Genomic DNA, 56,049 nt, shown 5'->3' on the forward strand with positions numbered 1-56,049 from the left:
GCGCTTGCCATGCGCACGCCTGCCGAGGCATGCAGATTAGCGGCCTAACCTGAGCAGATTCCGCTGGGTCAATACAAAAGGGTGGTATGAACACCAAGCTGCACGCCATCTGCGACAGCCAAGGGCGTCCCCTGAACCTGTTCGTGACCGCAGGACAGGTCAGCGATTACATCGGTGCCCGCGCTTTGGTGGGTAGCTTGCCAAAGGTCGAATGGCTGCTTGGCGATCGCGGCTACGATGCTGATTGGTTCAGAGAAGCGTTGAAAGACAAAGGGATACGCGCCTGTATTCCAGGCCGGAAACAGCGCAAGAAACCTGTGAAGTACGACAAGCGACGATACAAACGCCGCAATCGGATCGAGATCATGTTCGGCAGACTAAAGGACTGGAGGCGCGTCGCAACACGCTATGACCGCTGTCCCAAGACCTTCCTATCGGCCATCGCTCTCGCCGCGATCGTAATCTTCTGGCTATGAGTCCTGACCCTAGGCAAACTATTGCACTTTAATCGCGCAGTAGTAGACAGTATGCAAGTTTTCCGCCCGTTTAATCACAGTTTCCCTGCGCGACGCGCGCGGCTCTGATATGCCGCCTCTCGGATGAACCGCAATGCCCGCGGCGGCGTGCGGCACATGAGAGGAGAGACCCCGTGATCCGACAGCTTTTCACCACCACCGCGACGGTGCTTGCGCTGGCACTGCCGGCGATGGCCGAGACAGACATGCCCTTTGCGCTCGACTGGAAATTCGAAGGCCCGTCGGCCCCGTATTTCCTTGCCATCGACGATGGTCTGTTCGCGGCGCAGGACCTTTCGGTCGAGATTTCCGAAGGCAAGGGCTCGCTTGACGCGATCCCCAAGGTTGCCACCGGCGCTTTCCCGGTCGGTTTTGCCGACATCAACAGCCTGATGCGGTTTCTCGATCAGAACCCCGATGCGCCGGTCAAGGCGGTCATGATGATCTACGACAAGCCGCCCTTTGCCATCGTCGGGCGCAAGTCGCTGGGCGTGTCTCAGCCGTCTGACATGATGGGCAAAGTGCTGGGCGCGCCGCCCCCCGATGGGGCCTGGGCCCAGTTCCCGATCTTTGCCGCCGCGAATGATCTGACCATGGACGAGATCACCGTTGAGCCTGTCGGCTTCCCGACCCGCGAGCCAATGCTGGCCGAAGGCAAGGTCGCCTCGGTCGCCGGCTTTTCCTTCAGCTCGACCCTGAACCTCAAGCGGCTGGGCGTGCCCGAAGATGACATCAGCGTCATCCTGATGGCCGATCATGGGGTCAATCTCTATGGCAACGCGATCATCGTCAACACCGACTTCGCCGCCGAGAACCCCGAGGCCGTGACCGGCTTTCTCAGCGCCATTGCGGCGGGTTGGAAAGATGCCATCGCCGACCCGGAAAAGGCCATCGAGGCCCTGATGTCGCGCAATCCCGCCGCGGACGCGGAGTTGGAACAAGAGCGGCTTCAAATGGCGATCGACGACAACGTCCTGACCGATTTCGTCAAGGAAAACGGCCTTGGTCCGATCGACAGCGACCGCATGGACAGCGCCATCGAGCAGACCAAACTGGTCTACGAATTCCAGTCCACGCCGAGCGCCGATCTGTACTTTGACGGCAGCTACCTGCCGGATGCCGCCGCGCTGAAGCTTCAGTAAGCCCTTTACGCCCGGGCCGCCGCGGCCCGGGCGCTTGCCGAAAGACCCCCAATGACAGACCTGATCGAGATCCGCGACGTACGGCATGCCTACCAGACGCCCAAGGGGCCTCTGCCGGTGCTGGACGGGCTGAACGTCAACGTGCCCGAAGGCGAATTTGCTGCCGTTGTCGGCCCGTCGGGTTGCGGAAAATCCACCCTGACACGGCTGGTTGCGGGGCTGATGACGCCCGACAGCGGCGAGGTCTGGCTGCATGGCGAGCGGGTGAAATCCCCGCGTAAGACCGTGGGCATGGCGTTTCAGAACCCGGTCATGCTGGAATGGCGCACCATCCTCGACAATGTGATCCTGCCGCTGGAAATCGTCGCCCCCCGGATGCCGCGCGCCGAGCGCATCGCCCGCGCCGAAGAACTGCTGGAGCTGGTCGGCCTCAAGGGCTTTGAGAACAAGCGCCCGTCGGAACTGTCGGGCGGCATGCGCCAGCGCGCCAGCCTGTGCCGCGCCATCGTCCACAAGCCCGATGTGCTGATCATGGACGAGCCGTTCGGCGCGCTCGACGCCTTTACCCGCGAAGACCTGTGGCAGACCATGCACGCGCTGCGCGCCAAGGAGCCGTTCACCGCCGTGCTGATCACCCATGATCTGCGCGAAAGCGTCTATCTTGGCGATCAGGTCTTCGTGCTGTCGGGTCGTCCCGCCCGCACCCAATACGTGATGGATGTGCAATGGCCCGGAGGCCCCGGCCTGCGCGAACTCGACGGGCTTTATACCCCCGAATGCGCCGAGATGCTGCATATCCTGCGCGATCAGATCCGCATCGCTCAAGGGCGCGGCCCGGTGGAGGCTCACTGAATGTTTCGCAAGATCGCCATCCCCGTACTTGCCATCATCGCCTTCCTGATCCTGTGGGAGGCGCTGGTGCGCGTCAACAACTGGCCCGATTACGTCATGGCCTCGCCGTCCGATCTGCCGCAGGCCTATACGAAGTTCTGGAACCTGTTCCTGATCGGCAGCTGGCAGACGCTGTGGCGCACGGTCGCCGGTTTGCTGCTGGCAACGTTTTTTGGCACCGCGCTTGGCATGGTCATGGGCTTTTCGCGCACCGCCCGCGATGCGCTTTACCCGCTGCTGGTCGGTTTCAACGCCATCCCCAAGGCGACGCTGGTGCCGGTGCTGGCGCTGCTGTTCATCGGCGAGCATGATTTCAACACGGTGTTGATGGCCTTCCTGATCAGCTTCTTTCCCATCGCGGTGTCGGTCGGCATCGGCCTGTCGACGCTGGAACCCGAATACCGCGACATCCTGCGCAGCCTTGGCGCGTCGAAGATCACCATCTTTCGCAAGATCGCCCTGCCCAAGACCCTGCCGGAATTCTTTGGCGCGCTGAAAGTGTCGGTCACGCTGGCCTTCATCGGCACCAATCTGGTCGAGATCATCTCGCCGCACGGGCGCGGGCTTGGCGCATTGTTCCTGTCGGGGCAGACCAATTCCAATTACCCGCTGATGTTCGCGGTGCTGATCGCGCTCGCGGTGCTGGGGATCGTGCTCTATTACGCGGTGGTCGCGCTTGAGAAAATCTTTGCTGGCTGGGCCGACACCGGGGCCTGACCCGCGCCCAGTGTCCATGCCATCCTCAGGCTTTTTCCAAACGCGTCGTTGTCTGAACGCTGGTTTCAGCGGCGGGGTTGCGTGGAAACTGGCACGGGCGTAGACGAAACGTTTCCGTTGAAAGGCCCCCCACATGGACCGTCTTGCGATCGACTTTGGCACCTCGAACAGCGCCGCCGCGCTGGCTTGGGAGGGCGGCGTTCACCGCATCGCCATCGAGCGCGGCGCTGACACCCTGCCAACCGCCGTGTTCTTTCCCGAAGGCGGGAGGATGCGCATCGGGGCGGCCGCCTTTGATGCGCTGGTCGCGGGCGACGAGGGCCGCTACATGCGGGCGCTCAAATCGGTTCTGGGCCTGCCGCTGTTTCACGAAACCCGGCTTGTCGGCGGCAAGCGCCGCACCTTGGCCGAGATCGTTACCGCCTTTCTTGTCGAACTGCGCGAGCGATCCGAAGCGGCAACCGGCATGCGCTTTGCCCGCGTGCTCTCCGGTCGCCCGGTGCATTTCCACAACGAGCCGGACCGCGACGCGCAGGCCGAGGCGGATCTGCGCGCCTGCTACCTTGCCGCCGGTTTCACCGAGATCAGTTTTCTCGCCGAACCCGAAGCGGCAGCGCTTGCGGCGGGCAGCAAACAGGGTGTGCAGCTGATCGTCGACATCGGCGGCGGCACCTCGGATTTCTCGGTCTGCGACGGGGCGCAGGTGCTGGCCTCGCACGGCATCCGTCTGGGCGGCACCGATTTCGACCGCGACGTGTCGCTGGCCCATGCCATGCCGCTGCTCGGCCTTGGCTCGGAGTTGAAGCGCGAGATGGGAGAGGGCCTGCTGCCGGTGCCCCGCGCGCCCTTTGTCGATCTGGCGACATGGGCGAAAATCCCGTTTCTGTACACTGCCGACTCCCGGCGCATGGCCGCAAACATGCTGCGCCACGCGGTCGAGCCCGAAAAGCTGGGCCGCCTGCGCGAGGTGCTCGACGACGAGCTGGGCCACGCGCTGGCCTTTGCGGTCGAGCGTGGCAAGATCGCCGCAAACACCCCCGGCGCCGACGCGACGATCGCGCTTGGCGAGATCGAAAAGGGGCTGACGGCTGCGATCTCGGAAACCAGCCTCAACGCCGCGCTGATGTCGCATCGCAGCGCCCTGACCGCCGCCGCCGCCGAAACGCTGCGGCTGGCCGGGCTGGCCCCGGCGCAGGTGTCGCAGGTGGTGCTGGTCGGCGGGTCGAGCCTGATGGGCATGGTCCGGGATGCCGCGCGCGATCTGTGCCCAGACGCGGCGCAACGCAGCGGCGATGCTTTTACGGCGGTCATTGACGGGCTGGCGATCGCCGCGCGGGGAACCTGACGCCGTTTCGCGGGTTCGCCTGCATGAACACCCCCCAATCTTCCCCCGAGCCGACTGACGAGCTCAGCGAAAACCGCACCGTCCACGAGCCCGTCGAGGAAAGATCGGTCTCGCAGGCATCGCGCCTTTCGGCGCGCCTGATCTACGAGGTGATCCGCCGCGACGGTGATGAAGAACTTGCCCGACCGACCGTCTCCCTGATCTGGTCTGGGCTGGCGGCAGGCATCGTCATCAGCTTTTCAGTGCTGGCGCAATCGGTGCTGCACCGTTTTCTGCCCAACGGTGCAGATTGGACCATGCTGGTGGAATCACTTGGCTATTCCATGGGGTTCCTCGCCGTGATCTTTGGGCGGATGCAGCTTTTCACCGAAAATACCATCACCACCGTGCTTCCGGTGATCTCGCGCCGCAAGCTCGATTGCCTGCTCAGCATGCTGCGGCTCTGGGCCGTGGTGCTGGCGGCGAACCTTGCGGGGGCGTTGCTGGTGTCGTGGTTTCTCGGGTTGCCCGGCGTTGTCTCCGAACCGATGCACGAGGCGCTGCTCGAAGTCTCGCGCCACGCGGTCGAAGGCACGCCATGGCACAACTTCATGCGCGCCATGCCGGCGGGGGTGCTGATCGCGTCGCTGGTCTGGATCTTGCCAAGCGGACAGGGCAACAGCTTTTTCCTTGTGATGATGGTGACATGGTTGATGGCGGCGGCAGGCTTTGCCCATGTCGTCGCGGGCTCGGTCGAAATGGGCCTGCTTGCCTGGCACGGCGACGAAACGCTGGGCGCCTTGCTCCTGTCGTATTTTCTTCCGACGCTGGCCGGAAACGTGGTCGGTGGCACGGCGATCTTTACCCTGCTGACCTGGGGCCAGGTGAAGAACGAGGTTGCGCTTGGCGAAGATGTCGAACGCCAGAAAAGCGCCGAAGCCACCGCCCGCAAACGTTAGATCGGGCAGCAAAACAGAGCGCCGCCGCCTGAGCCCCCCCTCTCCGGCGGCCCATGTATCTTTCTGACGCCGGCACCCCCGGTTTCAGTCCGGCATACGGATTTGCAGCTTCACGTCAGAGGGGCGCGCCTCGACCGCGCGATCAAACCCGGCGATGGCCTCGGCAAACGGCAGAGTCGCCGAGATCAGCGGCTTGAGGTCAACCTTGCCCGAGCTCATCAGCGCGATGGCCCTGTCATAGACGTTGGCGTAGCGGAACACTGTCTCGATGCGCAGCTCCTTGGCCTGCAGGCCGACGATATCGACCGGCACCGGATCGACCGGCATTCCGACCAGAACGATGGCCCCGCCGGGGCGCGCCAGCTGGTGCATCGACAGGATCGCTGGCGCCGCACCCGAGCATTCGAACACCACATCCGCGCCCCAGCCGCCGGTGGCCTCGGCAATCGCATCGGCCAAAGGCGTGTCGCGGATGTTCACCGTCTCGATACCGTCATAAGCGCCGATGATGTCCAGCTTGGGCTGGGCCAGATCGCTGACGATGACCTTGGCGCAGCCCCCCGAAAGGGCGGCAAGCGCAACCATCATGCCAATCGGCCCCGCCCCGGTGACGACGGCGATATCACCGGGCTGGATGCGGGCGCGCAGGGCGGCCTGCATGCCGATGGCAAAGGGTTCGACCATCGCGCCTTCGGCAAAGCTGACGCCGCCCGGTAGTTTGTAGGTAAAGGCGGCGGGTTGGATGACCTCGGGCGTCAGGCAACCATGCACCGGAGGCGTGGCCCAGAAGGTCACGGCGGGATCGACATTGTAGAGACCCAGCTTGCTGGCGCGGCTGTTCAGATCGGGGATGCCCGGCTCCATGCACACCCGATCGCCGGGTTTCAGCGTGGTTACCTCACTGCCGACCTCAACCACCGTGCCGGCGGCCTCGTGGCCCAGAACCATCGGCTCCGTCACGACGAAGTGGCCGATCTTGCCGTGGGTATAGTAATGCACATCCGATCCACAGATCCCGACCGTATGCGTCTTGATGCGCAGATCGCGCGGGCCAAGCGTGGCCGGAATGTCGAAATCCCGCAGGCTGAGATTGCCTTTCTCTTCGAGCACAAGGGCTTTCATCGTCTCTCCTCCGGTTGATCTGCGTCGTGATGCATCCTTGGATGCGCCCGGTTCAGGCGGTTGTAAATGGTCTTGGCCGATCTGCCTGCGCAGTCTGCAGCGTGGCGGAAGACCCATGCCACCGGGCCGCGCGGGGTGAACCGGCCCCGGCCCGCACGGTTTTTTCGGAACCCGAAGCGTCTGGCTTGGTTTGCTATTCAAGGGTCTGCTCGGAACCGATCCAGCCACATGCCAGATACGAGAAAGATTGCCATGACGACATTCACAGTCAACGGGCGAAGCCATGCGCTTGCGCTCGACCCGCGCACGACGCTGCTTGATGCGCTGCGCGACCATCTGAACCTGACCGGCACCAAGAAAGGTTGCGATCACGGGCAATGCGGGGCTTGCACCGTGCTGGTGAACGGCGTGCGGGTCAATTCCTGCCTGTGCCTTGCCGCGATGCATGACGGCGACGAAATCACCACCATCGAAGGCCTTGGCTCGCCCGACCGGCTGAACGCGCTGCAGGCCGCCTTTGTCGAAAAAGACGGCTATCAGTGTGGCTATTGCACGCCGGGGCAGATCATGTCGGCCACCGCGTTGTTCGAAGAGTTGAAGGCCGGGCATCCATCTTATGTCTCCGAAGGGCTGGACGGGGCGACGATGAGCGACGCGGAGATCGCCGAGCGGATGAGCGGCAATCTCTGCCGCTGCTCGGCCTATCCGCTGATCCGCGAAGCCATCGCCATGGCGGCGGAGGCAGAGGAATGAGACCGTTTGACTACGAGCGCGCCACGTCGTTGCACGATGCCTCCGAAAGGATGAGTGACGCCGCCGCGATCATTGCGGGCGGCACCAACCTGCTTGATTTGATGAAAATTCAGGTGATGACCCCTTCGCGACTGGTTGATATCTCGCGCCTCGATGGGCTGGACCGGATCGAGGACCACGATGGCGGGCTGCGCATCGGCGCGTTGGTGACCAACACCGCGCTGGCAACGGATCCCCGCGTGCGGGCGGGCTGGCCGGTGCTGTCGCGGGCGATCCTTGCCGGGGCCTCGGCGCAGATCCGCAACAAGGCGACCACTGGCGGCAACCTGCTGCAACGCACGCGCTGCCCGTATTTCTACGACACAGCGATGGCTTGCAACAAACGCGCGCCCGGAACGGGCTGTTCGGCTCAGGGCGGGTCCGGGCGGATGCTGGCGCTGCTTGGCACCTCGGAGGATTGCCTTGCTGCGCATCCGTCCGACATGGCCGTCGCCCTTGCGGTGCTGGGGGCCAGCGTCGAGATCGCCGCGCCGTCCGGCGAGGTCCGAACCCTGCCGGTGACACAGCTTTACACCCTGCCGGGCAATCGCCCCGACATCGAAAGCGACTTGAGGCAAGGCGAGATCATCACCGCCGTGGTGCTGCCCGCGCCGCGATCGGGCACGGCGCAGACCTATCGCAAGGTGCGCGACCGCGCGTCCTATGCCTTTGCGCTGGTCTCGGTTGCCGCCGTGGTGTTGATGGACGGCGACACCATCGCCGAAGCTTCGCTGGCCTTTGGCGGCATCGCGCCCCGCCCGTGGACCGACGGGTCGGTGAACGCGCTGCTGGCCGGAGCCGAAGCCTCGGACGAAAGCTTCGCGCGCGCAGCGGCGCAGCTTGTGCCCGATAGCGCGCCTCAGCCCGAGACCGAGTTCAAGCGCCCGCTGCTACGGCGCACTCTGATTGCGACCCTGCGCGAGGCAACCGGCCTTGCAGGGCGCGTCGACACCGCACGGAGCCTGTGATGACCGAGATCTTCCGTATGAACGAGGCGCAGCCACGCCTGCTTGATAAGATGCGCCAAGGCGTGGTCGGCAAACCCCTCAGCCGCCCGGAGGGGCCCAAGAAGGTCACAGGCACAGCACGTTACGCCGCCGAAGAGCTGCCAGAAGGTTGCGTTCATGGTGTGCTGGTCCGTGCGACGATCTCGCGGGGCCGTGTCACCGGCCTTGATCGCGAGGCGATCCGCGACATGCCCGGCCTGATCGACGTGATCACCGACGCAAGACTGCTGCGCAACCCGGCGCAGGGCATGGCAGGGGCCGCCCCCTGTCAGCCGAATGGCGAGGTGTTCTACCACGGCCAGCCCATCACGCTTGTGGTGGCAGAAAGTCTGGAAACGGCGCGCGACGCCGCCCACCGCTTGCCAGTGCATTACGAAGAAATCGCCTTCGAAACCGATCCCGAAGCCGCGCAAGATCGCGAAGACAAGGATCCCGAAACCGCAGGCGATTTTGACGCCGCCTTCGCGGCGTCCAGCGTCACTATCGACGCGCGCTATCGCACCGATGCGCAGGCGGCGGCGGCGATGGAGCCACACGCGGCAATCGCGCAATGGTCGGGCGAAACTGTGCTGTTGCGCGGATCGTTGCAGATGCTGCGATTCAACCGCGACGAGCTGGCGGATTCGCTGGGGATCGACCCCGAGCGCGTGCGCATCCTGTCGCCTTTCATCGGCGGCGGCTTTGGCTCGAAGCTGGGCATCGGGCCAGAAGCCGTGGCGGCGGCCATTGCCTCGGAGAAGATCGGTCGCCCGGTGCGGGTGGTGATGTCGCGACAGACGGTGTTCGACGCGGTGCTGCGCCGGTCGGAAACGCTGCAACGGGTGCGGCTTGGGGCCGATGGCGATGGTCGGCTCCGGGCGATTTCTCATGACGATCTGGTGTCGAACCTCCCCGGCGAGAGCTTTGCCGAACCGGTCTCGCAGGCCTCGCAGTTCTTGTACGGTGCCGACGGCCTCAGCTTTTCGCAAACGCTGGCGCGGGTGTCGCGCACGCCAAGCGGCTCGGTGCGTGCACCGGGCGAAGCTGTCGGAATGCTGGCCTTTGAATCCGCGATGGACGAGCTGGCGGAAAAGCTTGGCCTGTGCCCGGTCGAGCTGCGGCTGCGCAACATTCCCGAAACCCATCCGATGACCGGGCAGGCCTATTCGGTGCGGCGGCTGGCGGATTGCCTGCGCACCGGCGCAGAGCAGTTCGGCTGGGCAAGACGCGGTGCGCCGGGAGCGCAGGTCGAAGGCGATTGGCGCATCGGCATGGGCGTTGCCTCGGCGGCGCGCAAAAGCGCACTGGTGCAATCGGCGGCGCGGGTGCGACTGCTCGGCGACCGGGCCGTGGTCGAAACCGACATGACCGACATCGGCACCGGCAGCTATGCCATTCTTGGCCAGATCGCGGGCGAGATGCTGGGGCTGCCGGTCGAAAAGGTCGATGTGCGGCTCGGCGATACGTCATTTCCCGGCGCGTCGGGATCGGGCGGCTCCTTCGGGGCGAACTCTGCCGGATCGGCGGTCTTCCTCGCGGCGAAAAAGATCCGCGCCGAGCTTGCGTCACAACTTGACTGCGCGCCGGGCGAGCTTGCCTTGCAAGACGGCATTGCCCGCGGCGGAAATATCGAAAGAGCACTGACGGATCTGGTGTCATCGGAAATCGTTCACGAGGCGGAAATCGCCGCCGGCGACACGTCGAAATCGCACCTGTCATCAGGGTTCGGCGCGCATTTCGCCGAGGTCGGGGTCAACGTCTGGACCGGCGAGGTCCGGGTGCGCCGGATGCTTGGCGTGATGGCCATGGGGCGCATTCTGAACGAGAAAACCTCGCGCAGTCAGGCGCTTGGCGGGATGATCTGGGGCATTGGATCGGCCCTGACCGAGGCCTTGGAACATGATCCGCGCACCGGGCACATCGTCACGCGCGATCTGGCGAATTACCACGTTCCGTCCCATGCCGACGTGCCCGGAGACATGTCCGTTGTGTTCCTCGAAGAGCGCGATGACATGGCGAACCCGATCCAGACCAAGGGCATCGGAGAGCTGGGGATTTCCGGTGCAGGCGCCGCGGTTCTGAACGCCATCGCCCACGCAACCGGCGCGCGGGTGCGCGATTTTCCAGCCCTGCCCGACCGGGTGATCAGCGCGATAGAAATGGCGGGCGTGTGACCTCACGCCAATCGAGGCCGTCCCTTCCGGGGCGGCCTCGTGCTTGCCTTGTGCCCATCGCGTGCCATCTTGCCTTCGCAGCACAAGGAGACTCCCATGCCCCTGCCCCAACCGGTGCGAGCGCTTTTCCAGCGGCTCGAGGCCACGACGCTGATTGCCATCATCGTCATCGCCGGATCGCTTTGGGCCTTTATCGGGCTGGCCGCCGAGATGCTCGAAGGTGACCTTCATGCCTTTGACGAGGCGGTGTTGCTGTCACTGCGGGTGCCGGGCGATCCGTCGTTGCCGATTGGCGGACCGCAGCTTCAGGTCGCGATGCGCGATCTGACCGCGCTTGGCGGTGTGACGGCGCTGTCATTGCTGGTGCTGGTGGTCCTTGCATTCCTTGTCATGCTGCGCCGAAGGGCATCCGCACTGCTGCTGTTGGTGGCGATCCTCGGCGGGCAGGGGCTGTCGCATCTGGCCAAAGCCGGGTTCGACCGCCCGCGCCCGGATCTGGTGCCACATGGCGTCGATGTCATGACCGCCTCCTTCCCGTCGGGGCATTCCATGATGTCTGCGATCACTTATCTCACGCTGGCGGTGATGCTGGCGCGAACAGAGCGATCGCTGCGGGTGCGGGTGTACTTTGTCGCCGTGGCCGCCGTTCTGGCCATTCTGATCGGGGTAAGCCGCGTTTATCTTGGCGTGCACTGGCCGTCCGATGTGCTGGCAGGCTGGTCTTTGGGCGCGGCATGGGCGCTTGGCGTCTGGCTGGTGGCACGTTGGCTGGCTCAACGCGGGACGATCGAGCCCGAAAAATCCGCCCCGGGAGACCCTGCCCCGGAAACCGGCAAGATCTGATATCCCTTTGGCGAAAGTCGTTTAGCGCAACAGCACGCGCTGAACCGCCCATCATCGCGTCCCGGCCATCCTGTTGCGCGTCTGCGGCGGCATCTTCGCACCCGATCGCCGCAGGATCAGACGCAGGCGATTGAAGGCCGCAGTGGTGCCATGCGGCGACGCCTCGCCGATCAGGGCGTCAAGCTCGGGCCATGCACGGATGGCCTGATCGAGCACCGGATCCTCGCCTTCGCGATACAGCCCGGCGCGGATCATGGTTTCCGACCGCGCATAGGCCCCAAGCAGCTGCCGCGCCTGCAGGATGGCGCTGTTTTCCTCGTCTGTCGCGGCCTCGGGCAGGCTGCGCGACACCGAACGCAGCACGTCGATCGCCGGAAAGCGGCCACGCTCGGCGATGTCACGGCTCAGCACCACGTGACCGTCAAGCACACCGCGCAAAATGTCGGCAACAGGTTCGTCCATGTCGGACCCTGCAACCAACACGCTGAACACCGCCGTAATGTCGCCAGAGCCCGGCAGCCCCGGCCCGGCGCGTTCCGCAAGCCGCATGATCTGGTGCGCGGTCGAGGGTGGAAAGCCCCGAAGCGCGGGCATTTCCCCAGCAGCAACGGCAACTTCGCGGTGCGCTTCGGCAAAGCGGGTGATCGAATCCGCAAGGTACAGAACATGCAGCCCCTGATCCCGGAAATGCTCGGCTATGGTCATCGCCGCAAGCGGACACCGCCGCCGCTCCAGCGGCGAGCGATCCGAGGTGGCCGCAACCACAACGCTGCGCGCCATCCCTTCGGGGCCAAGCACCGAATGCACGAAATCATGCACCTCCCTGCCTCGTTCGCCCACCAGCGCCAACACCACCACATCGGCGGTCATACCCCGCGCGAGCGCGGCAAGAAGGCGCGACTTGCCAACGCCGGACCCCGCGAACAGGCCCATCCGCTGCCCGCGCACGATTGGCAAAAGCGTGTCGAACGCCGCCTGCCCGGTTTGCAGGCGTGCTCCCAGCCCACGACGCTGCGCGGCAGGCGGCGGGCTGGCGCGAAATGGCCGCCGAACGGCACCGGGGCTGAGCGGCATTTCGTCGAGCGGCACACCGTATGGGTCAATGACCCGCCCGATCCATCCATCCGAAGGCGCCAGCGTCGGCGCCCCCAGAACGGCGACCCGATCCCCCTGAGAGACCCCGTCAGCGCCCTCATCCGGCAGCATGGCGACCAGATCGTCGCGAATCCTCAGAATCTCTCCATCCAGCGTGTCAGCGCCGCGATACAGCCGAAGCCGGTCACCGATGCAGGCCGTATGCGCGAGCCCGCGCACCCAGATTACCGTTCCATCAACTGACCTTACCCGCCCCACCGCGCGAATAGACTGGATCTGCGCGATGCGCGACCTCAGCCCTGAAATCTCTGCGTCGTCCATCCGCTCGCATCCTTATTTTCTCTCAAACCATTTCTAAAGGAATCAGCGTTAAGCCTTGGTTGAAGCAAATCGAGGGAGAAGCCCCGATGTTCCAGAACCTGGACGTTTTCAGAACGGCAATGGCCTTGGCGCAGCATAGTGGCAAACAGCAGGCGATCAGTTCGCAGAATATCGCGAACGCCGATACCCCCGGGTATCGGGCGCTTGAGATGCCAGATTTCGACAAGACCGTGCGCGACGAAATGTCGTCGCAGCGCGCGACCCGCGACAGCCATATCAATGGCAGTCGCGACGGTGACATGCCCGAAGCGCAAGAGCGGCGCGATATCATCGACCCCAATGGCAACACTGTCTCGGTCGAGACTGAAATGGTCACCGCCGTCGATGCCGCTCGCGCGCATAACCGGGCGCTGTCGATCTACCGCTCGAACCTCAACATTCTGCGCGCCAGCCTTGGCCGATAACCGAAAGAGCCCGACATGAGCGACTTTTCCGATGCCCTTTCCGTATCCTCCAGCGGCTTGCGCGCCCAGGCGACGCGGCTGCGGGTCCTGTCCGAGAATATCGCCAACGTGGACACGCCCGGCTACCACCGCAAGACCATTCCGTTCGAACTGCAAGGCAGCAAGGACAGCGTGCAACAGGTCGAAACCGGCAAGGTCGATCTCGACAGAAGCGATCTCGAACAGATCTACGACCCGCAGAACCCGCTGGCCGATGCGAGCGGCTTTTACAACGGATCGAACGTCGACCTGATCATCGAACTCGCCGATGCCCGCGAGGCCCAGCAAAGCTACGAGGCCAATCTCAAGATGTTCGAACAGACGCGCGAGATGTCTTCGAGCCTGATGGATCTGCTGCGCCGATAAACCCCTTCCCCATAACCCGAATTGGAGACCAGAATGGACGTCCGATCGCTATTTGCCGCGCAGAAATACGCGGCCCAACGACCCGCCACCGAACCGCAGCCCGGAACCGGAGGCGTGCAGGAAAAATTCGTCGAAGCGGCGCAGGATTTCGCCACAACCCTCAAGGATGCCGAAGTCACCGCCGAGACTGCGATGGTGGGCGACGCCGACCCCCACGCGCTGGTCAACGCCCTCGCGCAATCCGAACTGGCGGTCGAGACAGTGGTTGCCGTGCGCAACAAGTTCGTCGAGGCCTATCAGGAAATCCTGCGGATGCCGGTCTGAGCCATGCTGACCGAAGCCATCTTCTACGACACGCTGCGCCAGGGATTGTGGATCGCCACGATCACCTCGGTGCCGATCCTGACCGCGGCGCTTGTTGCCGGCGTCTCGGTCGGACTGTTCCAGGCGCTGACCTCGATCCAGGAAATGACGCTGACCTTCGTTCCGAAGCTTCTCGCCATCCTCCTCGTGTTCTGGATGTCGATGAGCTTCATGACCAACACGCTCGTCAGCTATTTCCAGGATCGCATCCTGCCCATGATCACAGGAGGCTGAGATGGGTCTTTCCGATTACACCACACTTTCTCGCCAGCGCGGCCTGTCGCGCGAGATGCAGATGATCGCCAACAACATCGCCAATGCCGCGACCACCGGCTATCGGCAGCAGGGCGTCATCTTTTCCGAATACGTGCAGCGCAGCGATGCGCCCGGCGGATCGGTGTCGATGAGCGAGAGCGAGGTCAAGAACACCTCCTTCGCGCAGGGAACGCTGACCCGCACCGGAGGCCAGTACGATTTCGCCATCGAAGGCGACGGGTTCTTCCTGATCCAGACCCCGGGCGGCGAGCGTCTGACCCGCGCCGGGTCTTTCATCGTCAGCGCCGCCGGCGACATGGTGACCCCAGACGGCCATACCGTGCTTGATGCCGGCGGCGCCCCTGTTTTTGTGCCCCCCGACGCCTCCGATCTTGCGGTCGGGCAGGACGGCACGCTCAGCAGCAACGGCGCGCCGCTTGGCCAGCTTGGCGTCGTGCAACCGCTCAATGCCGGTGCCATGGCCCGCGAAGGCGGCGTGCTGTTTCGCGCCGACGACGGCTACGAGCCGGTGGACAGCCCCCGCGTGATGCAGGGGTTCGTCGAGAATTCCAACGTCGAGCCGATCCTTCAGGTCGCCCGGATGATCGAAGTCCAGCGGGCCTACGAGATGGGGCAGAATTTCCTCCAGCGCGAGGATGAACGGGTACGGGCCGCCATCAAGGCCTTTGTGAAGTAAGGAGACCGGAACATGCGCGCACTCAAGATCGCCGCAACGGGCATGAGCGCCCAGCAGATGCGGGTCGAGGTCATCTCTCAGAACCTCTCGAACATGAGCACGACGGGTTACAACGCCCGCCGGGCAGAATTCGCCGACCTGCATTACCAGCAGGAGCAAAGAGCCGGCACGATCAATGCAGCCGATGGCACGATGCTGCCGACCGGCGTTCAGCTTGGCCTCGGCGTCCGACCGTCGTCGGTGACCATGAAGATGGCGCAGGGCGCATTGTCGAACACCGGCGGCGATCTCGACATCGCCATCGAAGGGCGTGGCTATTTCGAAGTCACGCTGCCCTCCGGCGAAGCTGGCTTTACCCGCGACGGCGCGCTCAAGCGCGACGCTGACGGCATGATCGTGACCAACGATGGCATGGCGGTGTCGCCCGAGATCACCATTCCCGAGGACGCAACCAGCATCTCGATCAACGCTGATGGCGAGGTTTACGCCTATTTCGACAACACCGCGGCGGCGCAGATGCTTGGCCAGCTGACCCTGACCGGCTTCACCAACCCCAAGGGGCTCGAAGCCATTGGCGGCAACCTGTTCACCGAAACCGAGGCTTCCGGCCCGCCGATACAGACCACGGCCGGGCAAGAGGGCCTCGGCTTCTTCCGCCAGGGCTATCTCGAGGACAGTTCGGTTGATCCGGTCTACGAAATCACCGAGCTGATCGAAGCCCAGCGTGGCTACGAGCTCAATTCCAAGGTCATCTCTGCCGCCGACCAGATGATGGGCGCAACCGTCCAGGTCCGCTGATGCGCTTTCTTGTCCCCCTGCTGTGTCTCGCCAGCGCGGCTGGTGCCGACACGGTTGTCGCCTCGCGGACCATCCGGGCGTTCGAGCTCATCACCGCAGACGCCGTCGGCATCGATCCCGCCAATGTGCCGGGCGCCTACACGGATCTTCGGTCGGTGATCGGACAGGAGGCGCGGGTCGCGCTTTATCCGGGTCGCGCCGTGATGGAAGGCTCCATCGGTGTGCCCGCCCTGATCGACCGCAACCAGATCGTCGAACTTATCTTCACGCGGGGAGGGCTGCGCATCGCCACCGAAGGGCGCGCCCTCGATCGTGCCGCCGCAGGCGAGCGTGTGCGCGTCATGAACCTCTCGTCCCGAACAACCCTGTTCGGCACCGTGACCGAAAACGGTCAGGTGACCGTCTCTCAGGAGTGACCATGCTGCCTCGAACCCTGCTTCTTCTCTGCCTCGTTCCCATTGCCGCCTGTGCACGTATGGACCATCTTGGCAAAGCGCCCAGCTTCACCCCGCAAGCGGAAAGCGCCGAGCGCGTGGCGATGGCCTATACCGGCCTTCCGACCATCTCCAATCCCGCGCGACCGTCGGACAACGCCTCATTGTGGAGCCGCGAGAAAAGCTCGCTCCTTGGCGATCGCCGCGCAATGAAAGCCGGGGATATCATGACCGTGGTGATCGACTTCGACGAATCCGCTGCGATTTCGAACAACACATCGCGCTCGCGGTCGAGCTCTGAAAGCCTCGGGATTCCCCAGTTGTTCGGTCTTCCGCAAGAGCAGGACCTGACCCTGCCAGAGGGCGCGAGTCTCGCGAATGCGGTCGATATCAGCGGCAGCGGCTCGTCGAACGGGACCGGCAGCGTCAATCGCAGCGAACAGCTGACGCTGCGTGTCGCAGCAACCATCACCGAGGTGATGCCGAACGGTGTTCTTGCCATTCAAGGTGCGCAGGAAATTCGCGTGAACTTCGAGATGCGCGAGCTTCTGGTATCTGGCTTCGTTCGCCCCGACGACATCACCCGCAAGAACGAGATCACCTACGACAAGATCGCATCGGCGAAAATCTCCTACGGCGGGCGCGGCCAGATCACCGACGTACAACAGCCGCGCCTCGGTCAGCAGGTGCTCGACATGGTCCTGCCCTTCTGAGGATAGCCTGATGATCAAGAAACTGCTTCCTGTCCTGCTCGCCCTGATCGGCACAGGCGCCGGTGTCGGTGCCGGACTCTTCCTCGCTCCGAAAGCACCCGCAAATGCCGCAGCCGGGGAACATGCCCCGGCAGACGAACACGCTGCGGGCGAGCACGACGCAGAGGCTGCACATGATGAGCATGACGAAACCCTCAGTTCGACTTATGTGAAGTTGAACAATCAATTCGTCATTCCGATCGTCTCGAGCGACCGGGTGAAGTCGCTGGTCGTTCTGTCGCTCAGTCTGGAAATTCAGGGACCCGGGCAGGAAGCGGTCTACAATCAGGAACCAAAGCTTCGGGACGTGTTCCTGCGCGTCCTGTTCGACCATGCCAACATCGGCGGCTTCGAAGGCAATTTCACCGAGAGCCGGCGCATGGATATCCTTCGCCGGTCGCTTCACGAGGCCGCGCGCAATGTGCTTGGATCAATCGTCAGCGATGTCCTCATCACCGAGATCGCCCGGCAGGATATCTGACGTTCCACGGATCAGAGCGATCCGGATGGGGCAATATCGTGCATATCGACGAGACTCGACAAGCTGGAAGTGCTGGTGAGTGGTTCACGTCGCGATCTCGCCGTAGTTGCCGACTGGATCGACAACCCTGTGTCCGGACCGCAACGTCAAACATCTCCCGACTAGGCCGTCGGTCTAGCCGTGACACCTGCCCCCCTCCCCCTGCGACCAGAGCCCGCAGTGTCGCTGACAGGACTGTTGCCTTCACCCGACAGCTCGAAATGACCTTCCCGACCAAAACGCCGCGAGAGCCGTAAAACCCTGGGATGATATCTCAATCCGAACCAATGCGACAGGAGGCAAGTTCGCGGCTAAATTGGAAGCCGAATCGAACGTCGCCAAAGCTTTCCACCGACGCTTTGCGGGCTATCTCTTATCTGCAAATTCGAGCCTACGATCCGACAGGAGCACAGATTTCATGAAATCCCAAACCATTGCTGCCGCCATCGCCTTGATTGCCGGTTCCGCCCATGCCGATATCACCGTTTCATCGAAGATCGACACCGAAGGCGGTCTTCTGGGCAACATCATCGCCCTGACACTCGAGCACGCCGGTCTGCCGGTCGAACGGCGCCTGCAGCTGGGCGGTACGCAGGTCGTACGCGAAGCCATCCTCGCCGGACAGATCGACATCTATCCCGAGTATACCGGCAACGCTGCCTTCTTCTTCAACGAAGCCGACAGCGACATCTGGAAGGATGCCGCCGCTTCGCATGAGAGGGCGGCCGAGCTGGACGCGCAGAACGACATCACCTGGCTCGCTTCGGCACCCGCCAACAACACCTGGGCGATCGCGGTCACTGGCAAGGTGGCCGAGGAAAACGGGCTTTCGACTATGTCCGATTTCGGCGCGTGGATCGCCGGGGGCGGCGACGTCAAGCTGGCCGCCTCGACCGAATTCGTCTCGTCCCCGGCGGTGCTGCCCGCGATGGAGCAGACCTACGGATTCAGCCTCACGCAGGACCAGACGGTAATTTTGTCGGGCGGCGATACCGCCGCGACGATCCAGGCGGCGGCGCGGGGCACCTCCGGGGTCAACGCGGCGATGGTCTATGGCACCGACGGCGGGGTCGGCGCGACCGGGCTCAAGGTCATGACGGACGACAAGGGCGTGCAGCCGGTCTATGAACCGGCGCCCATCGTCCGGAATGACGTGCTTGAGGAATACCCGTCTATCCCGGCTGTGCTCAATCCGATCTTCGAGGCGCTCGACATGGAAACCCTGCAGGAGCTCAATGGCCGTATCCAGGTCGGCGGCGAGCCTGCCGAGGCGGTAGCGCGCGACTATCTTGTCTCTGCCGGGGTTCTGGACTGATCGCAAGGATGCAGATGGCGCGCCTGTCCGCGCCGGGGCTCGCTTTTGCCGTGGCAGGGCTGGCGCTTCTGACGGCCCCGTTCATGACCTTGGCGGCCAACCGCATTGTCGCCGGTGACGGCATCGCGGCATGGGCCGTGGCGCCACTGCCCGAGACCTTGCCGGGGTTGATCTGCATCGTTTTGGGGCTGGCGATGGGCCTTTCCGCTGCGCTGCCATGGCTGCGCCTCGGCGGGGCGGCCATCGGGCTTGGTGGCGCAGCCTTGCTGCTGGCCGTCGCAGCGCCCGCACTGCTGGCCGAGGCGGGGCCTTACGCGCGTGTTTCTCCGGCGGCGGGATTCTGGGGGCTGCTGGCGGTGTTCCTGCTGCTTCTCGCCGAGGCGTTGGCGCAGCTGGCACCGGGGCCGCGCGCCCGGGCCGCACTGCTGGCGGCGGGATTGGCATTGCTGGGGGCCTTGCTTTGGTCAGGTGCCCTGTCGGACCTGTCGGTGGCGCAAGAGTTCTTTGGCCGCGCGGCGGCGTTCTGGCGCGCGACCCTGCGCCATCTCGCTCTGGCCTTCGGTTCGCTCGGTGCGGCAGCGCTGATCGGCTTTCCGCTTGGTCTGTTGTGCTACCGAAAGGCAGCTCTGCGCGCCGGGCTGCTGCCAGTGCTGAGCTTCCTGCAGACCATCCCGTCGCTGGCGATGTTCGGCCTGATGATCCCGCTGCTGTCATGGATCGCCGCCAGCCTGCCGGCGGCGCGGGCGATCGGCCTGTCGGGCATCGGCTTTGCCCCGGCCTTCATCGCGCTGGTGTTGTACTCGCTGCTCCCGGTCGTGGGAAATACCGTTGCGGGGCTTCAATCCGTGCCAGCTGCAGCGCGCGAGGCGGCACGCGGTATGGGCATGACCTCTTGGCAAAGGCTGGTACGGGTCGAATTGCCGCTCGGGCTGCCGATCCTGCTGGCCGGGCTGCGCATCGTGCTGGTGCAGAACATCGGTCTTGCCGTGATCGCCGGGCTGATCGGCGGCGGCGGCTACGGCAGTTTCGTCTTTCAGGGGCTGAACCAGACGGCGACCGACCTCATCCTTCTCGGTGCGCTGCCCACTGTGCTGCTGGCCATGGTCGCGGCCATCGTGATGGACATCCTCGTCGAGCTCGCAGCCAAAAGAAGGAACGCGGCATGATCGAGATCGACCGCATCACCAAGGTCTGGGGGGATAGCGCCGCGGTGGACGGCGTGTCGATGACGGTGCAAACCGGCTCGATCACCGCCATCGTCGGCACCTCCGGGTCCGGCAAGACGACCCTGCTGCGCATGATAAACCGGCTGATCGAGCCAACCTCGGGCGAGGTGCGCATCAACGGCACCAGCACCCGAAGCATCGCGCCGCACCTTTTGCGACGCCGGATCGGGTACGCGATCCAGGGTCACGGGCTGTTCCCGCATCACAGCGTGGCGCGTAACATCGGCGCGGTGCCTGAACTGCTTGGCTGGCCAGCGGACAAGATCCACGCGCGGGTCGACGAGTTGCTCATGCTGTTCTCGATGGCACCCGAAGAGTTTCGCGACCGCTACCCTGCCGAATTGTCGGGCGGTCAGGCACAGCGGGTTGGGGTCGCGCGAGCGCTGGCCTCGCGGCCCGATCTGCTGCTGATGGACGAACCCTTCGGGGCGCTCGATCCGATCATTCGCGCCCGCGCGCAGGACGATCTGAAACGCATCCAGACGGCGCTCGGCTCGACCATCCTTCTGGTCACCCATGACATGGACGAGGCCATCCGCCTTGCCGATCGTATCGCGGTGATGGATGCGGGAAAGCTGGTGCAATACGCCGCGCCTGCCGAGATCGTCGCCCGCCCCGCAACCGGCTTTGTCGCCGAAATGGTGGGCGAGGCCGACCGCCCCCTGCGTCTTCTGTCGCTGATCCCCGCCGCCGAGATCGCCTCGCCGGGTGAGGTGCCCGGCGAGGCGCTGCCCGAAGGCGCCAGCCTGCGCGACGCGCTGTCGGCATGCCTTGGCTCCGGGCGCGAGGCGGTTCCAGTCACCTCCCAAAACGGCCCGGCGCATGTGACGCTGGAGGCAATCCGCCGCCGGGGCGCGCTGACATGATCGGCGCCGCTGCAAGAGCAGTCCTTGCGGGGCTGCTGCTGACGTTTGTACTGGCACCGGGTGTCTTTGCGCCGCTGCTCGCGCCGCTGGCACAGGAAAACGGTCCGGTGATCTATGAACGCGCTTCGCTTCTGTCTCTGTCGCTGAGCCATCTCGGTCTGGTGGTGGCCGCCTCTGTCGCAGCAACGGCGGTCGCCGTGACGCTCGCCATCCTCGTGACACGGCCCTTCGGTGCTGCCTTCCGGCCCTTGGCGCGCAGCGTTGCAAACCTCGGGCAAACTTTCCCGCCGGTGGCGGTGCTGGCGCTCGCGGTGCCGATGATGGGCTTCGGTGCCGGGCCGACGCTGCTGGCGCTGTTCCTTTACGGGCTGCTGCCGATCTTCGAGAACGCCATGACCGGTCTCACCGCTCTGCCCCCCGCGACGCTCGAAGCCGCGCGGGGCATCGGCATGACACCGCGCCAGCGCCTCCTGCGGGTCGAGCTGCCGCTGGCGCTGCCGGTGATCCTTGCAGGGGTGCGCCTGTCGGTGGTCATTGCGCTGGGAACCGCCACCATTGGCTCCACCGTCGCCGCGCGCACGTTGGGCGAAGTGATCATCGCCGGGCTTTTGACCAGCAACACCGCCTTCGTCGTACAGGGCGGACTGGTCGTCGGACTATTCGCGGTGCTCCTGCACGACGCACTGGTCCAACTCGAGCGTCGGCTTTCCGGGCCACGTCGCAGCGGGGGATGAAAAGGGCTCTCTGTCAAAGACAGCGCCGCGACCCAAAGCCGACGACAGAACCATTGCCACTCCATCGTTCAGCTAGATATCGCGGTCATAGGCCACCATTCGAGACAGCTCCTCGAGCCGCATTTCCTCATGCGCGAATTTTGCGACCTTGCGTGCTTGCCGTTCCTTGCTCGAGACCTCTTTCGCCGCCTCGTCCCGCGAAAAAGCAAGACGTGCCGAGGCGATGCTGTGCGCCTGCTTGGCGCGGGAGAGCGCGATCGCCCGGTTGATTTCTCCACGGCGCTTCGCAAGCCAGCCCTGCCAGAGCGTATCCATCCCGAGCATGCGACGCGTATCAACGGACTCGTTTTCATCGAATGCCTGCTTGCGCAGGCCATCGATCCTGTCCAGTTCGCCCTGATGCAATCGCTCTTCGTTGAGATCGCGGCGATAGGTCTCAAGCGCGCGCTCTCGCAAAAGAGCCGTCACGCGCAGCAGATCATCGATGTCAGAACTCATGCTTCAGGTCCTTTCTTGCGCCGCGCCTGTTTGCGCAGATCTTCGGCAAAACGGATGGCGGCAGCCACCGGGCGGAAATGCTCCGCAGCGATCTGCTCGCCGATCTTGGCTGTCGCGTGCAACGCCCGAGCGGTTGGCGGATCGGAGTGGATCGGAACCTTCGCCTCTGTAGCAACCTCGCGGATGCGCAGGGCGATTTCATCCACGCCCTTGGCGACGCAAACCGGTGCTTCGCCCTTCATCCGGCTCCAGGTCAGGGCGACTGCATAATGGGTCGGGTTGACGATGATCACATCGGCCTTCGGCACATCCGCCATCATCTGGTTCATCGCGATTTCCTGCGCTCTGGCGCGTCGCTGCGCCTTGAACATCGGATCGCCTTCGGATTCCTTGTACTCGTCCCGCAATTCCTTTTGCGACATACGGTTGCGCCTCAGATGTTCGGCCCGTTGCCAGAGGTAATCAACAGATCCAAGCGCCACCGCGATCATCGCGGCTATGCCCAGCATGTTGAGCATCAGCCGAGCCATCAGATCTGTCGCCTCACGCGGACTGGACTGGCCGATGCCAGAAATCTCGTCGAGGCGCGAAGACAGGAACATCCCGAGCACCACGGAATACAAAATCAGCTTTGCAAAGCTCTTGGTGAATTCGAACAAACCACGCCGCCCGAACTTGTTCTTGGCATTCTCGATCGGAGAAAGACGATTGAACTTCAGCGCGAGCTTGGAAGGCGTGAACAAGAGGCTCTGGGTCGCGAGCAGGACAAGCAGCACGCTCAGCGCCGGAACCGACAGCCATAGCAGCACCGGCGTCAGGACTGCCGACATCAACTCGCCCGTCGGTGCAGTTGCCATGTCGTTGAAGAACAAACCCGCGAGCCGATCAGGCTGTTCGATCATCGGCATGAGCGTTTCGGCGAACCGAACCAGACTGCTCGCCCCGACTGTCATTCCCGTGCCGAGCATTCCCAGATAGGCCGCAGCGGTCAGAATATCCGGCGAGCGTGGAATTTCGCCTTTCTTTCTGGCTTCGTCGAGCTTGCGCTGGGAGGCTTCGTGTGACTTTTCCCCGCCATCATCATCTGCCATGGCGCGTCACCGGAACGGGTTTGACAGGAAAAGATCGACCGTCGAGAGCCAGACCGACAGCATGACCGGAGACGTCAGGATCAAGAGCGCCATCGATCCAAGCGTGATCACCGGCGCACCAATAAAGGCCACCATCAGCTGCGGCATGGCCTTGTTGATGAACCCCAGCGTCAGATTGTAAAGTGCCGACAGGATGACAAACGGCGCCGCAAGCGTGAAAGCAAGCGCGAAACTGTCAGTGATCTGCTGCCTGCCCGCCTGCCCGATCACGCTTGGGCGTGGAAATTGCAGGGGCGGCAACAGGTCGTAGGACAAGATCACATATGCGGCGATCTTTACGTGAAACCCTGTGATCATCAAAAGCGCAAGCGCAGAAACGGTCAGAATATGCCCGATTGCCGGCATCGGATCGGCGCCAGCGTTTCCGAGCAGTTGGGCAAGTGATGTTGACTGCGCAGCGATGCTACCCGCCGTCTGCAGAGCGTGCATGAGCAGGCGCAACCACAGGCCAAGGATCAGCCCGGAGATGCTTTCCGTCAGGATCACATACAGCACCGTTCCATAGCCCGGCTCGACAGTCGGGATCTTCTCAGCCGCGGCCGGCAGGACAATCGTCGCCAGAAGAAGGCTCAGAACCAGTTTAACCCTGACCGATACACTCTGCTCCCCCAGTCCCGGCAGCGTTGATATCATCGCCGCGACCCGCAGGAACACGATGAAACCAAGCCATGCCCAGCCAGAGATCAGCCCGAGGACCTCGGCTGGCAGGGTCATGCCGCCACCACGCCGACAAGTGATGGACGCGCCTCGATCCCGATTTCCTCAAAGGAAAGGACAGGGTTGCTGATGCCTTTTGCCGCAAGGATCGTCCGCAAGAAGCGTCTTCTGCGTGCGCTGGTGACAAGCGCCGGGAAAATGCCACGATTGCTCGCCTGATTGATTTCGGAGGCCACCCCCGTCGTAAGCGATTCAAACATATCCGGCGGCAGCGCAACATCGAGACCACCGCGGGTGCCCTCGACCTGATAGGTCGAGAACGTATCCTCCCATTCCGGCGCGAGCTGGATCAGTGGCAGCGTGCCATCCTTGCGGCGCATCTCCGCCACAAGCTGGAAGCCGATGCGCTGACGCACATGTTCGCAGATGGTTTCGGGACTGCTGTGCTGCCCCCTCATCTCGGAAATTGCTTCGAGAATAAGGGTCATGTTTCGAATGCTGACCTGCTCCTCAAGCATCAGCCGCAGAACCTGAAGCAAAGTGTCGATCTGAACCTTGTCCGGGATCAGTTCGTCAAGCAGACGGCGGTTTGCCTCGGCCCTGACCGGGTTGGTCAGGGATACCATTTCGTCGAGCAGACGGCGCAGAGCCTTGAGCGTCAGCAACCGCCCGAAATTGCGCTTGATCACTTCCAAAAGATGGGTCGCTAGCACTTCCGTCGGGGTGACGATCGTGGCGCCAGTGATCGCCGCACGGTCCTGATCGTGCGGGCGTATCCATCGGGCGGGCGCGCCATACACTGGCTCTGTCACATCCCTGCCGGCGGGGAGGCGAGCGTGATCGTCGGGCATGAGTGCCAGAACAAGATCGGAATTCAGCTCACCGCGCGCGATCTCCACCCCATGGATTCGGATCACATAGGTGCCCGCTTCCAGCGCCGGTGCATCGGTCAGGCGGATCTCGGGGAGGATCAATCCGAAACCAGACGCAATGTGCCGCCGCATATTCTCGATGCGGATATCGAGACCAGTGCCCGGATCAAGCACCATGTTGACCAGATCCGGTGCAAATTCGACATGGATCTCATCGACGTCCAGCACGTCACCGATAGATTTTCGAGGAGCTTCCGCTGGCTCGTCGGGCTTGTCATCGACCACTTCGTCGACCTGCTTCTTCGACTGGCTATAGCCGATCGTGCAAAGCACGCCTGCACCAAGAATGAACGGCACAAAGGGCAAACCCGGTACCAGCGCAAAAAGCGCCATCAGGATGCCCACCGTCCAAAGAGCGGCGGGGTGACGCGCAAGCTGCCGCGCAACAGCGACATCGGTCGCACCGGTTGCGCCACCACGGGCGAGCAGAAGACCGGATGCAATCGAAATGATCACCGCGGGGATCTGCGAGACGAGACCATCACCAACGGTCAGGATCGCATAGGTTTCGAAAGCGCCGCCAAAACTCAGACCATGGACAAACACGCCCATGATCATGCCCATCACGATGTTCAGCAAGGTGATAAGCAGGCCCGCAACCGCGTCGCCCTTTACGAATTTCGACGCACCATCGAGCGAGCCGAAGAAGGTGGTTTCCTGCTGCTCCATCTCGCGGCGGCGCTTTGCTTCGGCATGGTCGATGGCACCGGCGGCCATATCGCTGTCGATTGCCAACTGCTTGCCTGGCATCCCGTCAAGCGCAAACCGAGCGCCAACCTCTGCCATTCGCGCGGCACCCTTGGTGATCACGGCGAAGTTCACGATCATCAGGACGCCGAACACGACAAGACCAAGGAAGACGCTGCCTCCCATCACGAAATTCGCGAACCCTTCAATCACGTTTCCCGCGGCAGAAGTGCCAGTATGGCCCTGCCCGATGATCAGTTTCGTCGAACTGACATTCAGCGAAAGCCGAAGCATCAGCGATGCAAGGAGGATGGTCGGGAAAGCCGAGAAATCGAGCGGCCGCTCAATGAACAGCGTCACCGTGAATATGAGAATTGCCAGCCCGAAAGAGGCAGCAAGGCCCACATCCAGAACCCAGGACGGAACTGGCAGGATCATCATCACGATCACCGCCATCAACGCCACTGCAAGCAGAACTGTAGGCTTGAAGACAGAGAACACCGACTTAGCAGGCATCAGAGCGCCTTCCTTGGCCGGAGAACTCAAAAGCAGGCAGAGAGCGTCTGAAGCACCATTTGACACTTTCGGCGCGCTCTGCTGATGAGTTTTGCCTGATAGACGGCCCACTAGGTCCTCTGGCCGCCTCGGAGCGGCCTGTCTTGCAGTCATCTTTTCTGGAATGATCGAGCATTGTGATCCGCGATCCCTTCTGGAGCGATAGACCATCGCTAGCGGAGCATGGTTTATATTCGGTAACTTCCGCTTAGATCATTCGGCGGGAATCCGCGTTGCTTCGAGAAGCGCCCTGATCGTGTTAACGGTTTCAGCGCCCGAACCAGCAAGGATTTCAGCGATAGCAAGGCTTGGAGCATTGGTCAGAGGATCGGGGATCTGTTCCTCACGCATCTGCATCGCTGCACTCAAGACATCCGGCTCGCCTTCCATGGCAAGCGATGGGTCGCCGGCCAGCCACGCCGAAGTTCGAGCATCCTGCATGTCGCCAAGGCTGTTATAGGCTTCAGCGGCATAATGGTAATCTCCCATCATGCGACGAGCCTTTGCACGAAGCCCAAGGATTTCTTCGCCTTCGAGACCGACCAGAGATATTTCAGCTTGTTCCGGTTCACTCTGGGCGAGATGGGCCATTGCGCGCAGTATCCGGACCTGTGGCTCGCGCTTATCAATTCCAGCAAAATCAAGCCACCGTGCCGCAGGCTGCGGCAGACCGAGATCAAGAAGGCGCCTGGCAACAAGGAGTGCGCTTTGCGGAGATGCAACCCCGTCGTAGCGGTATGGAGATGCGAGTGCATGCTTCAAGAAAGCCGTATCATGCGCCTGCTCGGTCAGTAACGTCAGAAGATCGGTCGCAGCCTTCGCCCGTATGGTTTCAGGGTATGTCGGCTGATCGAACAGGTTACCAAAGCCTTCATCATACTGCCCATTTGCCGTCAGTGCGCGCAAATGTGCGAGCCAAAGCTCAGGCCCCTGCTCGGTATCACGCAACTCGGTCGAATAGGCCCCAGACAAATCCGCTAGCCTTCCGTTCACCGTCTCTCGGTTCTCTGTGGCAAGCTCTATGGCTTGCACCATGGCTTCCGGCGCGTTCGGCCCGGGTTTGACGGCGATTTCGTTCAAAACCTGGTGCGCATCAGCATGAGAGCCGTCGATTCGGTCAATTTGCGCCTCACTGAACATCATGTCCTCGTTCACGCCGCCGGTTGCACGTTCAAGGCGTGCGAGAACGTTACGGGCAGGTTCGGGCAAGCCTTCCTCGGCAAAGCGTGTTGCAAGCCGAGGTCCAAGCAGCGTTCGCAGACGTAGTGGCAGCCCTTCGAAGGTCGCGAGAATCGCATTTTCGTTGATAGCAGAATTGGTTGGCAGATCCTTGGAACCGATCAGCGCCCAGAACGAAACCACGCCATCGCAATCTGCCTGCCCTGCGAAGACTCCGGCACGGTCGGTCTCGCCATCCACAATTCTCGCTAGCGCGTAAAGGACCGACTCGTGGCCCTCGAGTTCAAGGTCAAGCAAGGCGCGCGCCTCGGTGCCAAACCCGATGCTGATATAGGCTCTGGCCAAGTTGATCATTACCTCATGATCCAGGCGATCAAATTCACCAAAGAGCTTTCCGCGCAGTTCCGGGATGCTGCCCTTCAGTGGGTCTTCACCACCCCAGCTTGCCAAATCGAGTTCCTGATCGGGTACGCACCCGCTACCACCGATCCTTACGCGCGATTGCATGTCACCTGGCACTCGACCGGCTATGGCAGTTTCAAGCGCACGCACTGCGGGCGCCGGTGCCAATTGGGTACCTTGCGCCGTCTCTTTGCTAGAGAAGGGGACTGAGACCGTCGCCTCGTTCTCTTCCGGTTTGGGGAGGTAACGCATCGCTGAATCCAACAGCCCGTCCGTCGCTGCGGTTGCCAGTTGCTCCGCAAGCATCTGTTCGAACTGTCTGGGATCGATTCCCTCTGCAGGTGCCGTCTCCGGGCTTGCTGTTTGCTCTGAACGGCTTGCTACCGGGCTGAAACTTGGAAGCAGGGAATTTTCACCCGACTCCAAGCCAATACCAGGATTCTGGCCTATCCGGACACCCGAAGGGAACGACGTTGTCGAGTCAGCTTCGGAGGCTTGCCCAATGGACTTGGCTGAAGGCTGATCCTTGGGAAACTCCCGAGTCTTGAATTCGCCCAGGCGAAGGTCGACCACGAGCATGCGATCTGTCGCTAAATAGGATCGTGGCACACATGCGCAGCCCAGATCAATTCTTACACCTCGGCCTTCAGACAAGTCTGAAACCCCTGTAACGCGACCATCACTCAGACGTTCGAGCGCTCGCGACACATCGAAACTCAGGTCGCCTTGTTCGAAGATCACATCGATCGCGCTGCTCGAGATCTGCTCGACAGACCAGTCGAGCTCGGCCGGAAGGTCAAGGACAACCCGAGTGAAGTCGCCATGCTCTCCCGATCGAACGCGTACTTCCTGTGCCCACGCAGGGAAGGCGACGAAGAAAAAGATGATGATAGTCAATATCCGGGTCATGCCGCATCCTGCTTGACCGATTTCAACGCCTCTTCGAGATCCGTAAAACTCGGCCTGAAATGTGCCGGGGTATTCTGGCGCCCAACTTCGATGCAGATGTTCGTTGCGTGATTGTGCAGGTTCGCAACGAGCACTTCGCGGATCAGCTGGTAGAAATGCATGTCTTCTTCGACCACTGCCTTCACCTTCGTCGCGAACGGGCCCATGAAGCCATAGGCAAGGAACACGCCGAGAAACGTTCCGACCAACGCGCCACCGATCATCTTCCCAAGCACTTCCGGTGGCTGGTCGATCGCAGCCATTGTCTTGATAACACCAAGCACGGCGGCAACGATTCCCAACGCCGGTAGACTGTCCGCCAAGCTTTGCAATGCATGATTTGAATGCATTTTGTGATGCTCGAGCGCCTCGATTCTCTTGTCGAGCACCTCTTCGACCTGATGCGGATCGTCATAGTTCATCGACATCGAACGCATGGTATCGCAGACCAGTTCGACAGCGAGCGTGTCGCCCTGGATCCGCGGATACTTGGAAAAAATCGAAGATTCCTTTGGCGATTCAACGTGCTCTTCGATGGCAACCGGGCTCTGTCGCGCGAGACGGATCAACTCGAACAGCAGGCACAACAGATCACGATAGTCCTGCGGCTTCCACTTGGCGCCCTTGAAGACCTTGCCGATGTCCTGCAGCGTATGCTTCACAACACCTATATCGTTGCCGATCAGGAACGTGCCTAGAGCGGCGCCACCGATCATCATCATTTCGAAGGGAAGCGACTTGAGAATGATGCCAAGCTTGCCCCCAGCGAGAATGTAACCGCCGAAAACCATGGCAAAAATCACGACGATCCCAATGATCCCCAACATAGGGCGACTCCTTCACCTTTGACGATCAGACCCTAATCCCGCGGCGGTTAACAAAGCCTCATTAAGCTTCCGCCACAGGACAGGATGCGACTACATGACCAGAAATTCCGCGTGCAATGCACCGGCGGCCTTGATGCTCTTGAGTATGTCGATCATGTCGCGGGGCGAAACACCCAGCGCATTCAGCCCGGAAATCACTTCGGAAAGCGATGTTCCACTGGGAACCTCTGCCAGGCCGATACCCGGTTCCTCGGTGATCTCAGCCTGCGTGCGTGGCACGACGACGGTCTGACCTTCTCCGAACGGGCTAGGCTGGACGGTCAGGGGTGTTTCTTCGATCCGCAACGTCAGATTGCCCTGTGATACCGCAACACGCGAAATGCGGACGTCCTCCCCCATGACGATCGTACCTGACCGCTGGTCGACCACGACACGCGCGCGCCGTTCCGGCTCGACAGGAAGGTTCTCAATGGCGACCACAACGCGGGCTGGAGACCCGCCTCCAGCCCGACGAAGATCAATCGAAACCGTTCCTGCATCGGTCATCTCAGCGACACCGCGCCCAACATTGGCGTTGATCACCCTTTCGATACGCGCGGCAGTGGTAAAATCGGGCTCGCGTAGCGCCAAACGCAGTATCGATAAATCGGAAAATTCAAATTCGACTTCCCGTTCGATCCGCGCGCCAGCAGGGATCACCCCGGAGGTCGGAACCCCCTGCACGACCCGCGCCGCGTCTCCCTGGGCCTCGACCCCGCCCGCGATGACCGTCCCTTGCGCCACCGCGTAGATCTGGCCGTCTGCAGCATTCAGCGGGGTCATGATCAGCGTCCCTCCCAGCAGACTTTTCGCATCGCCAATCGCCGAGACCGTCACGTCGATCTGGCTGCCGGCCCGTCCGAACGGCGGCAGCCTGCTGGTGACAAAAACTGCAGCGACATTGCGTGGCCGAAACTGCTCCCCGGTCACGTTCACGCCAAGGCGCTCAAGGATGTTCTGCATGATCTCTTCGGTGAAAGGCGCATTTCGCAAGCCGTCGCCCGTTCCGTTCAGCCCAACCACAAGACCGTAGCCGACAAGATCGTTCGATCGAACGCCATCGACCTCTACGAGATCCTTTATGCGAACAGACTGCGCATCGGCGAAACCGCCAAGAAGCCCCATACACAGCGTGAGCAAACTCAGAAGCCGCATCACATATACTCCACCAACGACATCCGCGACGACCGGACGGTGATCGCGTAGATCGCTTCGAGTTGCGAGCGCGTGTTCTCGTAGGCGGTGGCGGCCTCGTATTCATCGGTTCCGACAAGCTCGGTGCGAGCGATCATCGTCGCCGTGCGTTCGCTCGAGTTGCGCGTCACGGTTTCCTCGATACGGCTTTCCAATGCGCCCAGACCAGCCCGCAGTTCGACCACCTGCGCCTGCGACGTCTGAAGGTCGAGACCGGCGCTTGAGATCAGCTCGGTCTTGACCTCCTTCGAAAATCCCAGATCATTACTGCTCGCCAGAACGGCCTTGGCCGCCGCCTTGAGCGTATCGCGGAACACCTGATCATCGGCCCGGATATCGACCTGCGCACTGTCGGTATCCGACAGCCGCATCGCCGCAAGCGACGTGCTCGACCCCTGATAAGCGAAGGTTTCAAACCCCCCGCCTGCGGTGTCGAACCATGTATCCAGCGCCGTTTCAACACCGGCAGAGGTCGTCTGTCCTGCAAGAACCGTCTCGAGCTCCGCCAGCAGGTCTTCACTACTGACCAGAGGCGGTGTGTCTGTCGCCGTGCCCGAAAACAGGAACCGCCCGCCAATCGATCGGTTCAGGGCGTTAGTCATCTGGTCGAGCGCGCTGCCGGCCAAAGTCGACAGCGTGTTCATCATCTCATCGGTCTGGGTCAACTCGACCTTGAGAAGATCTTGCGAAAGACTCTCGGAACTGGTCTGGATCTCTTCGAGCGTGCTTTGCATGATGCTGGTGATCGTCGTCGCCTCGGCCGTATTCACCCGGTAGGTCTCAAGCCGTGCAAGACTGCGGTCGATCGATAGCAGTCCGCTGACGTCGCCTCCAAGATGTGCGGCCTTGTCGCTGACGAACCCGGTCGCGATTTCCACCGCGAGGCTGTCCATATTGGCATTGAGGCGGTTCTGCTGGGAACGGAGGACCAGGGTCCTGGCCATATCGCCTACGGTATCCATGATTGGCTCCTCAGATGTTCAGAAGGGTTTGCATGAGGTCATCGACCGCGCTCACGACGCGGGCGTTGGCGGCATAATGTTGTTCGAGCAGCAACAGATCCTGAAGTTCGGCATCGGTATCGACGCCCTTGGACAGTTCGAGCTCTTTCAGCGCGGTATTCTGTGCGCTGCTGAAGCTTTGCTCGCCGTCCGCCCGCACCCGCGCGGCAGACACGGCGGAAACCAAACCGGACACATGCTCACTGAAGCTGCTCGTGCCGGTGCCAAGGCTCGATGAACCCGGAATGTTCAGACTGTCCAGCGCATCCGAATAGGCGGAGATCAGACTGGAATCCCCAACATTCCCTTGCGTCGCCGCGCCAAGCCCGTCTCGAAGGCGCCAAGTGCCCGATCCGTTGGGGTCGACCAATGCGTTCAAAGAGATCCGACCCGCAAGGCCGACTTCATCCAGAGGATCGAAGGCACCGCCCGCGTCGGTGAAAAGGCCGGGATCGCCGACGGCAATCGTGGTGTCGGGGCCGCCAGCTGCGAAGCGATCGATCAGATCGCGGGCGATGCCATCGACCACGGCCTGCATGTCGACCGCCACCACATCCCTGATCTGAAACTGAGCACCTAGCGAACCGCCGCCGAGCGGGCCGTCGTTGCTGCTATTGATCGGGTTTCCGTTGATCGTGAGACCCGAAAGGCCACCGCCCGTAAGGGTCAGATCCGGGGTCACCGGGTCCTGCGGCGTGAAGTCTACAACTGCTGGTTCGGTGCTGAACGACGGATCGTACAAAACTGTTCCCGAAGCCGCGTAGATCGCAAGCGTGCCGTGTTCTCGCTCGACCGTGCGCAATGGCACGATCTCCGAGATCGAATCCAGCACTCTTTGTCGTTCGTCCATCAACGAGGAGGGATCCCCGTTGCGCACCACGCGTTCAGCGATCGCATCATTGAGTTGCTTCACCTGCTGAAGCGAACCGTTCAGGGATTCTACTTGCTTCGCGATCGTGCGATCTGCATCGGTCCGCGACACCTGCAAGGTGCCGCTGACCTTGTTCAGCATATCGGTGAAATTCTGTGCCGACAGCGCCAGTGACTTAAGCCGCTGCGTCGACGACGGATCCGATCCCGCCGACAACAGCGCATTCTCGAAGTTGGAATATAGCGAGGTCAGTGACCCCGCCTCGCCGCTTTCCCCGAGCACGCCTTCGATCTTGCTGGTAAAAGCCTGCATGTCGTTGGCGTAGCCGGATTGCGCATCCGATAGCCGGCGGTCCGCAAGGACCACCGCATCGACGTTTCGCGTCACGCCGTCGATGCCGACCCCGCCCCCGGAAACGGAGTTGGACGAGACATCGAGCGAGCGCTGACCATAGCTTTCGGTCGTGGCATTCGAGATGTTGGATGAGACGAGAGCCGACTTTCGCGCCTGCATGGTGAGGCCGCTCAAGGCGTTGGACAAAGCTCCGGATAGTGACATTCAGCGGCCTCCTTAATTGAACCGGCGCCCTATGGCGTCAGCGTTTCATGTTCGTGGTTTCCTGAAGCATCTCGTCCACGGTCTGGATGACCTTTGCATTGGACGAGTAGGCGCGCTGGGTGCGGATCATGTCCGTCAGTTCCTGCGCGATGTCGGTCGACGATTCCTGACGGGCGTAGGATTTCACGCTGCCTGTCGGGCCGTCACCGGCATCCCACAAGAAGAACGATCCGCTGTCCTTCGACGGCCGGAAGGTCGAACCATCGACCGCGTCCATCCCATTGTAGTTCGGCAGGTCCGCCAGCGGCACCTGATACAGCACCCGGCTTTGCCCGCTGTCGTAAAGCGCGCTGACATAACCGCTTTCATCTACCTCGACCGACACCATGTTGCCGACCGAAGACCCATCCTTGGTCATCGAGATGGGTGCAAAACTGCTGCCAAGCTGCGACAAACCGCCTGTCGTTCCGATAGAACCGATCTCGACCTCGATCGGGCCGCCCACGACGTTGACGGTGAAGGTTCCCGACGCCGCGTCGTAAGCCCCGCCAGCAGCGCCCACCGCAACCGACGCGATGGTGCCGCCCGAGCCGGTCGTGCCATCGAAGGTGATGGTGTATTCGCCGATCGGAGTCGCCGGATCGGCCGAATCGGTCATCACCATCGTCCATTCATTCGATGTTCCGGTCGCGGGAACCGTTGGCGTGAAATTGATCGAGATGCTCTGCGAGATGCCGACGTTGTCGAAATACTCGATCTCGAGGTACTCTGGCTCCCCGGCGCTGCCAGCCTGGGTTGCTGTCGCCGGCAGGTTCAGCGCCATTCCGACAGATGTGGTCGGATCGCCGGTCAGGCTGGGGCTGAAACTGATCGGCTCAAGCCCATTGATCGTGTCTCGCGGATAGTTCGGAATCGAACCGTCGAGATTTGCCGGCCAGCCCATCAGGTAATACCCCGCTTCGCTTGCGAGATAGCCGTCTTCGTTGATGCGGAACGACCCGGTCGACGACAGCAGCATCTCGGGCTCGCCAGTGGCCTCATACTGCGACGCAGAAACCACCGGCAGCATGCCGAGGCCGTCGACCGCAAGATCGGTCGCGTTCGAGGTCGACACCAGCGCACCGCCGTTGTCGATCAGGCGCAGGTTGTCGACCTTGGTCCCACCTGCGGTATAGGTCGACCCGCCACTGGACATTACCAGAGCAGTGAAATCCGTTTCGACCCGGCGATAGCCGTAGGTCGACGAGTTCGCGATATTGTCAGAGATTGCGGCAAGACGGGTTGCGTTGCCGGCAAGCCCGGATACACCCGCATTGAGCGAAGAAGAAATTGTCATGACACGCCTTTCTGCTGTCTCGGTCAGAAATACCGACACAACAGATAGGCCCGTGGCCTTAACGTGACGCTAACAGCTAAAACTGGATCAATTACCCTGAGCGCTTTCGCCGGACCGCAAGGCCCGACGAGCGGATTCAACGGTTTCGCAGGAAGATAACCTCGATGCGATTGTTGCGCGGATCCATCGGGTTGCGCTGACTTGGTTCGCGATCTGCATGAGCGGTCACCCGCTCGACGCGCGCCTTGGGCAAGCCGTTGGCGATCAGCAGCTGGCGGAAATTATCTGCCCGCTCGGACGATTTGTCCCACGACGGATCCCTTGCGAGGACAAGCGGATACGCCGCAGTGTGGCCTTCAACCGCCAATCCATTGGTCACCAGACTGGACACCCGCTCGATCACGCCTCCAAGCGCGCGCAGCAGGTCTGTCGGCTGATCGTCAGCCGTGAACAGCGGCGCTTCGCTGGTTTCGAATAGCTCTACGATGAGACCCTCATCCGTCACCCGCGTCACGATGTGCCGCATCAGGTGATCCTCGACCATGCTTTCGCCGCCGCGGGCGTTAAGCGCCTGTTCAAGCTCGCGCAAAGCCTGTTCTTCGGCCTGCCGGGCACCCTCGCCCGCTTCGGCCCCGGGGCTCAGCCCACCGCTCGCTTGCCTGTGCGATGTCGGGCGCAGACTGGTCGCGCCCGTACCGACCTGAGACAGCGTTTGTTCGGATAACATACTGTCCCCGCCGAGCATCCCGTCGCCGCCGCCCGACACCCGCGCAATGGCGATTGTCGGGCTGAAATAATCCGCAAGCCCCTTGCGTTGCTTTTCCGTTGTCGCGTTCAAAAGCCACATCAAAAGGAAGAAAGCCATCATAGCGGTCACGAAGTCCGCGTAAGCGACTTTCCAGGCCCCACCATGGTGCCCGTCGCCGCCCGAAACTTTCTTTCTCTTGATGATGATCGGCGCGACGTTGCTGTCGACAGCCATTTTCACCACCTATTTAATCACCCCGCAGCGACCTTAGAGGCACAGGCATTACCCTGCGCTTAACAAATAAAACTGTCGGCTTAACGGGTGATTTCGGGCATCTCTGGTCGTGCCGTATTTCCCACAGGCAACCCGCGCTGCGCGCGTGCGCGTGGACAGCTCCGCCAGCATCCTCTAGCTCTTGGGAAAACCAGACATCCGGACGCAGGGGCGAGGCATGGAAGCGAAGGCAGGGTTCAGACCGGTACGGGCGTGGTGCCTTGCGGGGACCGCCGCAGCTGCGGTGTGCCTCGGGTTGCCGACCGGCGCGCAGCAGGTGCCAAGCTACAATACCTATGGCGTTCCCGGCCTGATCGACATGCCAAGCGCCGAGATGGCCCCGGATGCCACCATCAGCCTGACCTATGGGCGGATCGACGAAAGCAATCGCGGTGCGATCACCTTTCAGCTTACGCCGCGTCTTTCGGGCACCTTCCGCTATGCCGGGATCGGCAATTTCGACGATCCCAACAGCAACGCCGACGGGGTCTTTTACGACCGCAGCTTCGATCTGCGCTTTCAGCTGCTCACCGAAACCTCGATCCGGCCTGCCGTAGCCATCGGCTTGCAGGATTTCATCGGCACCGGGATCTATAGCGGCGAATACATCGTCGCGACCAAGACCGTCGGGCAGAAACTGAAGGCGACCGCCGGTCTGGGCTGGGGCCGGCTTGGCAGCTACAACCCGCTTGGCAGCTATGGCGAGCGGCCGGGCAACCTGCTGGGCAGCGGCGGCCTGCCGACCTATGATCGCTGGTTCCGCGGCGACATCGCCGGGTTCGGCGGACTGGCCTACCAATTCAACGACAATCTGACGCTGAAGCTGGAATATTCCTCGGATGCCTATGACGATGAATCCGATCGCGGTGGTTTCGAGCACAATTCGCCGCTGAACTACGGCGTCGAATACCGCCTGCCCAACGATGCCCGTCTGGCGCTGTATTATGCCTATGGTAGCACGCTTGGCTTTCAACTCTCCTACCCGATGAATCCCAAAACGCTGGGAATTCCCGGCGGGCTTGAAGCTGGCGGCTTGCCGGTGCGTCGCCGCCCGGCCAACAGCGTCAGCGATCTGGGCTGGACCGGCGCACTTGCCGCCTACGAGGACAACACCCGCCAGCGCCTGATCACCAGCCTGCAAGCCGACGATCTGAGCATCGAAGGCTACCAGCTCGAGCCGCATCGCGCCACGATCCGGCTGCGCAACGAGCATTACGGACGCCCGGCGCAGGCCATCGGCCGCGCTGCCCGCGCCATGAGTCGCATCATGCCGGATTCGGTCGAGGAATTCGTCATCATCCCAGTCGAGAATGGCACGCCGATGTCGGCCATCACGCTCAGGCGCAGCGATCTGGAAAACCTCGAAAACGATGCGGCGGTCGAAATGCTCGCCCGCGCCTCGATCACCGATGCCTATGGCAAGGCCCCGCCCTCGACCATCCCGGTCACTCCGAAATTCAGCTGGTCGTTGACCTCGTATTACGAAACCTCGACTTTCGACCCCGACGCGCCGTTCCGGCTCGACATCGGCGCGCAGCTTGGCGCGTCGTGGCAGATCACCCCGAACCTGTCGCTGTCGGGCGCGTTCCGCAAACGCGTGATCGGCAACATCCACGAGACGGAGCGCCTGTCGCCGTCCGAACTGCCCCGGGCACGCACCGACATCACCTATTACGCCCAGAACGGCGACCCCAAGCTGCGCGACCTCGTGCTGGCATGGAACGGGCGCGTCGGGCCGGACCTGTATGGCCGAGTCTCTGCCGGCTATCTGGAATCGATGTATGCCGGGGTGTCCAGCGAAGTGCTGTGGAAGCCGGTCGACAGCGCGCTGGCGCTGGGGGTCGAAGTGAACTTCGTGCGTCGCCGCGATTACGACCAGTTGTTCGCGCTGATGGACAACACCACCTACGAGCCGTTCAGCGACGTCACCCGCGAAATCCCCGATTTCAACGGCCATGTCTCGGCCTATTACGATTTCGGCGGTGGCTATACCGGTCAGATGGATATCGGGCGCTACCTTGCGGGCGACTGGGGCACCACACTGACCGTCGGGCGTGAATTCGCTAACGGCTGGAAATTCGGCGCGTTTGCCACCTTTACCAACGTGTCCAGCGACGAATTCGGCGAAGGCTCGTTCGACAAGGGCATCACGCTGACCATCCCGATGAGCGTCGGCATCGGCACCCCCACCCGCGAGTACGACACCACGGTCATTCGCCCCATCACCCGCGACGGCGGTGCACGCCTGTCGGTGCCGGGGCGGCTTTATGGCAACGTGCGCACGTGGCACGAAGACGAAATCACCGACAGCTGGGGAAGGTTCTGGAGATGATCCGCCGCATCGCACTGCTCGCCGCGCTTGTGGGTCTTGCCGCCTGCAGCAACGATCCCGAATACAAAAGTCCGATCGACGTGACCTCTTCCCTGCTGTTCAAGGGCAAGAGCGCACCATCGCAAATCACCCCTCAGCAGATCGTCGCGACGCTGAGCACCACGCCGCTGCCGGTGATTTTCCTCAGCCTGCCCGACCGCGAGACGCAGGCGCTTTTGCTGCGCATCGAACAGAACGGCCCCTATGCCACCTACGCCAACAAGGCGCGCCAGTCGGTGGTTCTGCGCGATGGCATGATCACCGGCACGCGCGGGCTCAGCGGCGATCTGATGTCGACCGATCAGGGTCCGCTGCTGGATCTGGTGCGGGCACGCCAGACCGGCACCGCCAGCTACATCCAGCGCTGGCTCACGCCCGAAGACGTCACCCGCGTCGTCACCTACAGCTGCGGCGTCGAACCGGACAAGCCGGTCGATGTGGCGCTCGGGCTGGTAAAGGCGCAGGCGACTGAGGTCATCGCCGCCTGTGAAAGCCCCGATGGCCCGGCCTTCGTCGATTACTACGTGGTGGATGGCAGCGGCGAAATCCTTGCTTCGCGGCAATGGCTTGGGCCCAACATCGGCTATGCGGTGCTGCACCGTTTGCGGAAATAATCCCGCGATCAGTGCAGCGAGATACGTCGCAGCACCGTGGCCAGCATAAGACGCAGATCGTAGCACAGCGTCCGCCGCTGCTGATAGATCATGTCCAGCTCTGCCTTGCGCGGAATGCAGCGGCGGCAATAGACATCCTCGGTCTCGTCCTTGCTGCGGCAGGGCGCCAGCAGCCGTTCTTCGGTGCGGTGAAACACCAGCGTTGCAAGGCCGGTGACACCGGGGCGCGAGCGCAGAACGCTTGAATAGACCTCGGGATGGCTTTCGGTATAGCGGCGCAGCGGCGGGCGCGGGCCGACAAAGCTGATATCGCCGACCAGAATATTCCAAAGCTGCGGAATCTCATCGAGCCGATAGCGCCGCATGAAGCCTCCGGTGCGGGTGATGCGGCTGGTCTTGTCGCCCCCCGACACGCCCCGGTCATAGGCATCGGGACGCATGGTGCGGAATTTCCACAGGGTGAACCCCTCGTCCATGCTGCGCATCCGTTCGGACAGGTACAGCACCGGGCGACCATCCAGCAACAGGATCGCCAGCGCCAGCGCCACGATGAGAGGCGACAGCATCACAATCAGCAAAAGGGCGATGATGATATCGAAAATACGCTTTGAAAGGGTCATTCCGGCCTTTGGCCCCGATTTCGCGCTGAAACCCGCCGATCTGTCCGGCGCTGCTGCTTTGGGGTCACGTCGCCCGTCCTGTTTGCGGTTTTCCTTGGACAACACGCTGTCTATCATGAAACGGACGCATTAAGAAAGCCATTGTGACACCTACGACATTCCGGGGGACCACCTTTTGTTGCGATCACGTCTTATTCTCGTTGCCTGCGCGTCGGCCCTTGCCCTTTCGGGGTGTAGCATCGTTCCTCGCGGCGCTGCCCTGCACTCTGAAGTGCTTCGCGAAGCCAATTCCAGCACCCCGACATTCGAAGTTGTGCCGGTTACCCGCGCCAACATGCCGATGGTCGCGTCCTGGCCCCGCACCGGCTGGGAGAACGACTTCGGCTGGCCAGGAACGTCGAACGGGTCGAACGTCAACGTGATCCAGACCGGCGACAAGGTCGATATCGTGATCTGGGACAGCCAGGAAAACTCGCTGATCACCAGCGCGACGGAAAAGGCCGCGCCCCTGAGCGGCGTCGAGGTCGGTGCCAACGGGGCGGTCTTCGTGCCTTATGTCGGGCAGGTGTACATCCGCGGCATGAGCCCCGATGAGGCGCGCGGCAAGATTCAGAGCGAGCTGGTGCAGATCGCCCCTTCGGCGCAGGTCCAGCTGAGTCTGACGCAGGGCCGCGCCAATTCGGTCGAGCTGGTCGGCGGCGTCGATGCGCCGGGGGCCTTTCCGATGCCGTCGCGCAATTACAAGGTGCTGGGGCTGATCGCCGATGGCGGCGGCATCCTGCCGACGCTGCGCAATCCGCGCGTGCGGCTCATTCGCGGCGGGACGACCTATGAAACTTCGGCCGACAGTCTGCTGGCCAACGGTGAACGCAACGCGCTGCTGATGCCGGGCGATACCGTCATCATCCAGCAGGACAACCACAGCTTTACCGCGCTTGGCGCGGCAGGCAGCGAAGATCTGGTGTATTTCCCCAAGGACAATCTGAGCGCGATGGAGGCTGTCACCCTGATGGGCGGTCTTCAGGACAGCCGCGCCGATCCCAAGGGCGTGCTGGTGCTGCGCGAATACCCGGTGCGGGCGTTGCGCTCTGATGGCAGTGCGCCGTCGATGCAGCAGGTGGTGTTCACCTTCGATCTAACCTCGACGGATGGGCTGTTCGCGGCCAAACAGTTCCGGATCAACCCCAGTGACACGGTTTACGCCACCGAATCTCCGATTCCGGCGGCATCTTCGGTCCTAAGCCTTGTCGGCACCACCTTCGGCATCACGCGTCAGGCTCAGAACCTCGACAATTGAACGCACTTTGCGGCATGAAAAAAGGGGCGCATCCCCCGATGCGCCCCTTTTGCGTTGCAACGCCTGCGGATCACTCGGGACTGACCGAATTCAGGTAGGCGTAAAGATCCATCGCGCCGGTCCTTAGCTTGAAGGACATGCCAGAACGGGCACCATCGTCGCCAAGGTATTCCTTGAGGAACCCGGACGGATCGACGACATATTCTTCGAAGCTGGCTTCGTCCCAGACCAGCCCCTTTTCACCGGCTTCGACCAGCGAGGCCTTGTAGCGCGGGAAAACGGGGTCGGTTCCTGCGGCGCGACCGATCACGCCATAAAGGTTCGGCCCGGTCCGGCCACCCTTGAAGATCATCTCTCCATCGGGTGCGACGATGGAATGGCACGACCGGCAGCTCTTCTTGAAAATCTGCTCGCCAGCCTCCGCATCCTGTGCCTGCGCCATGCTTCCGGCAAGCATCACAGCGGCGCATGCCGTGGCTATCTTGAAACTCATCCCGTGTTCTCCCGTGACAGGTTGTCTGGCGGTCAACCTAGCCGAAGGGATGCATTCCCGCCAAGGGCGACACCCGCGTCATGCGACCAAATGACAGTGCCGGCTTGACGTTCGCGGCCCATGCGGGGAAAGACACCAACATGAACACGCATATTCCTGCATGGATCGACGGCACGCTCACGCCGGTTGAAAAGCTCGACGCGCACCTGCGCGGGTTGCGACACATGGCCGTGTCGGTGTTTGTGCGCCGCGGCGACAAGATCCTGTTGCAACGACGGGCGCTGGGGAAATACCACACCCCCGGTCTTTGGGCGAACACCTGCTGCACCCATCCGTTCTGGGACGAGCCGCCTCTGGTCTGCGCCGCCCGGCGACTGGACGAAGAGCTTGGGTTGCGCGGCCTTGCGCTGACTCCGCGCGGGCAGGTGGAATATCGCGCCGATGTTGGCGCGGGCATGATCGAACACGAGCTGGTCGATATTTTCACCGCCAGCGCGCCCGAGGGGCAAGAACCGGTGCCCAATCCCGCAGAGGTGATGGAGACGCGCTGGATGTCGCTTGCCGCGCTGCGCGACAGCATCGCCGAAATGCCGGAACAGTTCACGCCGTGGCTACGGATCTATCTCGAGCAGCACTCGGATCAGATCTTCAGCGCCGCTTCCTGAGATAGACGTAATAGGCCCCGCCGCCGCCATGCTTGTTGTGCGCTTCCGAGACCTGTAGCACGGCCTGCGCCACCGGAGGCAGGCGAAGCCATTGTGGCACCTGCGTTTTCAGTACACCTCGACGGCGCGGCATCGGGTCATGCGGGTCTTCGCGCAGGCCCTTACCCGTGATCACCAGCACCAGACGCAGCGCCCGTGTCTGCGACATCAGGATAAACCGGATCAGTTCCGGATGAGCCTGATCCAGCGTCATGCCATGCAGATCAAGCCGCGCCTCGGGCAACAGCTTGCCACGCCGCATGGTCTTGTAGGCCTTGGCATCCATGTTCAGCGGCGCGCTTTTCAGACGGTCTGCGGTGGTGCCATAGAAATCGTGGGTCTCGGCGACCGGGGTGGCGCGATCGCCAAGGCTGAAGGCGGGCAGGGGGTCTGGCTTCTGTCGCGGCGGTGCCGGCTTCGGCGCGGGCTTGGGGACTTCGCGCATTGGCCTTCCGGGAAGCCGTTCGGTGGAACTGGCGACAAGGTTCCACAGCTCGAGCTCGTCGGGCCGCAATCGGCGGCGGCTCATTGGATCAGGTCCGGCAGCAAAGCATAGGCGCGCTGAATTGGCATCAGCACCACCATGCGACCGGGGTCCTTTATCGCGCCAGCAGCGCGCCCTGCGGCATCGCCGGTGCCAAAGAAGATGTCGGCCCGCTGCGCCCCCTTGATCGCCGACCCGGTATCCTGCGCGATCATCAGCCGGTGCAGCGGCCTGCGCCCGGCTTTTTCGATCCACACCGGCGCACCAAGCGGCGTATAGGCCGGATCGACGGCGACCGAGCGCATCGTGGTGATCGACCGGTTCATCGCGCCAAGCGGACCACGATCGGCAGGCACCTCGGTGACGTTACGGAAGAACACATAAGACGGGTTGGTGAACAGCAGCTCTTCGCCGGCAAAGGGATTGCTGCGCACCCAATCCTTGATGCGCTGCGCCGACACCTCATGGGCAGAAAACGTGCCGCGCTGGATCAGCTCTTGCCCGACCGAGCGATACTCATGACCGTTGGCCCCGGCGTAGCCGACCCTGAGGTGACGGCCATCCGGCAGGCGAATGCGGCCCGAGCCCTGAATCTGCAGAAAAAACAGCTCCACCGGATCGTCGACCCAAGCGATTTCCAACCCGCGCCCGGCCATCACCCCGGACATCAGGATCTCGCGCCGCGACAACCACGGGCGCTGCATCTGCGCCTCGGGCGGCATCTGATAAACCGGGTAGCGATAGCGCGGGGTCTGCACCAGCGAGCCGTCAAGCTCCGGTTCGAAATAGCCGGTGAACAGGCCGGATGCACCGTCGCGGATCAGGACAGGGCGGAAGAAAAGTTGAAAAAATGACGTAGCATCAGTGGTTTCACGTGCAACATTGCACAGGCTGCGCCAATCCGGGTCATCCATATCGCCGCAGGTCTCACGAAACACTGAAAGGGCCGCGGAATGATCATCCTCGGCCCAACCGTCCAGATCCGCGAAGTCGAGAACCTGATAAGTGATGTCTGTCTCTGCCGCGCTCATGCCGCCTGCCGGGATTACCCAGGCCAACGCGACAACCAGCGCGGCCCGGATTGCCCGCCTCATGTCTTATTCGTCGGTCGCCACAAGCTGCCAGTTGGGATCGTCGCTTCCCATGATGCGGCCGTAGGTCCACACGTCCTTCTGTTTGGTCACCGAGGTGGCCGACCCTTCGATCACCTCTCCTGCGGCATTCTTGACCACTTGGGTCAGTTCGCCAACATATTTCACGGTCACTTCGCCGCGGCGGCTCGCCTCGTCAAAAGTTGCACCCACAAGCGTCATTTCGCGAACGCCTGCGAAACTCGCCTCGATGGTCAGGCCCTGCTGACGGCGCTGTTCGATCACCTCTTCGAAGCTCTCGTAGACCTCGGGGGACAGAAAATCGCGCAGATCCTCGATGTCGCCATTTTCAAAGCCCATCAGGATCATCTCGTAGGCCCCGCGCGCGCCGCCAAGAAATTCGCCGACATTGAACGAGGGATCGGCGCGTTTCATCTGCGCCAGCGCTTCGGCGGCGGGGCTGCCTTCGGGGACATGGTCGGTGATGTCGAGATCGGGACCGCCTTCGATCACCTCGAAATCGGGGCGGCGGTCGCTGCGGTTCGCGGGAGCCGGGGCCTTAGGTTTTTCGAACCCGTCCCGTGTCCCCAGCACGCTGCGCAGTCTCAGGATCAGAAATATTGCGATCCCGGCAAGAACCAGAAGCTGGACGATGGGCGTGTTCATTGTCACCTCATTCAGGGGCAAACGTGGAAAAACGTGTGGTTCCGTCTTATGTAGGGGCTGGGCCCGCTCAAGTCTACCGGCCCGCGAGACGATAGGAGACCGCGCATGTGGCTTTTTCTGGCATTCCTCATGGTGCCACTGATCGAAATCGGCCTGTTCATCCAAGTCGGAAGCCTGATCGGCCTCTGGCCGACGCTGGCCATCGTGGTGATCACCGCGATCATCGGCACATCGCTGGTGCGTTCGCAGGGGTTGCGGGCGCTTGGCCAATTGCAGGGGTCTTTCTCGCGGCTCGAAGATCCAACCACGCCGCTGGCGCATGGCGCGATGATCCTGCTGGCCGGTGCCTTGCTGCTGACACCGGGGTTTTTCACCGATGCCTGCGGCTTTGCATTGCTGGTGCCAGGAGTGCGCAGCGCCGTGATGCGCCACATCGCCGCCCGGGTGCAGGTCACACGCTTCGAGATGGGCACGCGCCCCGCGCCGCAGCGGCCCGCCAACCGCGACGTCATCGACGCAGATTATACCGAAGTGTCGTCCGACAAACGCCCAAACCACCCCGGTTCGGGCTGGACGAAGCATTGAGGCACGCCCGCGAGGCTGCTATTGCAGAACAAAGCTTTTCCGAGGAGAGACACGAAAATGGCTGAAAACCAGCAGGAAAACCCGAACGGGCAGGCGGGCGCAGCCGCCCCGGCGCCGGTCAAGATGAACGTTCTTGCGCAATTCGTGCGTGACATGTCGTTCGAGAACATCCTTGCGCAGAAAGGCTCCACCGGCGAGGTGCAGCCCGACGTTCAGGTTCAGGTGAACCTCGACGCCAAGAAGCGCAATGTCGAGCACCAGTTCGAGGTGGTCATCAAGCTGAAGGTCGAATCCAAATCCAAGGGCACCAACGACACGCTGTTCATCCTTGAGATGGACTACGCCGGCGTGTTCCACATCGAGAACGTGCCCGAAGACCAGATGCATCCGTTCCTGCTGATCGAATGCCCCCGGATGCTGTTCCCCTTCGCGCGCCGGATCATTTCCGATGTGACCCGCGATGGCGGTTTCCCGCCGCTGAACCTCGAGATGATCGACTTTGTGGCGCTGTACCGCAACGAGATCGCGCGCCGTCAGCAGGCCAATGCCTCGGGCGAACAGAAGCTCGACGCCTGAGTCAGCGCGACCACAGGGCGTTTGCCCCAAGTTTTTCAACAAAGGCGGCGTGAGCCGCCTTTTCGTTTTCCGTGAGGCGCGAAGGCAGCGGTTCGCGGCGCCTTTGCGGGCGCCAATCATCATCGGACGGGCCGTCATTGCCCTGTTGCCGCGCGGGTGCCAGCACCAGATCTGGCTGTTTTCCGCCAATAAGCTCTAGATATACCTCAGCAAGGATTTCCGAGTCGAGAAGCGCGCCGTGCAGCGTGCGCGACGAATTGTCGATGCCAAAGCGTCGGCAGAGCGAATCCAGCGACGCGGGCGAGCCGGGAAATTTCCGGCGCGCGATATCCAGCGTGTCGATGGCGCAACCCTTTGGAAACTGAGGCTTTCCGGCCCATTTCAGTTCGGCGTTGAGGAATTTCACGTCAAAACTGGCGTTGTGGATCACCATCTTGCTGTCGCCGACAAAGGCGAGGAACTCGTCGACAATTTTCGCGAACTTGGGCTTGTCGCGCAGGAAATCGTCTCCCAACCCGTGCACCTGAAACGCTTCTTGCGGCATCGAGCGTTCGGGATTGATATATTGGTGATAGGTATTCCCTGTCGGGACGTGGTTGAACAGCTCTACCGCGCCGATTTCCACGATCCGGTCACCGGTTTCCGGCTCGAAACCCGTGGTTTCGGTGTCGAGAACGATCTCACGCATCCTGCCTGCTCCTGATATCCGTCATGATTTCGGCGACCTGCTGGCGCGCATGGTCCAGCGTGTCGGTGAATATGACGTAATCGCTTTTTGCGCATTTGTCTTGGTTCGGCATCTGACGGCTTAGAATACGGTCCAGATCCGCCGCACTCATGGTGCCGCGCGCCAGCACCCGCGCACGCTGTTCGTCCTGTGGAACGCTGACACAGGCGACGGCATCCATCTCGGCCTCAGCGCCGGTTTCAAACAGCAACGGAATGTCGAAGACGCCGATACCATCCTGTGCCGCAGCAAAATGCTCCCGATCCTGACGGACAAGCGGATGCACCAGCGCCTCGATCCGGGGCAGGGCGGTGGGGTCGGCGGCGATGATCGCGCGCAAGTGGTCCCGTGATATTGCGCCGTCAACGATCGCATCCGGGAATATTTCTCGCATAGGATCGACGGCCGCGCCGCCCTTTGCATATAACCGGTGCACAGCCGCGTCCGCGTCCCACAACGCACAGCCTTCCTCGGCAAACATCTGCGCGGTGGTCGATTTCCCCATTCCGATAGAACCGGTCAGCCCGAGCCGAAAGCGCATCACAGGATCGCTGCGCGGGTCGCCTCGTCGACCTCGGGACGTTTGCCGAACCAGCGCTCAAACCCCGGAACTGCTTGATGGATCAGCATTCCCAGACCATCGACGCAGGTGCAGCCCTGCTCTGCGGCCACTCTCAGGAACCGCGTCTGAAGCGGCGTATATACCAGATCGGTCACCACCGTTCCCTTGCGAAGACCATCGAGCGGCACCCGCAGTTTTGCCTTCCCGGCCATGCCGAGCGAGGTCGAATTGACCACCAGAGCGGCGTCATCCAGCACGTTGCCAGCCTGCACCCATTCGACCACCCGCACCCGGCTGCCGAATTCATTCTTGAGCGCATCGGCGCGCAGCCGTGTGCGGTTGGTCAGCCGGATTTCGGGCGCGCCCAGTTCCAGAAGTGACGCGATCACCGCTCGAGCAGCGCCCCCCGCGCCAAACACCACGGCCGGCCCCGCCGCAGCATCCCAGCCGGGTGCACCTTGGCACAGGTTTTCAATGAATCCGTAACCGTCTGTATTATCGGCATGAATTTTGCCATCCGCACGAAAGATCACGGTATTCACCGCACCGATCCGCGTTGCACGATCAGACACTACGTCGGCGATTTCGAGCATCTTTTCCTTGTAGGGAATGGTCACGTTAACCCCGACGAAACCAAGTTTGGGCAGGGTACGGACCGCAGCCTCGAAATCTTCGGCGGCGATCTCAAGCGGAACGTAGTGACCCGGCAGGCCATAGGTGCGCAGCCAATGACCATGCAGGCGCGGCGACCGGGAATGAGCGACGGGCGCACCGATGACGCCAGCAAGAGGAATGGAAGGTACAGTCATGATGCGATGATCCCCCGGTCGATAAGAAAGGCAAGCAACTCCAGCAGAGGAAGGCCAAGCACGGTGAAATGATCTCCGTCGACGCGTGCGAACAGCCGCACGCCCTCTTCCTCTATCTTGTAGCCGCCCACGGAATGGCGAATGCTGTCCCAGTTGCGTGCAATGTAATCGTCCAGGTAAGCGTCGGACAGCTCGCGCATCATCAGACGTGCCACGCCAACATGACGCCAGACCGGCTCGCCGTCCTGATAGATCACCGCCGCCGACAGCAGTTGATGCCGCTGGCCGCGCAGTTTCTGCAACTGATTGCGCGCGTCTTCGGGGGTTTCGGGTTTGGCAAAGACCTTGTGATCGAAGGCAAGCACCTGATCGCATCCCAGAACGAAGCTGCCAGGCGACCTTGTGGATACTTTGCGCGCCTTGTACTCGGCCAGCGCGTCCGCGAGATCTCGCGGCGACGCGCCTTCGGCTTCAAGCGCCAGCCGGATGGCCTGTTCATCGATTCTTGCAGGCTCGATTCGGTGCGGAACCCCCGCATTGCGCAGCATCTGCGCCCGGATTTCGGACCCGGAGGCGAGGATAAGCGCCGTCGTCATGTGGAAAACCCTGTTCAAAAATCCTGAATCTTGCGTAGGACTGTTCTGGGGAAAATTCACCGAACTTTCAAGACAGTGGAAAACTCCCGAGTCCTCCATGGCCCCATGCCGATTCCTCCGCCTGTGAACAAGGATAACTTAAAACGGTGGATGAGATCAGCTCAGGAAAGTTTTCCCATGTTTCTCAACCAAAGCTTTCGTGCGCAAAAACCCTTCATCCATTGGGCTTCGAGGAAAAAACCCGCTGAGTCGGCCACACAACATACACTGACTTATCCACAGGCCGTCTGGTTCTGGAAAACTCGGGGATGACTCAATTATCCACCGCAAAACACGGGCCTTACTTCCACATAATCCTTAAATCTTTCTTTTCTATTTTCTAAGAAAGGCGTCCTGGGGATACGCGTCACGCAAAGATTGACTCACAGGGCGCTGATCATTAGATCCGATCCTCAAGCCCGTCCGGGCAGACAGTTTCCCGAAGACAGTATGACATTGTGGCCGCTCCTACGGCCCGGAAGGATATGTAATGAGCATCGAAAAGCTCAACCTCTCCGACCTGAAGGCCCAGAGCCCCAAGGATCTCCTCGCCATGGCAGAGGAGCTCGAAATCGAAAACGCCTCGACCATGCGCAAGGGCGAGATGATGTTCCAGATCCTGCGCGAGCGGGCCGACGAAGACTGGCAGATCTTCGGTGACGGCGTGCTTGAGGTCTTGCAGGACGGTTTCGGATTTTTGCGCTCTCCCGAGGCAAACTATCTGCCTGGTCCTGACGACATCTACGTCTCGCCCGACATGATCCGGAAGTATTCGCTGCGCACCGGCGACACCGTCGATGGTGAGATGAAGGCGCCCGACAACGATGAGCGCTACTTTGCACTGGTCGACGTGACGCTGATCAACTTCGAAGATCCCGAAAAGGCGCGTCACAAGATCGCCTTCGACAACCTGACGCCGCTCTATCCCGACGAGCGCCTGAAAATGGAGGTCGAGGATCCGACGATCCGTGATCGTTCGGCACGGATCATCGACCTGGTGTCGCCTATCGGGAAGGGCCAGCGCTCGCTGATCGTTGCACCGCCGCGTACCGGCAAGACGGTGCTGTTGCAGAACATCGCGAGCAGCATCGAAAAGAACCATCCCGAATGTTATCTCATCGTTCTGCTGATCGACGAGAGACCTGAAGAAGTGACCGACATGCAGCGTTCGGTGAAGGGGGAGGTGATTTCTTCGACCTTTGACGAACCGGCCACGCGGCACGTTGCTGTCTCCGAGATGGTCATCGAAAAAGCCAAGCGGCTCGTCGAACATAAGCGAGATGTGGTTATTCTTCTTGATTCGATCACAAGGCTTGGTAGAGCTTTCAACACCGTGGTTCCAAGCTCCGGCAAGGTACTAACGGGCGGTGTGGATGCCAACGCGCTGCAGCGCCCAAAACGGTTCTTTGGTGCGGCACGCAATATCGAAGAGGGCGGCTCGCTGACCATCATCGCAACGGCGCTGATCGACACTGGCAGCCGGATGGACGAAGTCATCTTTGAAGAATTCAAGGGCACCGGCAACTCCGAGATCGTGCTCGATCGCAAGATCGCCGACAAGCGGGTGTTCCCGGCGCTCGATATCCTGAAATCGGGGACCCGGAAGGAAGATCTTCTGATCGACAAGGTAGACCTGCAGAAGACCTTCGTGCTACGCCGTATTCTGAACCCGATGGGCACTACCGATGCCATCGAATTCCTGTTGTCGAAGCTGAAGCAGACCAAGACAAACAGCGAATTCTTTGACTCGATGAACAGTTAAGCGTCGCCCCGGGAGGCCGGATTGGACAGCATCTTCGCTCTTGCAAGCGCGCCCGGGAAAGCCGGGGTCGCGGTGGTTCGGGTATCCGGTCCGCGCGCGTGGGAGGCTGTCCGGGCGTTGACCGGATCAGTGCCTCTGCCGCGGCAATCCTCGCTGCGCCGCTTGCGCGATGCGGGTGGCGAGGTTCTGGACGAAGCGCTGGTACTTGTGTTCGACGAGGGCGCCAGTTTCACTGGGGAAAAGGTCGCAGAACTTCACCTACATGGCAGCATCGCGACGCAACGGGCCGTGCTCCGGAGATTATCGGAATTTGACGGGTTTCGGCTTGCCGAAGCGGGTGAGTTCACGCGGCGGGCTCTTGAAAACAACCGGCTGGACTTGACCCAGGTTGAAGCTTTGTCCGATCTCATAGAAGCCGAAACAGAAAGTCAGCGTGTGCAGGCGCTGCGTGTCTTTTCCGGTAAGCTTGGTGAGCGGATAGAACTCTGGCGCAGACAGTTGATCGAGGCCGCATCGCTGCTTGAGGCGGTCATTGATTTCGCGGATGAAGAGGTGCCTATCGACGTTACCGAACGGGTAACCTACCTCGTCAAAGAGACGATTCAGTCCCTTGAGCGCGAAATTTCTGGAATCTCCGCTGCAGAAAGGTTGCGAACTGGTTTCGAAGTCGCAATCGTTGGTGCCCCAAATGTCGGAAAGTCGACCCTGCTAAATGCGCTCACTGGTCGAGAGGCCGCGATCACATCAGAGATCGCGGGTACCACGAGAGATGTGATCGAAGTAAGGATGGAGATCGGGGGCCTTCCTGTGACTCTTCTTGATACAGCAGGGCTTCGTGAGACCGACGATTATGTGGAGCAGATCGGCATCTCGCGTGCACTTGAACGCGCGAAAACGTCCGATTTGCGCGTGCTGCTCTTAGGGGATGGCGTCTCGCCAGAAATTGACTTGAGCCCTGACGATATCGTCGTACGGTCAAAGTCAGACATCACCGGTATTGATGGCGGGATTTCGGCGGTAACGGGGCAGGGAATCGATGAGCTGGTCGGTAAGATTGCTGATCTTCTGAAAGACAAGGTTTCATCCGCCGGGTTAGCATCGCGTGAACGGCATCGTGTCGCCTTTCTAGCGGGTCAGGACTGGTTAAAGCAAGCACTTGCACATTTAGCATTTGGTCCGGAACGATACGAACTCTCTGCAGAAGAAATTCGCACGGCAATTCGTGCGCTTGAGATTTTGATCGGTCGTATTGACGTTGAGAACCTGCTAGACGAGATATTCTCAAGTTTCTGTATCGGCAAGTAGGAGTGTTTCACGTGAAACATCGCGATTTTGATGTTGTGGTTGTTGGCGGAGGCCATGCGGGCGCCGAAGCTGCAGCTGCCTCCGCGCGCTTCGGAGCACGAACCGCGCTGATTACGCTGACACTTGACGGGATCGGGGTGATGTCCTGCAATCCAGCGATCGGTGGGCTCGGGAAGGGGCATCTCGTACGTGAGATAGACGCGATGGATGGCGTCATGGGGCGGATTGCAGATCGTGCAGGGATTCAGTTCCGCCTATTGAATCGCCGAAAGGGCCCCGCTGTGCAGGGGCCGCGTGCTCAGGCTGATCGGAAAATCTATCGTAAGGCAATGCAGAGCGAGCTTGCTGACACGCAAAATCTTACAATTGTGAAGGGCGAAGTCGTCGATCTTCTGTCTGTAGACGGAAAGGTAAGCGGAGTTACGCTCGCCGACGGTAGCGAAATTTCGACACCTACAGTTGTCTTGACGACTGGCACATTCTTGCGCGGCGTAATCCACATTGGGGATCAAAAAAAACCTGGTGGGCGCATGGGTGAACAGCCCTCAGTCCGCCTTGCTCAGCGGATCGACTCCTTGGGGCTCGAACTAGGGCGCTTGAAGACTGGTACTCCGCCTCGCCTAGATGGTCGCACCATCGACTGGTCGATACTCGATGAACAGCCTGGAGATGATGAGCCGGTCCTGTTTTCTTTTTTGTCCAAGGCTCCAATCGTTCGGCAGGTAAGCTGCGGTATCACGCACACGAACTCAAAGACGCATGATATTATTCGCGAGAACCTCAACAAATCAGCGATGTATGGTGGGCATATCGAAGGTGTTGGGCCGAGGTATTGCCCCTCAATCGAAGATAAAGTCGTGCGGTTCTCTGATAAAGATTCTCACCAAATCTTTCTGGAACCTGAGGGCCTGGATGACCACACAATCTATCCGAACGGAATCTCCACATCGTTGCCGATAGATGTGCAATTGTCTTATGTCCGATCGATTTCAGGTCTAGAAGACGTTGAGATCACGCAGCCGGGCTATGCGATTGAATATGACTTCGTCGATCCAAGGTCTCTGGATCTACGGCTTGGTGTCCGTAACCTTCCAGGCCTTTTCTTGGCGGGACAGATCAATGGTACGACAGGGTACGAAGAGGCGGCTGCGCAAGGTCTTGTGGCAGGTTTGAACGCTGCGCAGGAGGCCCGAGGTTTGGAGCCTGTTCTGTTTGGCCGCGCTGATTCTTATATTGGGGTTATGGTGGATGACCTCACGACCAGGGGAGTGGTTGAACCATATCGGATGTTTACCTCTCGGGCTGAATTTCGGCTGTCTCTTCGTGCTGACAATGCAGATCAGCGGTTGACACCGCGTGGCATTGCCTTGGGTTTCGTATCTGAGCGTCGTAAGTCACTGTTTGAACAGAAGCAGCGACAGCTTGACGCAGGTAAGAAGCTGCTCCATGAGCGAAGCTTCTCATCTCGCGAGATTGTCGCGATGGGAATACCTGCCTCAGCCGATGGACAGAGAAGGACAGGTTACCAGTTGTTATCGTTTCCAGATGTCACCATCGACAGTCTGAAAACGGAAGAGGCTGCCTTCTCGGTGATTGATCGACCTATTGCGGACCAGCTAAAAAAGGACGCTCTGTATTCCAATTATATCCAGCGCCAAGAGCGTGATGTTGCTGCGCTACGACGTGATGAAGCGCTTGAGATTCCGGTGGATTTCAATTTCGAGCTGGTCGAAGGGCTCTCTCATGAGTTGAAGCAGAAGCTATCGCGTGCGCGCCCGAAGAACCTGTCTCAAGCGGGGAAGGTTGATGGTATTACCCCTGCAGCTCTTTCCTTGCTCCTGCTTCGGATTCGGCGCTTTTCTGAGGCGCGCACCGCATGAGCGACTTGCTCCCTGGATTGGATGTTTCACGTGAAACAATGCAGCGGCTAGAAGTGTTTCAGCAACTACTTATGAAGTGGTCGCCGAAGATCAATCTTGTGTCGAATTCAACGATTCAAAATAGTTGGGATCGACATATCCTCGATTCTGCGCAGCTGTTCATGCTTTTTGATCAAGCCGACGGTCACTGGCTAGACCTTGGGGCAGGGGGTGGATTTCCCGGGCTGGTCATTGCAATCCTTCGGGCAGAGCTTGCACCACAGTTGAAAGTCACTCTTGTCGAAAGCGATCAGAGAAAGTGCGTTTTTCTTCGCCAAGTCCTGCGAGAGACAGGGGTGGTCGCGAACGTACTGGCGGAGAGAATCGAAGCGCTCGAACCGCAGAATGCCACGGTCCTGAGTGCGCGTGCTCTTGCAGATCTTGAAACCCTTCTAGGGTTTGCCGAGCGGCATATGGCCGAGGATGGAACTGCCTTGTTCCTGAAGGGCGTAAATTGGAGAAAAGAACTCACTGCAGCACGGGAATCGTGGAATTTCAGCTGTTGCCATCGTAGAAGTGTAACAGACCCCAACGCCGTCGTCCTTTCCATCGGAGCATTGGCCCATGTATGACCCCTCGCGCCCCAGCGGGCCAAAAATCATCGCGATTGCCAACCAGAAGGGAGGCGTCGGTAAGACAACGACAACGATCAATCTCGGTGCCGCTCTTGCCGAACGCGGGCTCAAGATTCTGGTCGTAGATCTTGATCCTCAGGGGAATTCGTCGACAGGTCTCGGCATCGATGTAGAAAACCGCACCAACACAACCTACGATCTGTTGGTTGATGAGCTTGCGCTCAGCGACGTCATTCTTGAAACCCGTCACACCAATATCTCTCTGATCCCGGCGACCGTTGATCTTAGCTCTGCGGATATCGAGCTGTTCTCGAATGAAAAGCGCAGTTTTTTGCTGCATGATGCGCTTCGTCAAACCGAGATCGATGGGTTTGGGTTCGACTATATTCTGATTGATTGCCCACCCTCGCTCAATTTGCTGACAGTAAACGCGATGGTTGCGGCGCATTCTGTTCTCGTTCCGCTGCAAAGTGAGTTCTTTGCGCTTGAAGGGCTGTCGCAGCTGATGCTGACCGTTCGCGAGGTGCGCCAATCTGCCAATCCAGATTTGCGGATCGAGGGGGTTCTGCTGACTATGTATGACGCGCGCAACAACCTGTCGAAGCAGGTCGAGGACGACGCTCGGGAAAATCTGGGCGATCTTGTCTTTGCGACAGTCATCCCGCGCAACGTTCGGGTAAGTGAAGCGCCGTCTTACGCAATGCCCGTGCTGAGCTATGACAGTCAATCCAAGGGGGCTGTCGCTTATCGCGACCTCGCCGAGGAGTTGTTGCGCAAGAATGCGCGTCTGGCCGCCTGAGCCCAAGTCAAATAATAAAAGGAAGAGCAGCCATGTCAGAGAAAAGGGAACAGCGGCGCGGTCTCGGGCGAGGTCTGTCTGCGCTCATGTCCGATGTTGACATCAATCCAGGAAAATCCGAAATCGAGACGACCCCAAAGACACCTGATCGACTTGTACCGATCGAGAAAATTATCCCGAACAAGGATCAGCCGCGCCGGACGTTCACCGATGCCCAGCTAAACGAACTGTCAGAGTCCATCAAGGCCAAGGGCATCATCCAGCCGCTGATCGTGCGTGTCGCCCCGAGCGATCCTGAAAAGTTTGAAATCGTCGCAGGGGAACGTCGCTGGCGCGCGGCGCAGCTTGCTCAGGTGCATGAGCTTCCGGTTCTGGTTCGCGACCTTGACGACCAGGAAACACTTGAGATCGCGATCATCGAGAACATTCAGCGTGCCGACCTGAACGCGATTGAAGAAGCGGCGGGTTACAAGGCCTTGATGTTCAAGTTTGGACATACTCAAGAGCGGATCGCCGAGGCGCTGGGGAAGAGCCGGTCTCATATTGCCAACCTGCTGCGGCTGCTAAATCTGCCCGATCAAGTTCAGGAATATGTCCGCGCTGGGGATCTCTCGGCCGGTCACGCCCGGACGTTGGTGACGTCGCGTGATCCAGAAACCATGGCCGAAGAGATCATCCGCAAGAAGCTTTCGGTGCGTCAGGCCGAAGCGCTCTTGCGAGCGGAAAATCAACCGGCGCGGCCCAAGGTGGTCAAAATGCCGGGCGTGACCGAGGTGGAGAAAGACGCGGACACACGTGCGCTCGAGGGGGATTTGTCCGCTGCCTTGGGCATGAAAGTCTCGGTCGGGCACAAGGCTGGCACCGAGTCGGGCAAGCTGACGATTTCTTATGAAACGCTTGAAGAGCTCGATACGCTTTGCATGATCCTCAGCGCCGCGCGCTGAGGATTACACGGTCAGCAGATCTGCGGTCAGGGTGTTAAGTACCATCCGGCCGCTCTGCGTCACGCCAAATCGCTCATTTGTCTGCCACATCAGGCCCATGTCGATCAGGGTGGACAGATCGAGCGTTTCAGCCTTATCGCCGCCAATCTGCGCTGCGCGCGCAGAGTCGATGCCCTCGGACAGGCGCAACCCCATCATCAGGAATTCGTTCCAGACGTCGCCGGATGACAGCCGCTCGGTTTCGTCGCGGAAACTGGCGTTCAACCAGTCGCCAGGCATCCGGCGCGCGACAGTGGCATGTCGTTGGCCGTTCAGCGTGACCCGCCCATGCGCGCCAGGGCCGACGCCGACGTAGTCGCCACCACGCCAGTATACCATATTATGCCGTGACATTGCGTCGGGGCGCGCGTGATTTGAGACTTCGTAGGCGGAAAATCCCTGCGCTTCGCAGATTTCTTGCGTTGCGAGGTACATATCGGCCCCGAGATCTTCGTCAGGCAACCCGCGCAAGCCACCAGCCTGAAACCGATCCCAGAACGCCGTGCCCTGTTCAATGGTCAACTGATACAACGACAGGTGGTCACCCGCGATATCTAGTGCTTCGCGAAGCTCCGCACCCCAATCGTTGAGTTTTTGCCCCTGCCGCGCATAGATAAGATCAAAGGTCACACGGTCGAACACGGATTTCGCCACGTTCAGGGCGCTCAGTGCTTCATCGACCCCGTGCAGGCGACCAAGCTTGCGCAGATCATCGGGCCGCAGCGCCTGAACGCCAAGCGAGACCCGGTTCACACCGGCAAGGGAAAAACCCTCGAACTTGCGGATTTCGACAGAGCGGGGGTTGGCTTCTAGCGTGATCTCGATGTCATTGGCCCAAGCCCAGTGCTCGCGGGATGCATCCAGCGCGGCGCGCACGGTTTGCGGGTCCATTAGAGACGGTGTGCC

57 protein-coding genes and 1 pseudogene (1 of these 58 only partly in view) are annotated in these 56,049 nt (G+C 61.3%); 35 read left to right on the forward strand and 23 right to left on the reverse strand.

The window, feature by feature from the left end; all coding sequences use genetic code 11:
* Positions 1-77: 77 nt before the first annotated feature.
* The 6 genes and pseudogenes from Q4543_RS12760 to Q4543_RS12785 form a co-directional block, all read left to right on the forward strand.
* Positions 78-476: pseudogene (locus Q4543_RS12760) on the forward strand (IS5 family transposase); the annotation flags it as partial.
* Positions 477-706: 230 nt separating this feature from the next.
* Positions 707-1,657, forward strand: coding sequence for an ABC transporter substrate-binding protein (locus Q4543_RS12765; RefSeq protein WP_216003231.1), 951 nt, complete (start codon positions 707-709; stop codon positions 1,655-1,657).
* Between the two features lie 51 nt (positions 1,658-1,708).
* Positions 1,709-2,509: an ABC transporter ATP-binding protein gene (locus Q4543_RS12770; protein ID WP_303438815.1), complete on the forward strand. Its 801-nt coding sequence runs from the start codon at positions 1,709-1,711 to the stop codon at positions 2,507-2,509.
* Complete coding sequence (locus tag Q4543_RS12775) at positions 2,510-3,265, forward strand: ABC transporter permease (RefSeq protein ID WP_303438816.1); 756 nt, start codon at positions 2,510-2,512, stop codon at positions 3,263-3,265.
* Between the two features lie 133 nt (positions 3,266-3,398).
* Positions 3,399-4,610 carry an Hsp70 family protein gene (locus Q4543_RS12780; RefSeq protein ID WP_303438818.1) on the forward strand — a complete coding sequence of 404 codons (1,212 nt, stop codon included), beginning with the start codon at positions 3,399-3,401 and terminating at the stop codon, positions 4,608-4,610.
* A 23-nt stretch (positions 4,611-4,633) separates the two neighbouring features.
* Positions 4,634-5,548: a formate/nitrite transporter family protein gene (locus Q4543_RS12785; RefSeq protein ID WP_303438820.1), complete on the forward strand. Its 915-nt coding sequence runs from the start codon at positions 4,634-4,636 to the stop codon at positions 5,546-5,548.
* A gap of 84 nt (positions 5,549-5,632) precedes the next feature.
* On the opposite strand, the gene Q4543_RS12790 is transcribed toward Q4543_RS12785, so the two are convergent.
* Entirely contained in the window at positions 5,633-6,670 is a 1,038-nt protein-coding gene (locus tag Q4543_RS12790; RefSeq protein WP_303438822.1) for an NAD(P)-dependent alcohol dehydrogenase, read from the reverse strand.
* Between the two features lie 252 nt (positions 6,671-6,922).
* On the opposite strand from Q4543_RS12790, the gene Q4543_RS12795 reads away from it, so the two are divergent.
* From Q4543_RS12795 to Q4543_RS12810, 4 genes are all read left to right on the forward strand, one after another.
* Positions 6,923-7,423, forward strand: a complete 501-nt coding sequence (locus tag Q4543_RS12795) for a 2Fe-2S iron-sulfur cluster-binding protein (RefSeq protein ID WP_303438824.1) — start codon at positions 6,923-6,925, stop codon at positions 7,421-7,423.
* Positions 7,420-8,430, forward strand: a complete 1,011-nt coding sequence (locus Q4543_RS12800) for a xanthine dehydrogenase family protein subunit M (protein ID WP_303438826.1) — start codon at positions 7,420-7,422, stop codon at positions 8,428-8,430. The genes Q4543_RS12795 and Q4543_RS12800 overlap by 4 nt, the downstream gene beginning before the upstream one ends.
* A complete protein-coding gene (locus Q4543_RS12805; RefSeq protein ID WP_303438828.1) occupies positions 8,430-10,622 on the forward strand; it encodes a xanthine dehydrogenase family protein molybdopterin-binding subunit in 2,193 nt (730 codons plus the stop codon). Before Q4543_RS12800 ends, Q4543_RS12805 begins: the two co-directional genes overlap by 1 nt.
* Before the next feature lie 96 nt (positions 10,623-10,718).
* Positions 10,719-11,465 carry a phosphatase PAP2 family protein gene (locus tag Q4543_RS12810; RefSeq protein ID WP_303438830.1) on the forward strand — a complete coding sequence of 249 codons (747 nt, stop codon included), beginning with the start codon at positions 10,719-10,721 and terminating at the stop codon, positions 11,463-11,465.
* A gap of 51 nt (positions 11,466-11,516) precedes the next feature.
* Here Q4543_RS12810 and Q4543_RS12815 read toward each other — a convergent pair whose 3' ends face one another.
* Positions 11,517-12,881, reverse strand: a complete 1,365-nt coding sequence (locus Q4543_RS12815; protein WP_303438832.1) for a FliI/YscN family ATPase — start codon at positions 12,879-12,881, stop codon at positions 11,517-11,519.
* Positions 12,882-12,967: 86 nt separating this feature from the next.
* Here Q4543_RS12815 and Q4543_RS12820 point away from each other — a divergent pair, with 86 nt between their 5' ends.
* The 13 genes from Q4543_RS12820 to Q4543_RS12880 all read left to right on the forward strand — a co-directional run bounded on the left by Q4543_RS12820 (position 12,968) and on the right by Q4543_RS12880 (position 21,710).
* Positions 12,968-13,345, forward strand: coding sequence for a FlgB family protein (locus Q4543_RS12820; protein WP_216003204.1), 378 nt, complete (start codon positions 12,968-12,970; stop codon positions 13,343-13,345).
* A gap of 15 nt (positions 13,346-13,360) precedes the next feature.
* Positions 13,361-13,750, forward strand: coding sequence for a flagellar basal body rod protein FlgC (gene flgC / locus Q4543_RS12825; RefSeq protein WP_303438835.1), 390 nt, complete (start codon positions 13,361-13,363; stop codon positions 13,748-13,750).
* Positions 13,751-13,783: 33 nt separating this feature from the next.
* Positions 13,784-14,074, forward strand: coding sequence for a flagellar hook-basal body complex protein FliE (fliE, locus tag Q4543_RS12830; protein WP_303438836.1), 291 nt, complete (start codon positions 13,784-13,786; stop codon positions 14,072-14,074).
* Between the two features lie 3 nt (positions 14,075-14,077).
* Positions 14,078-14,347, forward strand: a complete 270-nt coding sequence (locus tag Q4543_RS12835) for a flagellar biosynthetic protein FliQ (protein ID WP_303438837.1) — start codon at positions 14,078-14,080, stop codon at positions 14,345-14,347.
* 1 nt (position 14,348) lies between these two features.
* Positions 14,349-15,065 (forward strand): flagellar hook-basal body complex protein, encoded by a 717-nt coding sequence (locus Q4543_RS12840; protein WP_303438838.1) that lies wholly within the window; start codon positions 14,349-14,351, stop codon positions 15,063-15,065.
* A 12-nt stretch (positions 15,066-15,077) separates the two neighbouring features.
* Entirely contained in the window at positions 15,078-15,863 is a 786-nt protein-coding gene (gene flgG / locus Q4543_RS12845) for a flagellar basal-body rod protein FlgG (RefSeq protein WP_216003199.1), read from the forward strand.
* Positions 15,863-16,279, forward strand: coding sequence for a flagellar basal body P-ring formation chaperone FlgA (flgA, locus tag Q4543_RS12850; protein ID WP_216003198.1), 417 nt, complete (start codon positions 15,863-15,865; stop codon positions 16,277-16,279). The genes flgG and flgA overlap by 1 nt, the downstream gene beginning before the upstream one ends.
* 2 nt (positions 16,280-16,281) lie before the next feature.
* The gene (gene flgH / locus Q4543_RS12855) at positions 16,282-17,010 is read left to right on the forward strand and encodes a flagellar basal body L-ring protein FlgH (RefSeq protein WP_216003197.1); all 729 of its coding nucleotides are present in this window, start codon (positions 16,282-16,284) and stop codon (positions 17,008-17,010) included.
* Positions 17,011-17,020: 10 nt separating this feature from the next.
* Positions 17,021-17,530, forward strand: a complete 510-nt coding sequence (locus Q4543_RS12860) for a flagellar basal body-associated FliL family protein (protein ID WP_303438839.1) — start codon at positions 17,021-17,023, stop codon at positions 17,528-17,530.
* Positions 17,531-17,987: 457 nt separating this feature from the next.
* Positions 17,988-18,884, forward strand: coding sequence for an ABC transporter substrate-binding protein (locus tag Q4543_RS12865; RefSeq protein ID WP_303438841.1), 897 nt, complete (start codon positions 17,988-17,990; stop codon positions 18,882-18,884).
* A 14-nt stretch (positions 18,885-18,898) separates the two neighbouring features.
* Positions 18,899-20,050 carry an ABC transporter permease gene (locus Q4543_RS12870; protein ID WP_303438843.1) on the forward strand — a complete coding sequence of 384 codons (1,152 nt, stop codon included), beginning with the start codon at positions 18,899-18,901 and terminating at the stop codon, positions 20,048-20,050.
* Entirely contained in the window at positions 20,047-20,976 is a 930-nt protein-coding gene (locus tag Q4543_RS12875) for an ABC transporter ATP-binding protein (protein ID WP_303438845.1), read from the forward strand. The genes Q4543_RS12870 and Q4543_RS12875 overlap by 4 nt, the downstream gene beginning before the upstream one ends.
* Positions 20,973-21,710: an ABC transporter permease gene (locus Q4543_RS12880; RefSeq protein WP_303438847.1), complete on the forward strand. Its 738-nt coding sequence runs from the start codon at positions 20,973-20,975 to the stop codon at positions 21,708-21,710. The genes Q4543_RS12875 and Q4543_RS12880 overlap by 4 nt, the downstream gene beginning before the upstream one ends.
* Positions 21,711-21,782: 72 nt before the next feature.
* Here the strand turns inward: Q4543_RS12880 and Q4543_RS12885 are convergent, their stop codons facing one another.
* The 11 genes from Q4543_RS12885 to Q4543_RS12935 all read right to left on the reverse strand — a co-directional run bounded on the left by Q4543_RS12885 (position 21,783) and on the right by Q4543_RS12935 (position 35,527).
* A complete protein-coding gene (locus Q4543_RS12885) occupies positions 21,783-22,178 on the reverse strand; it encodes a hypothetical protein (RefSeq protein ID WP_303438848.1) in 396 nt (131 codons plus the stop codon).
* Positions 22,179-22,204: 26 nt separating this feature from the next.
* Positions 22,205-23,299 carry a flagellar biosynthesis protein FlhB gene (locus tag Q4543_RS12890; protein WP_303438849.1) on the reverse strand — a complete coding sequence of 365 codons (1,095 nt, stop codon included), beginning with the start codon at positions 23,297-23,299 and terminating at the stop codon, positions 22,205-22,207.
* 6 nt (positions 23,300-23,305) lie between these two features.
* Entirely contained in the window at positions 23,306-24,073 is a 768-nt protein-coding gene (locus Q4543_RS12895) for a flagellar biosynthetic protein FliR (protein ID WP_303438851.1), read from the reverse strand.
* Positions 24,070-26,151, reverse strand: a complete 2,082-nt coding sequence (gene flhA, locus Q4543_RS12900; protein WP_303438852.1) for a flagellar biosynthesis protein FlhA — start codon at positions 26,149-26,151, stop codon at positions 24,070-24,072. Before flhA ends, Q4543_RS12895 begins: the two co-directional genes overlap by 4 nt.
* A gap of 252 nt (positions 26,152-26,403) precedes the next feature.
* Positions 26,404-28,680, reverse strand: coding sequence for a hypothetical protein (locus tag Q4543_RS12905; protein ID WP_303438854.1), 2,277 nt, complete (start codon positions 28,678-28,680; stop codon positions 26,404-26,406).
* Positions 28,677-29,546 carry a flagellar motor stator protein MotA gene (motA, locus tag Q4543_RS12910; RefSeq protein WP_303438856.1) on the reverse strand — a complete coding sequence of 290 codons (870 nt, stop codon included), beginning with the start codon at positions 29,544-29,546 and terminating at the stop codon, positions 28,677-28,679. The genes Q4543_RS12905 and motA overlap by 4 nt, the downstream gene beginning before the upstream one ends.
* A gap of 90 nt (positions 29,547-29,636) precedes the next feature.
* Entirely contained in the window at positions 29,637-30,710 is a 1,074-nt protein-coding gene (locus Q4543_RS12915) for a flagellar basal body P-ring protein FlgI (protein ID WP_252737472.1), read from the reverse strand.
* 29 nt (positions 30,711-30,739) lie between these two features.
* Entirely contained in the window at positions 30,740-31,741 is a 1,002-nt protein-coding gene (locus Q4543_RS12920) for a flagellin (RefSeq protein ID WP_303438858.1), read from the reverse strand.
* Between the two features lie 10 nt (positions 31,742-31,751).
* Complete coding sequence (gene flgK, locus Q4543_RS12925; protein ID WP_303438860.1) at positions 31,752-33,209, reverse strand: flagellar hook-associated protein FlgK; 1,458 nt, start codon at positions 33,207-33,209, stop codon at positions 31,752-31,754.
* Between the two features lie 37 nt (positions 33,210-33,246).
* On the reverse strand, positions 33,247-34,545 hold the full coding sequence (locus Q4543_RS12930) for a flagellar hook protein FlgE (protein ID WP_216003183.1): 1,299 nt from the start codon (positions 34,543-34,545) through the stop codon (positions 33,247-33,249).
* A gap of 136 nt (positions 34,546-34,681) precedes the next feature.
* Positions 34,682-35,527, reverse strand: a complete 846-nt coding sequence (locus Q4543_RS12935; RefSeq protein ID WP_303438862.1) for a flagellar motor protein MotB — start codon at positions 35,525-35,527, stop codon at positions 34,682-34,684.
* 217 nt (positions 35,528-35,744) lie between these two features.
* Here Q4543_RS12935 and Q4543_RS12940 point away from each other — a divergent pair, with 217 nt between their 5' ends.
* Positions 35,745-37,898 carry a YjbH domain-containing protein gene (locus Q4543_RS12940; RefSeq protein WP_303438864.1) on the forward strand — a complete coding sequence of 718 codons (2,154 nt, stop codon included), beginning with the start codon at positions 35,745-35,747 and terminating at the stop codon, positions 37,896-37,898.
* On the forward strand, positions 37,895-38,551 hold the full coding sequence (locus Q4543_RS12945) for a YjbF family lipoprotein (protein ID WP_303438865.1): 657 nt from the start codon (positions 37,895-37,897) through the stop codon (positions 38,549-38,551). The genes Q4543_RS12940 and Q4543_RS12945 overlap by 4 nt, the downstream gene beginning before the upstream one ends.
* 8 nt (positions 38,552-38,559) lie before the next feature.
* On the opposite strand, the gene Q4543_RS12950 is transcribed toward Q4543_RS12945, so the two are convergent.
* Entirely contained in the window at positions 38,560-39,171 is a 612-nt protein-coding gene (locus tag Q4543_RS12950) for a sugar transferase (RefSeq protein WP_303438867.1), read from the reverse strand.
* Between the two features lie 271 nt (positions 39,172-39,442).
* Between Q4543_RS12950 and Q4543_RS12955 the strand changes: the two genes are divergently transcribed.
* On the forward strand, positions 39,443-40,468 hold the full coding sequence (locus tag Q4543_RS12955; RefSeq protein WP_368502157.1) for a polysaccharide biosynthesis/export family protein: 1,026 nt from the start codon (positions 39,443-39,445) through the stop codon (positions 40,466-40,468).
* Positions 40,469-40,538: 70 nt separating this feature from the next.
* Here the strand turns inward: Q4543_RS12955 and Q4543_RS12960 are convergent, their stop codons facing one another.
* On the reverse strand, positions 40,539-40,961 hold the full coding sequence (locus Q4543_RS12960) for a cytochrome c family protein (RefSeq protein ID WP_303438871.1): 423 nt from the start codon (positions 40,959-40,961) through the stop codon (positions 40,539-40,541).
* 140 nt (positions 40,962-41,101) lie between these two features.
* Here Q4543_RS12960 and idi point away from each other — a divergent pair, with 140 nt between their 5' ends.
* Positions 41,102-41,626, forward strand: coding sequence for an isopentenyl-diphosphate Delta-isomerase (idi, locus tag Q4543_RS12965; RefSeq protein WP_303438873.1), 525 nt, complete (start codon positions 41,102-41,104; stop codon positions 41,624-41,626).
* On the opposite strand, the gene Q4543_RS12970 is transcribed toward idi, so the two are convergent.
* The 3 genes from Q4543_RS12970 to Q4543_RS12980 are packed head-to-tail and all read right to left on the reverse strand — an operon-like array spanning position 41,610 to position 43,906.
* Positions 41,610-42,194: a Smr/MutS family protein gene (locus tag Q4543_RS12970; protein WP_303438874.1), complete on the reverse strand. Its 585-nt coding sequence runs from the start codon at positions 42,192-42,194 to the stop codon at positions 41,610-41,612. The genes idi and Q4543_RS12970 overlap by 17 nt on opposite strands.
* The gene (locus Q4543_RS12975) at positions 42,191-43,243 is read right to left on the reverse strand and encodes a murein transglycosylase A (protein WP_303438875.1); all 1,053 of its coding nucleotides are present in this window, start codon (positions 43,241-43,243) and stop codon (positions 42,191-42,193) included. The genes Q4543_RS12970 and Q4543_RS12975 overlap by 4 nt, the downstream gene beginning before the upstream one ends.
* Before the next feature lie 3 nt (positions 43,244-43,246).
* Positions 43,247-43,906: a Tim44/TimA family putative adaptor protein gene (locus tag Q4543_RS12980; protein ID WP_303438877.1), complete on the reverse strand. Its 660-nt coding sequence runs from the start codon at positions 43,904-43,906 to the stop codon at positions 43,247-43,249.
* Between the two features lie 105 nt (positions 43,907-44,011).
* Here Q4543_RS12980 and Q4543_RS12985 point away from each other — a divergent pair, with 105 nt between their 5' ends.
* Both Q4543_RS12985 and secB read left to right on the forward strand, forming a co-directional pair.
* The gene (locus tag Q4543_RS12985; RefSeq protein ID WP_303438879.1) at positions 44,012-44,491 is read left to right on the forward strand and encodes an FxsA family protein; all 480 of its coding nucleotides are present in this window, start codon (positions 44,012-44,014) and stop codon (positions 44,489-44,491) included.
* A gap of 57 nt (positions 44,492-44,548) precedes the next feature.
* Positions 44,549-45,067, forward strand: a complete 519-nt coding sequence (secB, locus tag Q4543_RS12990; protein ID WP_303438881.1) for a protein-export chaperone SecB — start codon at positions 44,549-44,551, stop codon at positions 45,065-45,067.
* Between the two features lies 1 nt (position 45,068).
* On the opposite strand, the gene dnaQ is transcribed toward secB, so the two are convergent.
* The 4 genes from dnaQ to Q4543_RS13010 are packed head-to-tail and all read right to left on the reverse strand — an operon-like array spanning position 45,069 to position 47,761.
* Entirely contained in the window at positions 45,069-45,755 is a 687-nt protein-coding gene (gene dnaQ, locus Q4543_RS12995) for a DNA polymerase III subunit epsilon (protein ID WP_303438883.1), read from the reverse strand.
* Entirely contained in the window at positions 45,748-46,335 is a 588-nt protein-coding gene (gene coaE, locus Q4543_RS13000) for a dephospho-CoA kinase (RefSeq protein ID WP_303438885.1), read from the reverse strand. Before coaE ends, dnaQ begins: the two co-directional genes overlap by 8 nt.
* Positions 46,335-47,165 carry a shikimate dehydrogenase gene (locus Q4543_RS13005; protein WP_303438887.1) on the reverse strand — a complete coding sequence of 277 codons (831 nt, stop codon included), beginning with the start codon at positions 47,163-47,165 and terminating at the stop codon, positions 46,335-46,337. Before Q4543_RS13005 ends, coaE begins: the two co-directional genes overlap by 1 nt.
* On the reverse strand, positions 47,162-47,761 hold the full coding sequence (locus tag Q4543_RS13010; protein WP_303438889.1) for a nucleoside triphosphate pyrophosphatase: 600 nt from the start codon (positions 47,759-47,761) through the stop codon (positions 47,162-47,164). Before Q4543_RS13010 ends, Q4543_RS13005 begins: the two co-directional genes overlap by 4 nt.
* Before the next feature lie 529 nt (positions 47,762-48,290).
* Between Q4543_RS13010 and rho the strand changes: the two genes are divergently transcribed.
* Genes rho through Q4543_RS13040 form a run of 6 tightly spaced genes read left to right on the forward strand, consistent with a single transcriptional unit; the run spans position 48,291 to position 55,104 of the window.
* Entirely contained in the window at positions 48,291-49,562 is a 1,272-nt protein-coding gene (gene rho / locus Q4543_RS13015; protein WP_216003167.1) for a transcription termination factor Rho, read from the forward strand.
* A 21-nt stretch (positions 49,563-49,583) separates the two neighbouring features.
* On the forward strand, positions 49,584-50,867 hold the full coding sequence (mnmE, locus tag Q4543_RS13020) for a tRNA uridine-5-carboxymethylaminomethyl(34) synthesis GTPase MnmE (RefSeq protein WP_303438891.1): 1,284 nt from the start codon (positions 49,584-49,586) through the stop codon (positions 50,865-50,867).
* Positions 50,868-50,878: 11 nt separating this feature from the next.
* Positions 50,879-52,747 carry a tRNA uridine-5-carboxymethylaminomethyl(34) synthesis enzyme MnmG gene (mnmG, locus tag Q4543_RS13025; RefSeq protein WP_303438892.1) on the forward strand — a complete coding sequence of 623 codons (1,869 nt, stop codon included), beginning with the start codon at positions 50,879-50,881 and terminating at the stop codon, positions 52,745-52,747.
* A complete protein-coding gene (gene rsmG / locus Q4543_RS13030; protein ID WP_303438894.1) occupies positions 52,744-53,358 on the forward strand; it encodes a 16S rRNA (guanine(527)-N(7))-methyltransferase RsmG in 615 nt (204 codons plus the stop codon). The genes mnmG and rsmG overlap by 4 nt, the downstream gene beginning before the upstream one ends.
* A complete protein-coding gene (locus tag Q4543_RS13035) occupies positions 53,351-54,160 on the forward strand; it encodes a ParA family protein (RefSeq protein ID WP_303438895.1) in 810 nt (269 codons plus the stop codon). The genes rsmG and Q4543_RS13035 overlap by 8 nt, the downstream gene beginning before the upstream one ends.
* A 32-nt stretch (positions 54,161-54,192) precedes the next feature.
* Positions 54,193-55,104 (forward strand): ParB/RepB/Spo0J family partition protein, encoded by a 912-nt coding sequence (locus Q4543_RS13040; protein ID WP_303438896.1) that lies wholly within the window; start codon positions 54,193-54,195, stop codon positions 55,102-55,104.
* A 3-nt stretch (positions 55,105-55,107) separates the two neighbouring features.
* On the opposite strand, the gene hemW is transcribed toward Q4543_RS13040, so the two are convergent.
* Positions 55,108-56,049, reverse strand: the 3' portion of a protein-coding gene (hemW, locus tag Q4543_RS13045; RefSeq protein WP_303438915.1) for a radical SAM family heme chaperone HemW. 204 nt of this gene lie beyond the right edge of the window; the window shows 942 of its 1,146 coding nt (coding positions 205-1,146); its start codon lies beyond the right edge, outside the window; its stop codon occupies positions 55,108-55,110.

This window comes from Salipiger sp. 1_MG-2023, from assembly GCF_030547555.1.
Taxonomy (GTDB): Bacteria; Pseudomonadota; Alphaproteobacteria; order Rhodobacterales; family Rhodobacteraceae; genus Salipiger.

Excerpts from the sequence above, each read along its gene's own strand:
- Q4543_RS12765 (WP_216003231.1), top strand. The coding sequence starts at position 707 with ATGGCCGAGACAGACATGCCCTTTGCGCTCGACTGGAAATTCGAAGGC.
- Q4543_RS12770 (WP_303438815.1), top strand. The coding sequence starts at position 1,709 with ATGACAGACCTGATCGAGATCCGCGACGTACGGCATGCCTACCAGACG.
- Q4543_RS12775 (WP_303438816.1), top strand. The coding sequence starts at position 2,510 with ATGTTTCGCAAGATCGCCATCCCCGTACTTGCCATCATCGCCTTCCTG.
- Q4543_RS12780 (WP_303438818.1), top strand. The coding sequence starts at position 3,399 with ATGGACCGTCTTGCGATCGACTTTGGCACCTCGAACAGCGCCGCCGCG.
- Q4543_RS12785 (WP_303438820.1), top strand. The coding sequence starts at position 4,634 with ATGAACACCCCCCAATCTTCCCCCGAGCCGACTGACGAGCTCAGCGAA.
- Q4543_RS12790 (WP_303438822.1), bottom strand. The coding sequence starts at position 6,670 with ATGAAAGCCCTTGTGCTCGAAGAGAAAGGCAATCTCAGCCTGCGGGAT.
- Q4543_RS12795 (WP_303438824.1), top strand. The coding sequence starts at position 6,923 with ATGACGACATTCACAGTCAACGGGCGAAGCCATGCGCTTGCGCTCGAC.
- Q4543_RS12800 (WP_303438826.1), top strand. The coding sequence starts at position 7,420 with ATGAGACCGTTTGACTACGAGCGCGCCACGTCGTTGCACGATGCCTCC.
- Q4543_RS12805 (WP_303438828.1), top strand. The coding sequence starts at position 8,430 with ATGACCGAGATCTTCCGTATGAACGAGGCGCAGCCACGCCTGCTTGAT.
- Q4543_RS12810 (WP_303438830.1), top strand. The coding sequence starts at position 10,719 with ATGCCCCTGCCCCAACCGGTGCGAGCGCTTTTCCAGCGGCTCGAGGCC.
- Q4543_RS12815 (WP_303438832.1), bottom strand. The coding sequence starts at position 12,881 with ATGGACGACGCAGAGATTTCAGGGCTGAGGTCGCGCATCGCGCAGATC.
- Q4543_RS12820 (WP_216003204.1), top strand. The coding sequence starts at position 12,968 with ATGTTCCAGAACCTGGACGTTTTCAGAACGGCAATGGCCTTGGCGCAG.
- flgC (WP_303438835.1), top strand. The coding sequence starts at position 13,361 with ATGAGCGACTTTTCCGATGCCCTTTCCGTATCCTCCAGCGGCTTGCGC.
- fliE (WP_303438836.1), top strand. The coding sequence starts at position 13,784 with ATGGACGTCCGATCGCTATTTGCCGCGCAGAAATACGCGGCCCAACGA.
- Q4543_RS12835 (WP_303438837.1), top strand. The coding sequence starts at position 14,078 with ATGCTGACCGAAGCCATCTTCTACGACACGCTGCGCCAGGGATTGTGG.
- Q4543_RS12840 (WP_303438838.1), top strand. The coding sequence starts at position 14,349 with ATGGGTCTTTCCGATTACACCACACTTTCTCGCCAGCGCGGCCTGTCG.
- flgG (WP_216003199.1), top strand. The coding sequence starts at position 15,078 with ATGCGCGCACTCAAGATCGCCGCAACGGGCATGAGCGCCCAGCAGATG.
- flgA (WP_216003198.1), top strand. The coding sequence starts at position 15,863 with ATGCGCTTTCTTGTCCCCCTGCTGTGTCTCGCCAGCGCGGCTGGTGCC.
- flgH (WP_216003197.1), top strand. The coding sequence starts at position 16,282 with ATGCTGCCTCGAACCCTGCTTCTTCTCTGCCTCGTTCCCATTGCCGCC.
- Q4543_RS12860 (WP_303438839.1), top strand. The coding sequence starts at position 17,021 with ATGATCAAGAAACTGCTTCCTGTCCTGCTCGCCCTGATCGGCACAGGC.
- Q4543_RS12865 (WP_303438841.1), top strand. The coding sequence starts at position 17,988 with ATGAAATCCCAAACCATTGCTGCCGCCATCGCCTTGATTGCCGGTTCC.
- Q4543_RS12870 (WP_303438843.1), top strand. The coding sequence starts at position 18,899 with ATGGCGCGCCTGTCCGCGCCGGGGCTCGCTTTTGCCGTGGCAGGGCTG.
- Q4543_RS12875 (WP_303438845.1), top strand. The coding sequence starts at position 20,047 with ATGATCGAGATCGACCGCATCACCAAGGTCTGGGGGGATAGCGCCGCG.
- Q4543_RS12880 (WP_303438847.1), top strand. The coding sequence starts at position 20,973 with ATGATCGGCGCCGCTGCAAGAGCAGTCCTTGCGGGGCTGCTGCTGACG.
- Q4543_RS12890 (WP_303438849.1), bottom strand. The coding sequence starts at position 23,299 with ATGGCAGATGATGATGGCGGGGAAAAGTCACACGAAGCCTCCCAGCGC.
- Q4543_RS12895 (WP_303438851.1), bottom strand. The coding sequence starts at position 24,073 with ATGACCCTGCCAGCCGAGGTCCTCGGGCTGATCTCTGGCTGGGCATGG.
- flhA (WP_303438852.1), bottom strand. The coding sequence starts at position 26,151 with ATGCCTGCTAAGTCGGTGTTCTCTGTCTTCAAGCCTACAGTTCTGCTT.
- Q4543_RS12905 (WP_303438854.1), bottom strand. The coding sequence starts at position 28,680 with ATGACCCGGATATTGACTATCATCATCTTTTTCTTCGTCGCCTTCCCT.
- motA (WP_303438856.1), bottom strand. The coding sequence starts at position 29,546 with ATGTTGGGGATCATTGGGATCGTCGTGATTTTTGCCATGGTTTTCGGC.
- Q4543_RS12915 (WP_252737472.1), bottom strand. The coding sequence starts at position 30,710 with ATGGGGCTTCTTGGCGGTTTCGCCGATGCGCAGTCTGTTCGCATAAAG.
- Q4543_RS12920 (WP_303438858.1), bottom strand. The coding sequence starts at position 31,741 with ATGGATACCGTAGGCGATATGGCCAGGACCCTGGTCCTCCGTTCCCAG.
- flgK (WP_303438860.1), bottom strand. The coding sequence starts at position 33,209 with ATGTCACTATCCGGAGCTTTGTCCAACGCCTTGAGCGGCCTCACCATG.
- Q4543_RS12930 (WP_216003183.1), bottom strand. The coding sequence starts at position 34,545 with ATGACAATTTCTTCTTCGCTCAATGCGGGTGTATCCGGGCTTGCCGGC.
- Q4543_RS12935 (WP_303438862.1), bottom strand. The coding sequence starts at position 35,527 with ATGGCTGTCGACAGCAACGTCGCGCCGATCATCATCAAGAGAAAGAAA.
- Q4543_RS12940 (WP_303438864.1), top strand. The coding sequence starts at position 35,745 with ATGGAAGCGAAGGCAGGGTTCAGACCGGTACGGGCGTGGTGCCTTGCG.
- Q4543_RS12945 (WP_303438865.1), top strand. The coding sequence starts at position 37,895 with ATGATCCGCCGCATCGCACTGCTCGCCGCGCTTGTGGGTCTTGCCGCC.
- Q4543_RS12950 (WP_303438867.1), bottom strand. The coding sequence starts at position 39,171 with ATGACCCTTTCAAAGCGTATTTTCGATATCATCATCGCCCTTTTGCTG.
- Q4543_RS12960 (WP_303438871.1), bottom strand. The coding sequence starts at position 40,961 with ATGAGTTTCAAGATAGCCACGGCATGCGCCGCTGTGATGCTTGCCGGA.
- idi (WP_303438873.1), top strand. The coding sequence starts at position 41,102 with ATGAACACGCATATTCCTGCATGGATCGACGGCACGCTCACGCCGGTT.
- Q4543_RS12970 (WP_303438874.1), bottom strand. The coding sequence starts at position 42,194 with ATGAGCCGCCGCCGATTGCGGCCCGACGAGCTCGAGCTGTGGAACCTT.
- Q4543_RS12975 (WP_303438875.1), bottom strand. The coding sequence starts at position 43,243 with ATGAGGCGGGCAATCCGGGCCGCGCTGGTTGTCGCGTTGGCCTGGGTA.
- Q4543_RS12980 (WP_303438877.1), bottom strand. The coding sequence starts at position 43,906 with ATGAACACGCCCATCGTCCAGCTTCTGGTTCTTGCCGGGATCGCAATA.
- Q4543_RS12985 (WP_303438879.1), top strand. The coding sequence starts at position 44,012 with ATGTGGCTTTTTCTGGCATTCCTCATGGTGCCACTGATCGAAATCGGC.
- secB (WP_303438881.1), top strand. The coding sequence starts at position 44,549 with ATGGCTGAAAACCAGCAGGAAAACCCGAACGGGCAGGCGGGCGCAGCC.
- dnaQ (WP_303438883.1), bottom strand. The coding sequence starts at position 45,755 with ATGCGTGAGATCGTTCTCGACACCGAAACCACGGGTTTCGAGCCGGAA.
- coaE (WP_303438885.1), bottom strand. The coding sequence starts at position 46,335 with ATGCGCTTTCGGCTCGGGCTGACCGGTTCTATCGGAATGGGGAAATCG.
- Q4543_RS13005 (WP_303438887.1), bottom strand. The coding sequence starts at position 47,165 with ATGACTGTACCTTCCATTCCTCTTGCTGGCGTCATCGGTGCGCCCGTC.
- Q4543_RS13010 (WP_303438889.1), bottom strand. The coding sequence starts at position 47,761 with ATGACGACGGCGCTTATCCTCGCCTCCGGGTCCGAAATCCGGGCGCAG.
- rho (WP_216003167.1), top strand. The coding sequence starts at position 48,291 with ATGAGCATCGAAAAGCTCAACCTCTCCGACCTGAAGGCCCAGAGCCCC.
- rsmG (WP_303438894.1), top strand. The coding sequence starts at position 52,744 with ATGAGCGACTTGCTCCCTGGATTGGATGTTTCACGTGAAACAATGCAG.
- Q4543_RS13035 (WP_303438895.1), top strand. The coding sequence starts at position 53,351 with ATGTATGACCCCTCGCGCCCCAGCGGGCCAAAAATCATCGCGATTGCC.
- Q4543_RS13040 (WP_303438896.1), top strand. The coding sequence starts at position 54,193 with ATGTCAGAGAAAAGGGAACAGCGGCGCGGTCTCGGGCGAGGTCTGTCT.